Below are 57,671 nucleotides of genomic sequence, written 5' to 3'. Positions count from 1 at the left end.
TGGCCTTAAGCTGAAGTATAACAAAGCACGTTACCAGACTTCTGACGATGTTCACAGCGTTGGTGACGCTCTAGGCTACGCGCTAGAACGTACTGTTGAGAACTCTCCGTCGCTGATGATTGACGCAGGTATGGCATTAGCGACTGGTGGTACCGCTGCTTTGGGCCGCAGGGCTTTAATGGAGGGTGCGGAGGCGGTAGCTAAAGGCGTGGTTAAATCGTCCGTTGCCAAGAATGTGGCCCGCGGCGCGGCTGGGGTATCGTCGTATGTGCAGAATGTTGGCGATATTTACAACGATGCTAAAGAGTCTGGCGTAGAGCATGCTGGTGCTATGTCGTTGATCGCAGGTGTTCCATCGGCTGTGCTTGATGTTGGTGCATTAGAAATGTCGGTATCTCCGCTGCTTAAATCAGTGGGTATCGGCGAGAAAGTTGTTAAAGAAGTCGGTGAAAACCTCGGCAAAGGCGCGAAAGTTATGTACGCTGCTGGCCGTGCTGCTAAGAGCGTCGGTCTCGGTTCGCTGGGTGAGGGTTTGACTGAGGGGGCGCAAGAACTCGTTAAAGATTTTAGTATTCGTACGGTTGGAGGCGATACCTCGAAACTCGGCGACCTGTGGACACGTGTTAAAGAAAACGCTATCGGCGGCTTCGCAGTCGGTGCTGCTATTGGTGGTGCGTCACACACTGCTGGCGGAGCGGTTAATATGCTGCGTGGCGACCGAGCTGAGCGTAAGGCACGGCAGGCTGAGATCGACGAGCACGTTGCTAAACAAGCGGAGGAAGAAACCGTCGAGAAGACTGTGGCTGACGCGGACGGTAACACAACAACGGAGGTTGTACCGAAGACTGTCCCCCATGTAAACTCCGCGGGCGAGCGCGTTGAGGGACAAGCGCCGAGCGAGTACACGCCAGTTCAGGATATCGAGATGCCGAGCACAGAGTCCGCGACACAAACAGAGGTTGAGCGTGAACCGAAACCCGAGCCAGCGGTTAATATCGAGCAGGAACCCGAGCCAGCGGTTAAAACTGAGCCTAAACCTAAGCCTATGCCTATGCCTGAGGCTGAGATCGCGACACAACCAGTAGAAACAGAGGTTAAGGCTGAGCCTGTGCCTGTGCCTGTGCCTGTGCCTGTGCCTGTGCCTGAGCCTGAGGTTGAGCCTAAGGTAGAACCGAAAGTTGAATCTAAGGCCGAACCGAAAACTGAGCCAGAGGTTAAGGTAGAGCCAGAGGTTAAGGTAGAACCTAAGGCTGCGCACTCCTCTGACGCGTCATACACCACCAAAACAACCCGTGAGGGGGGCCGCATTACCGACAAGCCTGTCGAGGACGGCGCAAATAAGCAAGAGGGGAATGGCTACACGTCTGCGAAAGCAGCGCGCGTCGCCCGAGAGGCGGAAGTTCACGCTGCGATGAAAGCTGAGGGTGCTCAACCTCGTAATATCCTCCGTCCGATTGAGTGGGCCGCGACCAACAACGCTGAAATGCCGGGCCGTATCCGATACCGTGTGCGTGAGGCTATCAAGAAATCCGGCATACCGTATGCTGAGAATGTGCTCCGTCGGGCAGAGCGTGGCGATAACGCGACCGTTGGCATGCTGCATCGTAAGTTTGGCCACGACGCACAGATGCAGGCGGCAGTTCGTGAGGCTATCGACGCCAGCCACAGTGAGGTTCAGCGTGAGTATACTGAAGCAGACGCTGAGCTAAAACAGGCGCGCAAGGACAACGATGTCAAGGCTATCGAGGCGGCGAGCGAGAAACGCAAAGCGGCTAAAGAAGAGCTGGGCGAGATTTCTCGCTACAAGCGTGAGTTCGACACCTCAACCGAGCATCTGCCGCGCGATGTGTTCAACAAAGGTCTTGACGAGGTGCGTGAGCGTGCTATGAATACTGTCGAGAAAGAGGTTGACCTCGGCTCGACAGGTATCCCACTCAGCGCAGAGAGCATAGCTGGACCTGCAACAAAAGCCGCGAAAGAAACCACTAAGAAAGCCATCCGTGAGGCTATCGCGCTAAAAGATGTGAAACGTCTCGTTCACCTGCTGCGTGAGAATACCACCGCGGCGTTTCGTCACCGTGAGATTTTAGCCCACCTGTTGACTGGGGCTAAATCGGTTGAGGAGATCGCACAACGCTACAACGCTGAACGAAATCCAGATTACCATATCACTCCCCAGTATGTTCAATCAGCTATTATGGACTCATACCTCGTCGGCTCAGATGTGGCTAGCCACGCACAGGCGACGATGCGTAACCCTGACGTGGATAAAGTGCTAGCTGAGCAAGAGAAGCCAACAAAGAGTGAGAACCACGAAACGCCTGAAATCAAGCTGGTTGGACGCGAGCATGAGGCGACAGATGACGAGGTGCTCAATGACGAGGATTCCCGTAAAGCCGTCCGTGAAGTGGCGGACCGTTTCTTGCTGCATGGTTTCAAAGAGAAAGGCGCGGCTGATGCGCGCAAAACAGCCGATGAGTACGTTAAGACTGACGAGGACACTGTGCAGGGCGAGGAAGAGGAGCGCGTCGAGCGTATCCGTGTTGCACCCGCTGACCAAGCGATTGACATGGAAAAAGTATCCGACCTTGATGGTATCCGACTGGCGGTGAAATCTACTGGCCCAGAGGTCTTAGCTGGCGTGTTCCAACAAAAAGGCCGCGCTCGTCGGTTTATCCATAAACTGTTCGAGGCGTTTGACAGCGAGTACAGCGGTAAGTTGACCGACGGTGTCGAGCGTCTGCGCAAAAACAATAAGGGGTTAACTGAGGTGGAGGCCCGTCGTCAGGTGCTCCTCGAAGCGCTAAACCACACGACCAGTAAACTGGAAACGACACAGGGCGAGCGCGAGATGAACGAGTCGTTCGACGCGCGTTACTCACGTGACCGCTTGAACCGTCTGACCGTGGCTGAGGTGGCTATGAACGGTGTGGATAGTATCCTCGCTAACGCTGCTCGCACTGGTGAGACTATTGAGGGTGTATCTCCGACACTGGTGAGCGATATTGAGACCGCGCTGGGCGTTGAGCAGGCCCGTAAGGAATTAGCTGCCGAGCTTGGTGTAACAGAGGGGCAGACCCACAGCCTGCGGATATCTATCGGTGCTGCACTCCACCATCTCGGTAAACAACGTTGGCGCGCTCTACCACGAGAGGAGCGTGTAGCCGCAGCAACTGAGGCCTTAACTACCGCGCTAGAGAGCAACGGTGTCCACGGTGAGTTTAAAGCCGCTATCCCGACGTTGGTTGACAATGTGCTCATTCCGTTCAGCGACACTCCTAATCGCACAGAGATGGTTGAGGCTCTACGTTCGCTGAGCAATGAGAACTTCTCGAATATGCTCCCCGAGACTGCTATCCGTTTGCTTGAGGACCATCGTTTAATCCCGGGTAATTTGGACGTTAAAGCCAGCGCTGTAACGCCAGCTGGCGCGCGTAAAGCGGTTGCGTTCGCCCGTGGTAAGGCTAAATCAATCGCTGAGCACTTGAAGCACAAGATGGGTGTTCGTACATTCACCTTGAGTGACGGTGCGAAGATTGAGCTGAGCATCCCGTCGCTCATGCGCAGCGTGGTTAATGAGCTGGTAGCTGATGGGGTGGGCAATATCGGTAACTCGAACAGCTTGCTCCTAACCGCTTGGCGAGATGTTCGCTCGATGTTGTTGACTTATGAGGCCGCCGATGGCCGCAAGATCGTCGACTCAAACGACGTGATGACGGCTGTTGACGGTGACTCGCACATTTTTTCGAATGCAGGCATGACCATTGACGCAGCGACACTACGCAATACCGAGCGTTTAGAAGCTGCCTTGACTGCTGCGATATCTGACAACGGCGCAGAGAAAGCCTTCGAGAGCGCCGCCGAGGACGCTCGGGCATGGCTCGGCAAGCTACGTGGCCTCAGCGTGACCGCCATCAAGAAACACCTGAAAAATGGTAAGACTGTTAAGACAGCCGAGGGTAAGGAGATCACTCGTCCGTATGACATGAACGACGTGCTGGCCGAGTCTCGCGCGAAACGCGGCATTGAGGTTGACCCATACGATGTTCGCTCAGATGTCATTGAGGGCGCAATCGAGGCGCTTAGCACCTCGCTGAAACTCCGCCATGAGCAGCTTGCAGAGGGCGACATTCAATCGGAGGCTGCGTGGCGGAGAGCGCATGGTAGGTACGCGCTGGGTATTGACGAGTCCGCACGCGTTGCGCTCGATGAGCTAAAGCTTATCCGCCATCACGCGCGAGAGGTGGTGCGCAACAGCCAGAACGCTAAGGCGGGCACACAGTCCACTTTCATGGATGCGGCGTCAGCTAAGGCGATCGCCGACACCATCAAAGCGGCTGTTGGCGCGTACTACCGCGCTAAGAAACAGCAGAAGATGGTCTGGGCGCATAGTGACACAATTAAAGCGCATGATGAGTTTACTGGCCGCCACCATTCCAGCTTAGCGGCAGACCTCGTCGAGCGTCCAGAGGGGCGTGAGAAAGAGGACTTGCGCGAGACTGGTACGGTGAACAGCGAGGAGAGCCTCGCCATCGAGCACCGTTCCCACTATGGCGAGAAAGTAACTGACTTCGCGCTGGCCGAGCTAGCGACTGATAAAATAACAACTAAGCAGAATCTGTCCGATCGTGCGCTTATTCAGGAGCACATGGTGAACAATGGCGCGCCGGTCGCTGTCGTAGAGACTGTGTCTGTGAGCGAGATTGATCACGCCATGGTCAAAGTGACAGAGGTTCGCCGTAACAAAGACGGCTCGTTTGAGGTGGTGTCCGAGAAGGTGTACAGCAGTAACTCTAAAGATAAAGACGCCCACCCGCTGGATAAGGAAGAAATCCAGCGAGAACTGGCTAACAAGATGTCTATCACATTCGATGATGAGATGGCTCAAGGGCTGGTCGGCCAGTACAACGTTGACCTCCAACACCTTGGGTTGATGTCAGATGAGCGTGCTCGCAAAGCAGTACAGAGCGTTGACGCGTTGAACAGTCTGGCAGCTGAGTTACGTGCGGATAACGGCCACTCGGCCATTCAGAAAGCCCAGATGGCGGTCGCTTTGGCGCAGCGCGCGCCGACATCTAAACTTATCGACCGCCCGAGCAATAACAAGACTGACGAGAGCGCCAAGCTGACACAGCGAGGGGCGAGCATACGATTCTTTGGCCGCGATAAAGAAGGTAAAATCCGCGAGCAGACTGGCGAAGAGGTCGAGAAAATCCAGGCTGAGATTACTAAAGCCGTGCAGTCCGCTGGACTAAACGCACAGGTAAACCTCATCACAGGACGTGATACCACACTGGTTGACGCACGTGTCGAGAGTGTGTTGATGGATGACGGCTCTCTCGGCTACAACATCCACTTGCCACCATTCAAAGCGGAGGGTGAGCACGCGCTTCTCTGGTCAATGGCACTCGGCCATGAGCTGGGTGAGATTGTGCTTGAAGGTTATCGCGTTCAGCACGAGAAAGGCTCGCTGGATATGGCGACCCGTGAGTCGTTTGCCGAGTTGTACGGTGAGGCGTTGGACCGTGAGAAAGGCGCGCTTGATGGTGAGCACTTTGCTGACTCGTTTGCTCAGCATTTTGTTAAGAAACTCCACGATATGGTGGACGGCCGTTCACGGCTAGTGAAAGGTCTGGTTGCTCGGTTACGCAAAATCGGCCAGGCCGTGGCTGATATGTACAACCATATGGCCGAGACGTTGACAAAAGCAGGCCAAAAGTTCGACGGGTCCTTCCGAACCGTGCATGCGAACACTGAGAAACACGAGCAGTTTTTGGAAACCACTGTGGCTAAACAGACCGCGGCGTTCACAGCCGAGATTAAACAGCTGAACGCTAACCTAGTGGGTCGACAACTTAAATACGCTGTTAATAAGCGCAAAGGTATTCTTGGGGCTATCGCTAATATGCCGCGTAGCGTGTTCGCCCAGCTCGAGCGGATCCACCCAGAAGTGGCTAAGATGTTCTTGAACACTGGCCGCGGGCTGAAAAACAGCTATCAGGGTATCCGTTATCAGCTGGACACCGCGTTTATGGGCACTCGTTACACCCGATTGCTCGGGGCTACCGAGCGTGAGCGCACGCGAGTAACAAATAAGGGCTACTCAGACCTCGTTGCCGGTGTGAACAGCGCTGAGGCGCAGAAGTTGCAGAAATATATTGCTGCAATCCGCGCGCACACTCAGCGGTTCTTAGACCCAGAAAAACGCGGTTTGTACGCAGCGGACAACCTGCCAGGCAACATATTCCACTTTAATCGTGAGATGGTAGATAAGAACTTTGCTGAGTTCAAAGAATTGCTCGCAAAACCAGAGAGCGAGGGCGGACTTGGCATGGTGTTCGCCGAGCAGATGGCTGACGCGGTCATCGACCCAGACAGCGTTCCCGACAACACCAGTGTTGAGGGTATATGGGATTTGGTGCTGAGTAACCCTAAACAGCGTGCGAAGATCGCCAAATTCTTAGATACGTCTAACGGTGTGGCAAATATGAACACCTACCGACGTAATCTAGCCCATAAAGCGGCTATGCGAAAAGCGTTCGGGTCACACACTCGCAATGAGGACGGCTCGCTGTATATTGTCGAAGGTCGTGCGAAGTTCCAGAATATGGCCAAGTTGAACAAATACTACGAGGCGATGAACGACGCTGAGCGCATTATTGTAGAGGACGCTATTAAAGCTATCAGTGGCAACTACGGCTACAACGTACCGAGCTGGGGGCGCAATGTGATGCACACAATTAATGCGGTTGCTAACATGGCCATACTGACTTTCTCCGGTATCGTGAATATCACGGATAGCGCAATCCCGCTGTTTACCTCCGGCGACACAGGTACAGCACTGAAAGCACTAACACAGTTCTTGCGTACTCAAGACCGTAAAGAAATCGCTGAGTTGGCCCATGCGCTCGGTGTGGCTAGCCACACAGTAATGCACGAGCAGATGATGAACCTTGCGGGCATCCGTGATACGTCGTCGAAAGCTATCGACGCCACGATGAACGCGTTCTTCAAGGTCAACCTGATGGAAGCGACTACTAAGATGTCACGGATGGTGGCAACCTCGGTGGCGGTAACAGGTATTCGCAAAGCGGCGGTTGACTTCAACTCTCGCCAAAGCCGTGAGTTTTTAGCGAAGCTAGGACTGTCACGCGAGGACGTTGAGATTGCGCTGGAGCACGTCCACCAGAACGGTGGGGACATCAACTCTATCGTGCGCGATACCCCGCTTAGCAACGCCCGGACGCAGCTCGCCTTGGATAATATGTCTAACGCGATTGCCCAGTTTGTGCGTACTAGCACACTTGACCCGAACGCGATAACAGACCCGTTCTTTGCGTCTAACCCAGCAATGGCGCTGGTCACGAACCTCAAACGCTTCTTCTACGCCTTCACCCACACTGTGTATAAAGCAGGTTTTAAAGAGGTACAAGCGCGGTGGGCAGAGCGTACTGGTTTGCGGGACCTCCCGCACATCGCTGAGCCACTGTTCCTCGCTGCGGTTCCATCTATGGCGCTGGCTTTGGTGGCATTGTGGGCTAAAGAGTGGGTGCGTGATGGCGACATCGTGGCTGACCCGTTCCGTGGTAAGCATGAGTTCAGCCAGATGGCGGCTAAGCTGATTAATCAAGCTGGGTTCTGGGGTGTTGGTGACATTCTACTCAACGCTAATCAGTCTCATGAATACGGGACACCGTGGGCGTTGACGCTTACACCAGCACTTAACCAGTGGTATCAGGCTGGCATGGCGTTGGGCGACGGTAAGTATCGCTCAGCGGCACGTGCGATTGTTCCACTCTGGGACAAAGCGTACCCATTTTCACCTGATAAGTGGTAATCATAACCAAAAGATTAAAAATTTGGTTATAATTGGAGTTGGTTTAGGTTATAATATAGGCCAGCCCCTAGCCCCACAAACTAGAGGTTAAACAGCATGAATGTTACTGAGAATGAGAAGGAGTCGATGGGGATGATTGTAAAACCGGCTGCGGTTATATTGTCGATTTTACAGGTAGTTTTCATCTACTACTTCCAAACAACCGTCGCAAAACTGGACCGTGTTTACGACCTAGTTCTGCAATCCACTGTGCGCATCGAAACCCTTAACTCTAAAACCGTTGAGTTAGACCGCCGTATCGAGAGCGTTAAATCAAAAGTTGACCGCATTTCTGAGCGTATAGCAACCCTTGAGGGTAAAAAGGCGAGCTCTAATGAAACTAACGTTCAATAACTGGGGTGGTATTGCCCCACGGCTTGACCCGCTGCGATTGCCTGTTGGCGTCGCAGCAACATCTGTCAATGTAAGGCCCGATCCGTACTCGTTAAAAGCGTGGTATTGCCCGAAAGACGCTGGGTCTAGCGTCCGTCCGTCAACTAAAACCGTTTTCCGATACACTGACAGTCATTGGTTCGAGTTCGATTATTTAGCGTCGGTGGTTAAAGCCCCAATCATTAATGACCCAAACCACGAGGTTGTGTTTACGGCTAACGACGGCCTGCATTACACCCGAAACAGTGTGGCAACTAGCCGCGCACCGTACCCATCAACAAGCTACAAGCTCGGTATCCCACAGCCGGCTAAGCCGTCTATCAGCGGCGGAGACTCTCGAGCGGTGTCTGACACAGACGTTGATGTCGAGGACGTTGCGTACGCAGTAACGTGGGTGGACGCGTTTGGCCGTGAAGGGCCTGCATCGCCAGCGTCTAGCGTGGCGCGGGTTAAACAAACTAAGAGCACCCGCACTGCGATAACGATTAATCGCCCCGCGCAGCCCAGCGGCAACTATAACTTCGGGCGTGGTGCAGTCTGGCGTATTTACCGCACTAATACCGCGTCCGACGGGTCGGGTGTGTGGCAGTATGTGGCAGATGTTCCATACACTACGGACCGGTACACAGATACGCGTCGTAGCGAGGATGTGCTTGAAGAGATGAGCACAACCGACTGGTTTGGGCCGCCCGATGACAACCGTTCGTTATGGCCATCTGGGCCAGCCAAAGGTGTAGTGTCTGTGGCGAACAGTTATCTGGCTTGTTTTACAGGCCGGACTCTGTGTTTCTCTGTTCCTAACGTACCGCACGCATGGCCGCCGTCGTTTCAGATTGTTGTCGAGTACGACATCGTTGGCTTGGCTAGCGTTGGTACTGACCTCGTCGTGTTGACCAAAGGCCACCCGTATGTCGTTACAGGCGGCGGACCGGGTAACTTGCAGGCAATTAAGTTACCGGACCCGCAAGCATGCGTTTCGGCGCAGAGTATTGTGGCGTTAGAGGACGGCGTGATGTACGCCTCGCCAGATGGTCTGTGCATTATCCGTGGTTATCGTTCTGAGTTAGTGAGTTCTGATGTGTTCGACGAGCGCACGTGGGCCTCTTTGAAACCCGCGTCTGTCAACGCGGCGTACTACGAGGGCATGTACCTGTTTACCTGTAAGGACGCAACTAAGTGCTACATCTACGTCCCTAACGCTAAGCAGCAGTCGTTGCGCGAAGTGAATTTTCTCCCGAAAGTGATGTACACCGACCTCGCTACCGATACGCTCTATTATCACGAGGGCGATGGACGTCTTAAAGCGTTCAATAAGGGCGACGGTAAATTCAGCTACAAGTGGGAAAGCGGACGCTACGACATGATGAGACCTGTCAACATGTCGTGGGGGCGTGTCTACGCATCTGATTACCCTGTCACGTTTAAACTCAAGTCACGCAATGGATGCGCCAATGAGCGCGTAGAAACGTACACTGCTCATTGCTCTAAGCCGTTTCGCTTGAAAGGCGGATTCCTATCCACAGAGTACAGCTTATTGATTGAAAGTGACAAAACTGTACATGACATTCAGATCGCAAACAACCTCAGTGAGTTCGGAGCAGTTTAATGGCGATTAAGCGTTCTCAACCAGCTATCGGCAATGTGCCGGCCACGATTAAAGACCCCCAAATGCGGTCGTTTTTAGAGTCATTACGCACTGCATTACAGACGTTCCAAGGCGGTCGTACAGGTAATGCTGAGCTTGACCGGGCAGTGACTGTCGGCGAGCTGCTCGGTAAAGGCTTTAAGTTTAACGGCGACCGCGCGGCGATCGCACGTGCTCTGGCGAATGTAGGTAAGACGGGGGGAGGGCGCGGCGACGAAGAGGAAATCGAACGCCCTACAATCCCAGCCGGATTTGAAGTAACTGTCGGCTGGACGTCAGCATTACTGCACTGGGAAGACCCCACATACAAGGGGCACTCATACACTGAGATTTTTCGCCAGCGTACCAACCTAAACGCACGCAAAGAGCCTGTTGACCGCCCACAATTTAACGAACGCAACTTGTTCGCTGTTAGTGTCGGTAATGTGTACTCAGACAAGCTGGAATACAACAGCGGGTACTATTACTGGATTCGCCACGTCAATAAGTTAGGACAAGTCGGCCCAATTCAGTCTACTGAGGGTTCGTTCGTTAAGACCCGCCGCACTATGAAAGAGGAAGTCGAGTCTGCTGGTATGCACTGGGTTGCTGCGGTCGATGGAGTTCCTACGTCAAAAGGCGAGTCGAGTACGATTTACGACGAGCGAACTGGCCGATTGTTGTTCTGGAACGAAGCGAAGGGCAAATACCTCACTATTGCTGAAAGCACACCGTCAATGACGGAGATTGCTGACCAGATTAACGCGGTGCGGATTAAAAGCAGCGTCCCGAAAAATAACGAGGGCGAGTCTATCGTTGTAGACGGGGTGTTATACCGATGGGATGGCAAAAAATATAACAGCTCCATCGACGCCGCGCTAATCGCTGGGAAGTTGGCAGCGACGAATATACCTGCCCTGAATGAGCTTGCGGGTAAAATCGGTGTCGATAAGCTCCCGACTAACATACCGTCGGGTAATCTTGGTGATATTCCAGCGGCAAAAATCAAAGGTATTCTGAGTTCATCGAACATACCTTCAATACCTACCACTAAATTGACTGGTACGTTGTCTAAATCGTCAATCCCAGCGTTACATTTTTCTGATATTGGTGGGGCGTTGGCTGAGACTCAAATACCTGTCATACCTAAAACCAAACTACCGTCGATCTCATTTAGCGACATTAAAAATACAATCGGTATCGGGCAAATGCCTCCGGTTCCGACATCAAAGCTGACGGGGCAGGTTAACGCTAGCCAAATTGCGGCTAACGCTATCGGCGCGAACCAGATTGCAGCCAACGCGGTTACTGCGGGTAAGATTGCAGCTAACGCAGTTGGGGCTAATCAGATCTCAGCTAATGCGGTTACTTCCGATAAAATCGCAGCTAATAGTGTTTCGGCTGGGCATATATCAGCTAACGCTGTTGGCGCTAACCATATCGGCGCTAACGTGATTCAAGCTAAACACATAAAAGCTGGTGAAGTTGGAGCTGAACAGATTGCAGCCAACGCGGTTACTGCGGGTAAGATTGCAGCTAACGCAGTTGGGGCTAACCATATCGCGGCCGAAAGCATATCAGTTCGCCACTTGCACGTGATGAACCCAACAAACGTTGTTATGGACTCAACGTTCTCCGACCCAGACGCCTGGTCGCTCGGTGGTAGCTGGGTTATCGGCTCTGAAGATAAGGAGCGGCATATCGTAACCACCGAGAGCAAAACTGCTGTTAGCAATTCGGACTATATATCTGAGTTTCGATCGCACGCATTTGTAGTAAGCCCCGGTGAACGGTACTTTCTGTCTTATGAAGTTGCTATGGACGGAACAGAACAGCTGGCAGACCCGCCAGCGCTCGTATGCAGCGTGGACATAAAACGCTGGATAACAGTGTGGCCACGGGGGATTACGTCACCTTCGCGGGTGCGTGGTGAGGTTAAGCAGGGCGATTGGAATTGGATTACAACCACGCGGGTCGTTGAAATCCCCGAAGGCATAAAATACGCGCGTTTTCGCGTTAGCAGACGCGCGCCAAGCGTAGGGGGATCAGCGCGTGGTGAAATGCGTGTCCGCAATATCATCGCGCGTTTGATGGCTGGTAGTGACCTTATCGTTGACGGCTCTGTATCCGCTGAGAAGATTGAAGCCAATGCGATTACTGCTGAAAAACTTGCGGCTGGCGCGGTCATTGCGGGTAAGTTGGCGGCGAATGCTGTTGTGGCAAACAACATTGCCTCAAACGCTGTTACAGCCGACAAGCTCGCAGCAAACTCGGTGGTGGCGGCTAAGATCGCCGCGGCCGCGGTGGGGGCAGACCAAATCGCAGCTGGGGCTATTAGCACTAGACATCTCGCTGTCGGTAATGGCGTCAACCTGCTGGTCAACCCAACGTTCGGTTCTACCGATGGTGGTAGGTCGGCGTTCGGGTGGTCGCCGTCCTTAAAACCGCGCACCGCTATAACAGGGTCAGGGCGAGCAGAGTATTTAAATTCGGTCTCGTCAGATTTACCTCAGAATATCAGACTGGGGTTAAATGAGCGTATTCTCGTCCTCAGTAACACCTTCACCAATTACAAGGGCTTAAAAGCAGGCTCTCGCTGTCTGTTGGCGCGTACAACTGAGGATTTCAACCTTGAGCCCGGTAAAAAATATATTGCGTCTGCTTACTACGTCGGTGTTCGCTGCTACGCGCGCTTGCGAATTGAAGAAATTGATATGTCAAGCGGAAGCGCGAAGTATATCAGAGTGCTCGGATACGGCACACCGATATTCGCCCAAGATGGCGACGCTAGCCCGGCGGCATTTAGACGCACCGCCATCGCATTCACTGCCCCTACTGGTGCTGGCAGGGTCGTTCGTTACTGCTTTGAGGGTTACATCAACCACTTGAACTACAACGATGACGACACGGCGGCTATGTATTTCATGCGCCCTATGCTCGAGGCGGCTGGTGACGGCGTTAGAAATGGCACTAACGTATCGCCGTCCGACTGGGTAAATAGCGGCATGACGGTCATCGACGGCGGTCAAATCATCACGAACTCCATTACGTCTGCACAAATGTCCGCTGGGTTTATCTCGGCGTACAAAGCAGAGATTAAGAATTTCGCGGCTGAGCAAATCAGCGCTAGCACAATTAGCGGTGACAAAGTTACTGCGACGGATACTCTGTGGGGTAATCTCATTCGGGGTAAGAGGATTACTGCTGAAACTGCCAAGGTAGCTAACAGCTTGACCGTCGGAGACCGAGTAAAGATTGATGGCAACGGTATTGAAATTTACGGGCGCGGCAGAAGAGAGAACAAGGGGTTGGTCATCACTAATGAGTACATTGCGGTGTATGACCTGCGCGGCAATCTGAGGGCGAAGATGGGGAAACTTAGATAGTGGCTACATTTGTGGGTTTTGATTTTAGGCCGTCGAGACGCAGGCCAGGATATGGTATATGGCCTTCAGGATATGGCTCACATTTGTTTGTTAAGTGGGACTACGAGTTTGGCAGGTATGACATCAATCGAATAGACCTTGCTCGACACCGAGGCGGGAACGGGAGCTTTCTAGCCCCGATAACGGTGTGCTCAAAAGCTTTGGTTACTGCTGGTGGGGTTATTAGACCCCCACGAGAGTTTCGGCCGGGCTGGGACAGCGAGCCAGACATATACTACACCGAGAAAGCTATCCTCATTTCCCCTTGGGCAAACCGTGACGATTCTACTTTTGTCGTCCAGAATGCCAGACAAGCTGGTGGTTTTCAGTCTGTATTTAACTCTTTTTATGCTATGTATTCTCCGACTGTGGGTAACTATATCAATAAGGGGGAGTACGGTATATCTGGTATCGGTTTTGATTACTCTCAGCCAATACACTCAGTTTATAAAAACTCAGTGACCAAAACGTTCACATTCGACGGTAAAAAATTCGAGTTTACGTTCGAACTACCGGTGCCCAGTACAAACCAAAATATCATCAATGCGTGGGTCGACATGTACGGACCTGACCCCAACACAGGTAGAGAAATACGCATGCCTTGCGATGCAGTTGTTCGGTTAGCTGGGCCAAAAAGCATCAAGTTGGACTATTCGCGTGAGCGTGGGATCAACAATCAGGTTAGAAAAGGCAATCGGCGCATAGTAATCGAATACGAGTGCGTTGCGTCAGCTTTCGCTAGTGATGATGAGTACGGTTTTCGGGTGTACGGAGATGATGGGCGCTTGACGTTTGACTCAGGTAACGCAGCCATATTGACGCACTTAGCAGACATAGTCGTGCCACCGCCAAACGGTAAAGGAGTTCCACATATCTTCACTTTCGGAAATTACGAGCCATGTGTGGTCATATCGGGGGAGCCTGACTCCCTAACCCCTAGTCAGACAGGGGGTACTGTATGGCAGATCGGCCCTCTATGCACGAAGCGTGGAAACATGCTCGCAGTCCCCGCATATGAAGTGCGAGGAGTTACAGGTGGCCTCAGAACCACACCAGTTCAGAGGTTCGGGCCTAGCCTACGTGTCTATGGCGTAGAAAGTATTTTAACGAGGTAAAACATGTTTATACAAGTAGACTCAGCCACTCGGCGTCTTATATCGGTGTCGTACATTGATGACGTCGCGGATCATTTGGACGAGCCGCTGGGCGAGGGATGGTACCAAGTACCGGATATGGACTTTGCGCGCCCTCTGTACGACTATGTGTTCGACGGTGAAGGGATAAAGCTCGACTATTCACCGGCGGAATACCTGCCAGTAAAAAAAGCAGACAAGCTTAGCGAAGTTAATTTTAAGGCTGAGGCGTTTGTGTATACCGCCGCGCGTACATATGAAGTCCCCGAGTTCGAGAAAAATACGTGGGTTCTTCAGGCCAAAGAGTCAAAAGCATGGAAGGCTGACCCGAGCACGCCGACTCCGCTGATGGACATGATCGCAAAGCAGCGCGATGTACCACGAGAGTTGTTGCTTGAAAAAGCGTACGCAAAAGCAGTTAAGTTCGAGATGTTAACCGCGTGCGTTGCGGGTCAACGGCAGAAGCATGTCGACCGTATCAATGCCGCGCAGACCCTAGAAGACCTTGATTTTGAAGTGGAGTACAAATGTGAAATGTAAGCAAGTATTAATCGCTATCGACCAATTTTTCAATGCGTTGTTCGGCGGTATGGCTGACGAAACGCTGAGCGCGAGAGCCTGGCGGTTGAGGAACACACATAAACGATGGCGGCTATCAAAAGAAGCTATTGATAGGTTGTTCTTCTTCCAGCCTAACCACTGCTACCACGCTTATATGAATGAAATCGAACGGAAGCAGTTACCGAAAGATTATCGACCTTAACTACAACGGAGACCAAAACTATGACTAAACGACCTTTAGGAATCAGAAATAATAACCCTGGCAACATCGAGTGGGGTTCACCATGGCAAGGACTCAAAGAGAAAACTGCACAGAGTGGGCGGTTCTGCGAGTTCAAATCACCTGTATGGGGTGTGCGTGCTATCTGTGTGTTGCTTATCAATTACTACGATAAACATAAGCGCGACACTGTGCGCAAGGTGATCAATCGCTGGGCGCCGCCTCACGAGAATGACACTGGAGCATACGCTGCCCATGTGGCCAAACAGATGGGCGTTCACCCTGACAAAAAACTCAATCTTCACGAGTATGACACATTGCGCGGCTTAGTGTGCGGTATTATCCGGCATGAAAACGGCAAGGGTCCGCTCGATACCGATAACACTTGGTATAGCGATGCGGTTATCGATGAGGCACTCCGTCGCGCGGGCGTTGTTCCGCATACTCGGACCGTGGGTAAAACGCCAGTCACCCGCGAGACTGTTGGGGCGACTACCGCAGCCGGTATCGGTGCGGCGCAGATTATGGACGCCGTTGGCCAGCTACAAGACGCGGTCAACACCACCCAAGACGCGTTTAGCGCAGGGTCGTATGTTCAGATTGCGCTCGGTGTGTTGGCAATCTGTGTAGCAGCCTACATCGCATGGGCACAGATGCGTAAACATAAAGAAGGAGTGATTGAGTGATTCTTTGGTTAAAAGAAAAGCTCTACATGGCGGGGGCAATCCTCGCCATTTTAATAGGAGCGTATTCTCTCGGGCATCGAGCAGCCCGTAAGTCGGCGCAGGAGAAGACCGTCCGAGATGATTTGAAACGTACTGAAAAAACAGTTACTGTAATAAAGGAGACGCAAAATGAAATCAGTAAAAAGACTAATGATGACATTCATCGTGAGTTGTTTACTAAGTGGGTGCGTAAGTCACGTGACTAGCGGACTGCTTTTTTGTGACCTCGCTTCGCCTATCTATGTTGGTGTGACAGATCAGATGTCGAGTGAGACCGAGAGGGAAATTTTGGCCCATAATATCCTCGGTCAAAAAGTGTGCAAGTGGTAGAAATGGACCACCAGCGGGCCCACCGAGAAATAGACTGGATTATAAGTTATTGATTAAGGAGCAGTTTATTGGGTTTTTATGAATTTGATCCCAATTCATAATTGCTCCTTTTTTATGGTTACACTGTTATTCAGTGAGTTTTAGTATATAACAGATTTTAAATAAAATCAATAGCTTGTAATTTTGAGTGGAAAATAGCGCTAAATTTGCGCACGCAATACGCTACAAATCTTTGTCAAATGGGCGAATTTATGCTTGAATAGCGCATGAACATATCATAAAAAAGGGAGGCAACATGCGTGTTCATCCTGATGCACAAAAGGTGCTTGATTTCTGGTTTGATGAACAACATCAGCCGTATTGGTTTAACAAAAACGACGCCTTTGATGAGGCGATTAAACGCCAATTTGGCGATGTGCTCACACAAGCCGCCGCCTGCGAGCTCTCCGAGTGGCGCACCACAGTAGAAGGGCGGCTGGCTGAAATCATTGTGTTAGACCAATTCTCGCGCAATATTTATCGCAACAGCCCACAGGCCTACGCGCAAGACGACATCGCGCTGGCACTCGCGCAAGAGGCATTGAAAAAAGAAGGCTATGTGGCGCTGTGCCCAGTGCAGAAAAAGTTTATCTTAATGCCGTTTATGCACAGCGAATCGCGCGTGATCCACGAGCGCTGCCTGCCTTATTTTGAAGCACTGCAAGATGAGCTCACGCTGGATTATGAACTGCGCCACAAAGCCATCATCGACCGCTTTGGCCGCTACCCACACCGCAACGCCATCTTAAACCGCACTTCAACCCCCGAAGAGCAAGACTTCCTCAAACAACCTGGCAGCGCATTCTAAGCAAACAAAAACCCCACCATCAGGTGGGGTTTTCTCTTAAAGTGGAGCTACATGCCTAACGCTTTTTTGACGCCGGCACCGTAGGCGGGGTCGCATTTGGTGCAGTTGTCGATGTGGCGTTGTTTGATGAAATCCGGCGCCTCGCCCATGGCGCGGGCGGTGTTGTCGAACAGCGCTTGTTTTTGCTCGTCGCTCATCAATTGGAAGAGGGCGCGCGGTTGGCTGAAGTAGTCGTCATCGTCTTCGCGATAATCCCAAAAATCGGCATCACCTGTGATTTTCAACGGTGGCTCTTTGTATTGCGGTTGCTCTTGCCATTGGTTGAAGCTGTTTGGCTCGTAGTGTGGCAAGCTGCCGTAGTTGGCATCCACTCGGCCTTGGCCGTCGCGGTGGTTGCTGTGCACAGGGCAACGGGCGCGGTTGACTGGAATTTGCTGATAGTTCACACCCAAGCGGTAACGTTGCGCATCAGCGTAGTTGAACAAGCGCGCTTGCAGCATGCGATCAGGGGAGACGCTAATGCCCGGCACCAAGTTGCTTGGCGCAAAAGCGGATTGTTCTACATCTAAGAAGAAGTTTTCAGGGTTGCGGTTGAGTTCAAACTCGCCCACTTCGATTAATGGATAATCACCGTGTGGCCACACTTTGGTTAAATCAAATGGGTGGTATGGCACTTTTTCAGCGTCTTCTTCAGGCATGATTTGCACATACATTGTCCATTTCGGGAAGTCACCGCGTTCAATCGCCTCATAAAGGTCACGTTGGTGACTTTCGCGGTCTTTACCGATTAATGCTTCCGCCTCAGCGTCGGTGAGGTTTTTGATTCCTTGTTGGGTTCTGAAATGGAATTTCACCCAAAAGCGCTCATTTTCAGCGTTGATAAAGCTATAGGTGTGTGAGCTAAAGCCGTGCATGTGGCGGAAGCTGGCAGGGATGCCGCGGTCGCTCATTACGATGGTGACTTGGTGCAGAGCCTCTGGCAGCAGTGTCCAGAAATCCCAGTTATTAGTGGCTGAGCGCATATTGGTGCGCGGGTCGCGTTTCACTGCTTTGTTGAGGTCAGGGAATTTGCGCGGGTCACGCAAGAAGAACACTGGCGTGTTGTTGCCCACCATGTCCCAGTTGCCTTCTTCGGTGTAGAATTTCAAGGCAAAGCCACGAATATCGCGCTCGGCATCTGCGGCGCCACGTTCGCCGGCCACGGTGGTGAAGCGGGCAAACATCTCAGTTTTTTTGCCTACTTCGCTGAAAATTTTCGCGCGGGTGTATTTGGTGATGTCGTGGGTGACGGTGAACGTGCCGAACGCGCCAGAGCCTTTGGCGTGCATGCGGCGCTCTGGGATCACTTCACGCACAAAATTGGCGAGCTTTTCATTGAGCCACAAATCTTGTGCCAACAATGGGCCGCGTGGGCCTGCGGTCATGCTGTTTTGGTTGTCAACAACGGGCGCGCCGAAGTCAGTGGTGAGGTGGCTCACCGGGCATTTGCTTTTATGATCGGTCATAACCTTATCCTTTTTTGATGTGAGTAAAAGTGGCAGCTTTGCTGCTATTCGCTAGAGCTATGATAGCAAAGCTTGCAGCAAAAAATCGCCTATCAATGCAATAAGTTATGACGTGAATCAAATCCGACCGCACTTTCAATGCAAAGTGCGGTTGCACTTAGTGAGAAAACAAAAGCCAGGCGATTTTATTGGCGGTTTCAAGATCGATGGCGAAGGTTTCTTGCTCCAGATGTGCGTGCTGAGCGAGCCATTCGCTTAAGCTGTGTTGGCAGTTGAAAAAATGCATAATATTGCAGCAACTGCACGACCAATTGGCGTATTTATCCAAATCCGTGTGCAGCACATAAATCTCATCGCCGCCTTGTTCAACTTGCACTTTGCCTTTATCGAGGGTCAGCACAATCGGGTCTGCGCAATGTTCGCAGTGGCTTTCAACGCGGATGGGTTGGTTGAAGGCATAATGAAACCCAAGCGCATCAATCGCGCACATCGCCCACGCGCTGCGCCCGTCGGCTAATATCACCCGTTTGTTGGTCGGCTTGAGTGAAATCGGGTAGGCGGCCGTGATGGTGTTGCCATCAAGTGCGAGAGCGTTTTTGCCAGCCAATTCGGCCACAATGGCTTGCTGATGCGGCGTGAAGTCCAGCGCTTTGCCCGCCAGCAGGCGCTGGAGAATCTCATTGCGCAGCGCGGCTTGCTCGGCGGTGAGTTTGCTGACAATAGGTTGCGAGATTAGTTTGGTGATCGGGTAGTGGTTTGACATCGGCGCTCCTTGATTGTTTTGGCTTATAGTAGCAAAGTGCGGTGTAAAGTCTAGCGCGTTGATAATAATTCTCAACAAAAGTGCGGTTTTGCCGCGCGCCGTGGCGGCTTTTGCTTTATGTTTGCCAGCTTTTTGGGTAGAATAAACGATTACGCAAAAGGGCATACCGCACTTTTCATCACGCGAGAACACCATGGCTAAGCACGCACAGTTTTATATTCTCCCCGCCGATGACGAGCAGGATTTAACCCAAGCCGAGCGCTTGGCCTGTGAGCTGTGCGCATCACAGTGGCGTGCGGGCAAGCGTGTGCTGGTGGCCTGCGAGAGTGAAGCGCAAGCGCTTAAGCTTGATGATGCGCTGTGGGCGCGTGATGCCGATGCTTTTGTGCCGCACAATTTGTCAGGTGAAATCACCACCTACGCCACTCCAATTGAGCTGTCGTGGGTGGGCAAGCGCAACAGTCAGCGCCGCGATGTGCTGATTGTGCTGCAAAGTGCGGTGCCAGAGTATGCTGCTCATTTTCAACAGATTTTTGACTTTGTGCCCGCAGCCGATGCGCCCAAAGCGCAGGCACGCGAGCGTTACAAACACTATCGTCAGTTAGGTTTTAACTTAACCACGGACACACCGAACAACGACAACGAATAAGAAAACACTATGGAAACCACCTACAATCCGAAAAACATCGAACAATGTCTTTATCAACACTGGGAGTCGCAGGGCTATTTCAAGCCCTCTTATGACGCGGGCCGCCCAAGTTACAGCATCGCGATCCCGCCACCGAATGTGACCGGCAGCTTGCACATGGGGCACGCCTTTCAACAAACCTTGATGGATACATTGATTCGCTACCACCGCATGCAAGGCGACAACACACTTTGGCAAGTGGGTTCAGACCACGCCGGCATCGCCACCCAAATGGTGGTGGAGCGTAAAATTGCCGCTGAAGAGGGCAAAACCCGTCACGATTTCACCCGTGAGACGTTTATCGACCGCATTTGGGATTGGAAGGCGCAATCTGGCAACACCATTTATCAACAAATGCGCCGTATCGGCAACTCGGTGGATTGGACGCGCGAGCGCTTCACCATGGATGATGGCTTGTCTGATGCCGTGAAAGAGGTGTTTGTGCGTTTGTATGACGAGGGCTTGATCTACCGTGGCAAACGCCTGGTGAACTGGGACCCAAAACTGCACACCGCGATTTCAGACCTCGAGGTGGAAAATAAAGAAGCGAAAGGCAGCTTGTGGCACTTCCGCTATCCGCTGGCTAATGGTGCCAAAACCGCTGAAGGTTTGGATTATTTGGTGGTTGCCACCACCCGCCCTGAAACCATGCTCGGTGACACTGCCGTGGCAGTTCACCCTGATGATGAGCGTTATCAAAACTTGATCGGCAAAACGGTGATGCTGCCGCTGGTGAACCGCGAAATCCCGATCGTGGCCGATGACTATGTTGACCGTGAATTTGGAACTGGCGTGGTGAAAATCACCCCAGCGCATGATTTCAACGACTACGAAGTGGGCAAGCGCCACCAGTTGCCGATGGTCAATGTGTTGACCCTTAACGCCGACATTCGCGAGCAGGCCGAAGTGTTTGACGACAAAGGCCGTGAAATCAGCGATTTTGAAGCGATTATCCCAAGCCAATATCAAGGCCTTGAGCGCTTTGCCGCGCGCAAATTGATTGTACAAGAGTTTGACCAACTCGACTTGTTAGAAAAAATTCAGCCTCACGATCTCAAAGTGCCTTATGGCGACCGTGGTGGCGTGCCAATTGAGCCGATGCTGACCGACCAATGGTATGTCAGCGTGGCGCCGTTGGCGAAAGAGGCGATTCGCGCGGTGGAAGACGGCGAAATCGAATTTGTGCCCAAACAGTACGAAAATCTCTATTTCTCGTGGATGCGTGATATTCAAGACTGGTGTATCTCGCGCCAATTGTGGTGGGGGCATCGCATCCCAGCGTGGTATGACGCCGACGGCAACGTTTATGTTGCCCGCAGTGAAGACGAAGTGCGGTCGAAATACAACCTCGCCGCCGATGTGGCGCTGCACCAAGATGACGATGTGCTGGACACTTGGTTCTCCTCTGGCTTGTGGACCTTCTCAACCCTGGGCTGGCCTGAACAAACCCGCGAGCTTGAACTGTTCCACCCAACCAGTGTGCTGATCACCGGCTTTGACATCATCTTCTTCTGGGTGGCGCGCATGATCATGTTCACCATGCACTTTATCAAAGACAAAAACGGTAAGCCGCAAGTGCCGTTCAAAAAAGTGTATGTCACCGGCCTCATCCGTGATGAAAACGGCCAAAAAATGTCGAAATCCAAAGGCAACGTGCTCGACCCATTAGATATGATCGACGGCATTGATTTGGATTCCTTAATGGCCAAGCGCACCTCCAACATGATGCAACCGCAACTGGCCGAAAAAATTGGCAAAGCTACGCTCAAAGCCTTCCCAGACGGCATTGCTGCCCACGGCACCGACGCTTTGCGCTTCACGCTGGCGGCACTGGCGTCCACTGGGCGGGATATCAACTGGGATATGAGCCGCTTGGAAGGCTATCGCAATTTCTGTAACAAACTGTGGAACGCCAGCCGCTTTGTGCTGATGAACGCCGAAGGCAAAGATTGTGGCTTCAACGGTGGCGAATTGCAGCTGTCGGTTTCTGATCGTTGGATCTTGGCCGAATTTAACCGCACGGTGCAAACCTTCCGCCAAGCGTTGGATCAATTCCGCTTTGATTTGGCGGCCAACGTGTTGTATGAATTTACGTGGAACCAATTCTGTGACTGGTATTTGGAGCTGACCAAACCAGTGCTGCAAAACGGCAGCGAGGCTGAGCAGCGCGGCACGCGCCACACCTTGCTCACCGTGCTTGAAGGCTTGCTGCGCCTAGCGCACCCGATTATCCCATTCATCACGGAAGAGATTTGGCAACGGGTGAAAAGTGCGGTCAAAATCACCGCCGACACCATTATGCTCCAGCCATTCCCCGCATTTGACGCTGCCCGAGAAGACGCCGATGCCGTGAGCGAGATTGAATGGCTCAAGCAGGTGATCATCAGCGTGCGTAATATCCGCGCGGAGAAAAATATCCCGCCAAGCAAGCCGCTCGAACTGCTGCTGCGCAACCTCAACGCGCAAGAGCAACGCGCCCTTGAGCACAACCGCACTTTGCTGCAAATCATGGCCAAACTTGAACGCGTTGAGGTGCTCAGCGCTGAGGCCGACGCGCCGCTGTCGGTTGCCAAATTAGTCGGCAATGTGGAAGTGTTGGTGCCAATGGCTGGCTTCATCGACAAAGCGGCGGAACTAGCGCGGCTGAATAAAGAGATCGCGAAATATCAACAAGAGATTGAGCGCATCGAGAAAAAACTCGCCAACGAAGGCTTCGTCGCCAAAGCGCCTGCGCAAGTGATTGAAAAAGAACGCGCCAAAATGGCCGACTACCAAGACGGTCTTACCAAACTCAACGCCCAATGCGAACGCATTAACGCGTTATAAAACGAAAAGTGCGGTTAAGCCATTGACCGCACTTTTAATCTCAAACCGCACTTTGATTTTTAAATTCAAAGTGCGGTTTTTTATCAAATCACCTCAATCTCGGCGTTGGTGACGCCGCGCAGTTGGCCGCCGCGGCGGCCGCGTTCGCCGTGGAATTTGGCCAGATCGTCAGGTTTTAAGATTACTTTACGGCGGCCTGATTTGATCGCCAAGCTGTTGCTTGGTGAGATGATCAAAATTTGGCTCAGCAGCTCTTCGCGCGCTTTGGCTTTGTTGGCAGGGATGCCGATGATTTTGTTGCCCTTACCTTTGGAGAGCATTGGCAGCTCTTGGACTGGGAAGATCAGCATTTTGCCGATGTTGGTGATGGCCACCAATAATTTATCGTCCCCCTCAATGGCTTGTGGCGGCAGCGGCTGGGCATTTTCAGGCAGGTTGATCAGCGCCTTGCCTGCTTTGTTGCGCGCAACGAGGTCACTGAAGGTGCAAATAAAGCCGTAGCCCGCGTCTGAGGCCATAAGATAACGCTGCTCGTCGTTGTCCATCAGCACGTGCTCAACATTGGCGCCTGCTGGCAGCGTGAGCTTGCCGGTGAGCGGCTCGCCTTGTGAGCGTGCCGATGGTAGTGAGAGTGGCTCAAGGGCATAGCTACGCCCCGTGCTGTCGATAAACACGGCGGGTTGGTTGCTCTTGCCGCAGGCGTGTTGCAAATAGCCATCGCCACTTTTGTAGTTCAAATTTTGGGCATCAATGTCATGCCCTTTGGCGCAGCGCACCCAGCCCATTTTGGAGAGCACCACGGTGACAGGTTCAGCCGGCAGCATCTCGTTTTCCGCAATCGCTTTGGCCTCGGCGCGTTCAACCAGTGGCGAGCGGCGCGGGCTGGCGAACGTTTTGGCGTCTTGCTGAATCTCTTTTTTAATCAGGCTGTTGAGTTTGCGCGGTGAGTTGAGCAGTTGCTCAAGGCTGTCGCGCTCGGCGTTGAGGTCATTTTGCTCGCCTTGAATTTTCACCTCTTCCAATTTTGCCAAGTGGCGCAATTTGAGATCTAAAATCGCGTCGGCTTGAATTTGGCTGAGGTTGAAGCGCGCCATCAGCACGGCGCGTGGCTCATCTTCATTGCGGATGATTTCAATCACCTCATCAATGTTCAAAAACGCGATCATCAAGCCGTCTAAAATGTGCAGCCGGGCCAGCACTTTATCCAAGCGGTGCTGCAAGCGGCGGGTGACGGTGGTGCGGCGGAAGGTGAGCCATTCGCTTAAAATCTCAAGCAAGTTTTTCACCGCTGGTTTGCGGTCAAGGCCTATCATATTCATATTGATACGATAGCTCTTTTCCAAATCGGTGGTGGCAAACAAATGCGCCATCAGCGCGTCCACGTCCACGCGGTTGGAGCGCGGCACAATCACAATGCGGGTTGGGTTTTCGTGATCGGACTCATCGCGCAGGTCATCGACCATTGGCAGCTTTTTATTGCGCATTTGGGTGGCGATTTGCTCGATCACTTTCGCGCCAGAAACCTGATGCGGCAAGGCGCTGACAATCACTTCGCCGTCTTCTTTTTGCCACACCGCGCGCATTTTCACCGAGCCGCGCCCGGTGCTGTAAATTTTCGCGATGTCGGTTTTGGGCGTGATGATCTCCGCCTCGGTTGGGAAGTCAGGCCCTTGCACAAAATCCAAAAGTGCGGTCAGCTCGGCTTTCGGGTTGTCGAGCAAATGTACCGCGGCGTCAGCCACTTCATTGATGTTGTGAGGCGGGATGTCCGTTGCCATGCCCACCGCAATGCCGGTGGTGCCGTTGAGCAAAATGTGTGGTAAGCGCGCAGGCAAATATTCTGGCTCTTCGAGCGTGCCGTCAAAATTCGGCTGGTAGTCCACCGTGCCTTGGCCAAGCTCGGAGAGTAAAATTTCCGAAATTTTCGACAAACGCGATTCGGTATAACGCATCGCCGCGAAGGATTTCGGGTCGTCGGCCGCGCCCCAGTTGCCTTGCCCGTCGATCAACGGGTAACGATAGGAAAACGGCTGCGCCATCAGCACCATGGCTTCATAACAGGCGCTGTCGCCATGGGGGTGGAATTTACCGAGCACGTCACCGACAGTGCGCGCCGATTTTTTGTATTTCGCGCTGGCATTGAGCCCAAGCTCCGACATGGCATAAATAATCCGCCGCTGCACCGGCTTCAAGCCGTCGCCGATAAACGGCAGCGCGCGGTCCATGATCACATACATGGAATAGTTGAGGTACGCACGCTCCGTGAACGTGCCCAGTGGCATTTGCTCAACGCCTTCGTAATTGATTGTGTTATCCATAAAATGTCCTTGACCGCACTTTTATACGGTTAAATCCGCGTTGTTGCCATTGGCTTGCAGCCACGATTTGCGATCTTCCGCGCGTTTTTTGGCCAGCAGCATATCCATCAGTTCAAGCGTGTTGGCATTTTGTTGCGCTTGTTCGTCATCTTCAGCCACGTTGAGAGTCAGCTGCACCAGCCGGCGGGTGTTCGGGTCCATCGTAGTTTCACGCAGCTGCAGCGGGTTCATCTCACCCAAGCCTTTAAAGCGCTGCACATTTGGCTTGCCGCGTTTGGATTTTAATCGCTCTAAAATCGCCTCTTTTTCTGCCTCATCGAGGGCGTAGAACACCTCTTTGCCTAAGTCAATGCGATAAAGGGGCGGCATCGCAACATACACGTGGCCTCCCTCCACCAGCGCAGGGAAGTGGCGGACAAACAGCGCGCACAACAGCGTGGCGATGTGCAGTCCATCAGAGTCGGCATCGGCGAGAATACAAATTTTGCCATAGCGCAGTTGGCTTAAATCGCGGCTGTCGGGGTCAATGCCAAGGGCGACGGCGATGTCGTGAATTTCTGCCGAGGCGAGCACTTGGTCGCTGGCCACCTCCCAGGTGTTCAAAATTTTGCCGCGCAGAGGCAAAATCGCTTGATATTCCCGATCCCGCGCTTGCTTGGCTGAGCCACCGGCGGAGTCCCCTTCGACTAAAAAGAGCTCGGTTTTGGCCAAATCTTGGCTACTGCAATCCGCCAGTTTGCCAGGCAGGGCAGGGCCGCTGACCAATTTTTTGCGCACCACTTTTTTGGCCGCACGCAGGCGGCGTTGGGCGGAGCTAATCGCCATCTCGGCCAACTGCTCGGCTTGTTGCACGTTTTGATTGAGCCACAAACTAAAGGCGTCTTTCACGCTGCCAGCGACAAAAACCGCACTTTGGCGTGAAGACAACCGCTCTTTGGTTTGGCCGGCGAATTGTGGGTCTTGCATTTTGAGTGATAAAACATAGGCGCAGCGGTCCCAAATATCATCGGCGCTGAGCTTGATGCCGCGCGGCAACAGGTTGCGGAATTCGCAAAACTCACGCATTGCATCCAATAGCCCTTGGCGCAGGCCGTTCACGTGGGTGCCGCCTTGTGGCGTTGGGATCAAGTTAACATAGCTTTCGCTAAGCAAATCGCCGCCTTCTGGCAGCCAAGTCAATGCCCAGCTCACCGCCTCGCTCTCGGCGTTGATGTCGCCAACAAACGGCACCTCAGGCAGCGTGGTGAAGCCATCGACGCTTTCTTGCAAATAGTCAGACAAGCCATCTTGATAGCACCACACATCTTTGCTTTGATTGATTTTATCAACAAACACCACCTCAAGACGTGGGCAGAGCACCGCCTTGGCGCGCAGCAAATGGCGCAGGCGGGTGACAGAAAACTTAGCGCTGTCGAAATATTTCGGGTTCGGCCAAAAGCGCACTGTGGTGCCCGTGTTGCGCCGCCCGCAGGTGCCCACCACCTCAAGCTCTTCAACTTTATGGCCATTAGCAAACGCGATGCGATAAACCTCGCCATTGCGCTTGACCGTCACCTCCACGCGATCGGACAGGGCGTTGACCACCGAAATCCCAACCCCGTGCAAACCACCCGAGAATTGATAATTTTTATTCGAAAATTTGCCCCCCGCGTGCAGCTTGCTCAAAATCAGCTCCACGCCCGAGATTTTCTCCACTGGGTGGATATCAACTGGCATCCCGCGGCCATTGTCGATCACCTCAAGGGAGTGATCCTCGTGCAAAATCACCTCAATTTTGCTGGCAAAGCCGGCCAAGGCTTCATCCACACTGTTGTCAATCACCTCTTGGCCTAAGTGGTTTGGGCGGGTGGTGTCGGTGTACATCCCCGGGCGCAACTGCACCGGCTCAAGGTCTTTTAAAACCGTAATATCATCGGCTTGATAGGTTGATGTTGTCATAATTCGTCGAATCAGTAAAAAAGTTAGCCAAAGTTTACCCGATGTTAGCAACCCTGACAAATAAAAGGGGAAGTTAAAGTGCGGTTCGCGTGTGCTATTAGAAATTAGCGGATAAGTTTTGATAGATATCACGTTTTATTAGTGCAAAAGGGCGTAAACTCTAATCAAAATACTAACTAAGGAGTGATTATGGCCATTTCAAGACGTAAATTTATTCAAAACGTAGCATTAGGTGGAGCAGGCTTAAGTCTTGCAGAGTATGTTTCTGCTAATCCGGAGCAAGAAGATAAGCCTAAAAAAACTTTAAATGCAAAAAATATTGTGATTATCACTGCTGATCAATTGGCAAAACGCGCGGTGGGTGCCTATGGCAACGTAGATGTAAAAACGCCTAATATTGATAGCTTGATCAATACTGGCGTGAGCTTTGATAATGGCTATTGTAGTTATCCGTTATGTGCACCATCTCGTTCGTGTTTTTGGACGGGCTGTTTGCCACATCAAACAGGCGTTGTTGCTAATGATAATCCAAATATTCCTGAAACGCTCGCCACCATTGGTACACTATTTAATGAGGCGGGTTATGAATGTCGTCATTTTGGTAAACGCCATGATCATGGCGCGTTAAAAGGCTTTGACAGTGCTGATCAAGTAGAACTAGATTTCCCAGCAGAGAAAGCATTTCCTGTCAATTATGATACTCGTGAAGATGTATATTGTTTACAAGAAAGCCTAAAATATATCAATGGGCTTAATCAACGAGCAGAGAAAAAGCCATTTATCCTAGCAGTAGAATTTAATAATCCTCACAATATTAATGGTTGGGTCGGAAAATTTGCAGGAGAGCACGGCGATATAGAAGGTATTGGCGAGCTGCCTGATGTACTCAATAATTTTGATACAGCAGATGATTTGATTAACCGTCCAAAAGCAGTTCAATATGCTTGTTGTACTCATACGCGTGTAAAACAAGCGGGTAAGTGGAATGCTAAAAATTATCAGCAATATTTGAAAGCTTATTATTACTATACTGAGCTTGCTGATAATTATATTGGACAAGTGATAGATGCGTTGAAAGCCAATGGTTTATATGATGATACTTTAATTGTCTTTTTTGCCGACCATGGTGATGCCATGGGAGCACATCGTTTAGTAACAAAAATGAACTGGTTTTATGAAGAGGCAACGAATGTGCCTTTAGTGTTCCGTGGCCCTGATATCAAGAGAAATGAATTAAAAAAAGAATTGGCTTCTTTATGTGATTTATTACCGACCTTGTGTGATTATGTGGGTATTGATATTCCACAAGGGATTTATGGCCGTTCATTATTGCCGTTGTTGACAGGACAACAAATTGATAACTGGCGTGAATATGTGATTGCACACTGGAATACTGATCGCAATCTCGACTTGCAACCTGCCCGCATGTTGCGCACACAGGAGTATAAATATGTGCTATATAAAGAGGACGAGGAAGAGGAATTATACGATATGCAAGGCGATCGCGGCGAAACGAAAAATCTCGCGCATCTACCAGAGTACCAAGATACTAAAAAATCATTGCGTGCCATGTTAGATAAACATATTCAAAATACTTCCGATCCATTTTATTCTCAAGACGTATTGTTGGATTATAAACAATGGCGCAGTCACCCTATAGGTTATGAACATCATGTCGGTGACACCAGTACTGAGATTTACCTTCGTGAAATTCGTCCACTATTAAATCAGAAGGAGTTTGAAAAAGCCCATCAGGTGAAATTAGCATTGCAAAAGAAAATTCGGTTCTCATTTGCGTGTGAAAATTCAAAAAAATAAGCTAACTCAAAAACAAAAGTGCGGTCAGACCGCACTTTGAGTTTAGAGGTTAGAGCACCATCGCGGCGATCCAGCCGAAGAGGACCAGCGGGATGTTGAAGTGCAAGAAGGTTGGCACCACGGTGTCCCAGATGTGGTCGTGCTTGCCGTCGGCGTTAAGACCGGACGTTGGCCCCAAAGTGGAGTCGGAGGCAGGTGAGCCTGCGTCACCGAGGGCGGCAGAAACGCCCACAATCGCCACGGTTGCCAATGGGCTGAAGCCGAGGGTGATGCAAATTGGGATGTAAATGGTGGTGATGATCGGCACGGTGGAAAAAGATGAGCCGATCCCCATGGTGATGAAAAGCCCGATAAGCAACATCAGCAAGGCGGCCCAGCCTTTGTTGTCGCTGCCGATGGTTTCGCTGAAGGTTTGCACCAAGGCGGAAACGCCGTCGGTGGCTTTGATTACGCTGGCAAAGCCTGAGGCGGCAATCATCACAAAACCGATCATCGCCATCAAGCGCAAGCCTTGTTGGAACACGTCGTTGCTTTCTTTGAGTTTGAAAATGCCACCGAGTGCGAAGATGCACAAGCCTGCCAAGCCGCCGACGATGATGGAATCGGTATAAAGCTGCAAGCCAAAGGTGACTAAAATCGCCACCAAGCTGATGACCACATGGTATGACTTGATGTGCGCCACGCGCGCTTCAATCTCGGCGCTGCTTGGCTCTGGGGTGTTGGTGTCGTAGTTACGCGCTTTGCGGTAGCTAACAAAAATAGCGAAGAGCAAGCCCAAAATCATGCCCGTGACGGGGATCAACATCGCGCTGCTCACTTGTGCCGCGGAGGTTTGCAGGCCAAATTCGGCGCCGGCTTCGTTGATTTTGGTCACGATAATGTTGTCGATAAAGATTTTACCAAAGCCGACCGGCAGGATCATGTAGGTGGCAGTCAAGCCAAAGGTCAGGGCGCAGGCCACCGCGCGGCGGTCGAGCTTCAAGCGGTTCATGATATCCAACAATGGTGGCACCACAATTGGGATAAAGGCAATGTGTACCGGCAGTAAGTTTTGCGAAGACACCGCAAAGAGCAGCAGCAGAACGATAATAAAATATTTAAACCAGAAAAGTGCGGTTTGGCTTGGCGTTTGGCCGAGTTTTTTGATCACTTTCACGGCGAGCAAATCGGTCAAGCCGGATTTGGAAATCGCCACGGCAAAAGCGCCGAGAATGGCGTAGTTCATCGCCACGGCCGCACCGCCACCGAGCCCGTCGGTGAAGGTGTTGACAGTGTTGCCGATGTCCATGCCGCCCATCAAGCCTGCCACGAGCGCTGAAATAATCAGTGCAATCACCACGTTGATGCGCATCAGGCTCAACGCCAGCAGCACAATGATGGAGATCACAACATTATTTGCAAATAACATAGTGTGTTCCTGTAAGGTTAAAATAAGAAAAGACAAAAAATGAAAGCTGATTTTACCTAAATAACGCCTTAAGGTGTACTAAAAAGAGGCGATCCGTGATGAATTTTTAGATAATTCACCATGAAGCAAAATAATTCTGCCGTTTTTTGGGTGTCGTACAACGCGCCGTGGGCTTGTTTTTGATCAAATTCGATCTCAGCAGCTTGGCAGGCTTTGACCAACACATTGTTGCCGAACATAAACGCGCCAAGCGTGGCGGTGTCAAAGGTGGCAAACGGGTGGAAGGGGTTGCGTTTGAGCTCGCAGCGCTCGGCGGCCGCCATCACAAAGCTGTGGTCAAACGCGGCATTGTGCGCGACCATGATCGAACGCTTGCAATCGGCGGCTTTTTGGGTGCGGCGCACCAGGCGAAACAGCTCGCCGAGGGCGTGATCTTCCTTCACCGCGCCGCGCAGCGGGTTTTCAATGTCGATACCGTTGAATTTGAGCGAATCAGGGTTGATTGTTGCGCCCTCAAACGGCTCAATGTGAAAGTGGCACTGCTCATCAATGTGCAACAAGCCTTGCGCGTCCATTTTTAACGTGATGGCTGCAAGCTCTAATAAAGCGTCACTTTTGGCATTAAAGCCTGCGGTTTCAACGTCGATAATCACAGGGAAATAGCCGCGAAAGCGATGCTTTAAAAGATTGTAATCAATTGTGACAGGGTTTTTTTGTTCAGTCATAAATACTCAAAAAGCCCACGGGTGTGGGCAGGAATTAATAACCTAGCGCCGCTTTGGCTTGTTTGTTTTCAATAAATTCGATTTTGTAGCCGTCTGGGTCTTCCACAAAAGCGATCACGGTTGAGCCACCTTTCACAGGGCCCGGCTCGCGGGTGACGTTGCCGCCAGCGGCTTTCACGCGCTCACAAGTGGCGTAAATATCATCCACGCCGATGGCAATGTGGCCGTAGGCGGTGCCGAGATCGTAGCTTTCCACGCCCCAGTTGTAGGTGAGCTCAATCACGGAGCTGGAATCTTCATCGTCGTAGCCCACAAAGGCCAGCGTATATTTATATTCAGTGTTTTCGCTGGTGCGCAGCACACGCATGCCGAGCACGTTGGTGTAAAAATCTACTGAACGATCTAAGTTCCCAACCCGTAACATAGTATGTAAAATTCGCATAATCCACTCCTATTAAAAGCGAAATTAACTTTAAGTTTTGCTATAATCAAAAAATTAGCCCTATTCTAACATATTGAGTTTTTGATGTCGCAGCAATCCGAGCATAAAACCGCACTTTGTTTTTTTCACTCGCGCCCATTGCGCTTTTAATCGCTTTCGAGGCGCTGTTTTACGCCCTGCGGGTGAATCATGCCGACAGCCGCTTTTTTGCGCTGTTTTCCGCCGCGGTGTTGTGTGGGCAAGGTATTTTGCATTTGGTTTTCGCAAAAGGTGAAATTTGCCCCGGCCAACGTGGGCGGCTTTCCCGTGTCGAGCTCTTTTTTTCCCTTTATTGGGCGCTGGTGCTGCTCGCCTGCCTGCACAAGCCGTTTGTGCCGCAAATTTGGCAAGCGCTCGCCGGCCTCCTGCTCACGTTTAGCACCTTCCGCCAACCGAAAGAGCCGCAATTGCGCCAAGCCATTTTGCTCTTTGGTGCCATTTCAGGCAGCCTGGGGCTGGTGTGTTATGCGCTGTTGCTTTATCGCATCAATAGCCAGACCTGGGTGGTGCTCAGCCCATTTAATCAGCTGCTGATTGGCCTCATGTTGGCCTATTACGCGCTGCAACTTGCGCGCAGCCGGCTGGCCAATTTTATCGCGCTGCTGCCAGTGGTGATGCTGCTGATGCTAATAGTCAACGTGCTGTTTACTTTAGTAATGTTAGCCAGCGCCTATTTCACCGGCCAAGCGTTGATGCTGCGCATTGGGCCAAGCGCGCTCTATTTTGCACTGCATTTATTGCTCGCAGGATTGATTGCCCGCACGCTGCTTAAGCAAAAGCCCGCGGGCAAAGAGCAAAGTGCGGTTTGGCTGGCGGTGAGTTTGGCGCTGCCGTTAACCTTTGTGTGGGCGAATCTGTAATGGGCAAAAAGTGGCTTGTCGGCATAGGCGCGCTGGTGCTGGCGGTGGTCGGCATTGGTGGCTGGGCGCTTTTTGGTGGTGGCTTGCAAAAAGTCGCGAACCACTTTTTAGCGCCGGATTTTCGCGTGGCGTGGCAGCCGAAACTTGAGATTTCACGCCAGGGGCTTGCACTGGCGCACTTTCAGCTTTATAACGAAAAAGAACAGTGCTTGCTGCTGGAGTTAGACAACACCGAATTTCGCTGGCGCGAGCGCCGCTTGCAAGCTGAGCGTGCGAATGTTAATTACGCCTGCGCGCAAACCCTCGGCGGCGGGCAGGCATCATCAAATGAGCCGCCTTCATTGAGCAAAGTCGCCGCCTTGCTGCCCGTGGGCAGTGCCGCGATTGAGCACCTCACCTTTAGCCATGTTGATGATGTTTCCAATGTCCACTTGCAGGCGATTTTGCACAGTGAAAGTGCGGTCACACTGGCGCAAACTGCCGACGGGCTCGCACTCGATATCACCAGCCTTGCAGGCGATGAGCAACTGATCAACGCCCATGCCACATTGCGCGATCACACACTCCAAGGCGAGGCCACCTATCGCGGCGTGGACGGGATGGATCACGACGTTGCCTTTGCCACCACGCTGGCGGATAACCTCAATGAATTGCCTGAAAACGCGCAGGTGGCGTACCGCTGGCAAAACGCCGATTTGATTATCCCGCAAGGCAAGATTACGCTCGATTGGGCGGGCAAAAAGGGCACGCTGAGCGCCTTTGAGCACGTTGACGGGCAAGATGAAAAGCGCTTAAGCGTGCCTTTTGAGTGGCGTGGCAATGGCCTGCGGATTGAAAAAGCCGCGTTTGGCTGGGATAAAAACTTGCCGCAGCCCGTCAACGGCTTTGTCGACGTGGATATTGCCGCCGACAGCCAAGCGGACTTGCTCGCAGGGCGTGGGGTGGCGCTCAATTTCCGCCTGTCGATCCTCACCAACGGTGAAAAGGGCAAAGGCGTGATCGTGCTGCAAGGCAAAGACGGGCGGCTTGAAAACGGCACTTGGCAGCTGCCGTTGCAGGCCAACGGCAACGTGAAATCGGGCGATGCGGTGTTTTATGCCCAATTGCCGATGCACCTTGAAGGCGCGGTAAACGAACCGCACTTGCGCTTTTTGTCGGGCTCACTGCTGCGCATGCAGGGCAAAACTGATTACATCAACTTGCAAGAACTGCGCTTGCCACTGGCGGGCGTGAGTGTCAGCCCTTATGGCGTTGACGGGCGGCTGCAGGCGATTTTGAAAGGGCAGACGGATCAGTTTGACAAGATTGATTTGCACCTTGATGGCAAGGCCTATGAGTTCATCGCGGGCATTCAGTCGATCTTCAAAGTGCGGTCGGCCAGTGGCGTGACAAGCCCCGCGGTGGCGAATTTGTGGCAGTGGAAGTTTTGGGGTAGCGCGGGCGTGAAGGTGCTTGGCAGTCAGCTCTCGCTGCAAGGCCGTGGCCAGTGGCAGGACAACCGCATTGATATTCACCAATTTGACGGCCAGATGACCGCCTTTACCCTGCCCGGCGTGAAGGTGCAGCCGCTGGCGATGACCATTGCCCAGCCGATTCACTGGGATTACCAAAATGACGATTTGCTAGGTGGCCTTGTGGTGCGCAATAGCAGCATTGATCTTGATTACGGCGGGCGGTTTGAAAAGCCTGAGATGATTGTTTCGATGGCCGGGCCTGATTTTTCCCATCTTGCGCTTAAAGGCGTGCTGCGCGCCAACACCTTGGGGCCGATCACGCTTTATGCCAGCTACCGCGATCAGCGCGTGAAAGGCAATATTTATTGGCCTGAGCAATCAGCGGCGGTGTTTCAGTCACTCTTCCCGCCGAAGATGGATTGGCTGATTAAACAAGGCAAAATCCGCGGGCAAACGGCGTTTTCCATCACGCCAGAGCAAGGGGCGATTGCTGGTGGCCACTTTGCCATTGAAGGCGGGCGAATCAAGCTGCCAGACGGCGAGATCAAAGGCATTGAGTTTTCGCTGCCGTATCGCTATGCCGATCAACACGTGCAACTCGGCGTGAAAGGGCCCGTGGCGGTGCACGTGGCGGAGATTGAAAACAACGGGCTGAAGGTGAATAATCTCTCGGTCAAAGTGCAGGGGGATTACCCTTACAGCGCCAAAAAGCCGCTTAAGCTCTCGCAATTGCGCCTTGAGCTGCTCGGCGGAGAGCTGAGCGTCAACCGCTTTGCGCTGCCGCAACGCCATGTGGCACATTTCAAACTCCACCAGATTGATTTAGCCCAAGTACTGAGCTTGTTGCAATACAACCAAATCAGCGCTACGGGCTTGCTCAACGCCGATTTGCCGTTTTGGATCAACGGCAAACAGTGCATTATTTGTGATGGCGTGATCGAGCAAGGCAATCAATGGCACATTAAACTCAGCCCTGAGCTGGTGGCGCAGGTGAAGGCCAAAGGCGGCATGACGGAGCAAATTTTGCTCGATATTTTGCATGAAATGGACGTGTTTGACTCCAACATCAAAGTGAATTTGCGCCACAATGGCCTCGGGCTAATGGATGCCAAAATTCATGCCACCAACGCCCAAGGCAACCCGGTGACACTCAATTATACCCACAAAGAGAACCTGTTTGATTTGTGGTATTCTATCAACTTTGGCAATACCCTAGAGCAGCAATTGGAGTATTTGCTTGAGCAACAACAGATGAGAGAGAAGTGATGAGATTGATTTTTCCTGCGACCGCACTTTTATTGCTGTGCGCCTGCACCCCCAAAATTCAGCTGGAAACGCCTAAAACGGGTATCACGGTGAATTTGAATGTCGAGGTGGATCATAAAATCCAAATTGAAACCGACAACAACACCAAAGCGATTTTGGATAAAGCGCCTGCGCGTTAATAGTCGGTTTTATCTTTAAACTCGCACAAATCTTCAATGATGCACGCCCCACAACGCGGCTTGCGCGCCACACAGGTGTAGCGGCCGTGCAAAATCAGCCAGTGGTGTACGTCCACTTTAAACTCAGCGGGCACCACTTTGAGCAATTTTTCCTCCACTTTGACCACATCTTTGCCCACAGCAAATTTTGTGCGGTTGCACACGCGGAAAATGTGAGTGTCAACGGCAATCGTCGGCCAGCCAAAGGCGGTGTTGAGCACCACATTGGCCGTTTTGCGCCCCACGCCGGGTAGCGCTTCAAGGGCTTGGCGATCTTCCGGCACTTCGCCGTGGTATTGGCTGGCTAAAATGCCGCAGGTTTTGATGATGTTTTCCGCCTTGCTGTTAAAAAGCCCGATGGTTTTGATATAACCCTTCAAGCCCTCAACGCCGAGGTCATAAATGGCTTGAGCCGTATTGGCGACAGGGAAGAGCTTGGCGGTGGCTTTGTTGACCCCTTTATCGGTGGCCTGCGCGGATAAGATCACCGCAATCAGCAGCTCAAACGGCGAGCTAAAATTGAGCTCCGTGGTCGGGTGCGGGTTGTCATCACGCAGGCGCGTTAAGATCTCAAGGCGTTTTTGCTTATTCATTTGGCCAGCTTGTCATCAAGGAGGTTTTTCAACGCCAAAATCAGCCCCAAACCAATAAAAGCGCCTGGTGGCAAAATGGCGAGCAAAAAGGCGGTGTCAACGTGTAGCACGGTGATTTTCAAATTCGCTGCCCACGGGCCAAAAAGCTGCTCCATGCCGGCAAACAGCGTGCCGGCGCCGAGCACTTCACGCATGGCGCCGAGCAGCACCAAGCTCAGTGTCATGCCAAGGCCCATGGCAAAGCCGTCAAACAGTGATGGCGCCAGCGGATTTTTCGAGGCAAAGGCCTCCGCGCGGCCAATCACAATACAGTTGGTCACAATTAGCGGGATAAAAATCCCAAGGGCGAGGTAAAGATCGTAGACAAACGCGTTCATCAGCAGCTGCACTGCGGTCACCATGGTGGCGATGATCATCACATAAATAGGAATGCGGATTTCATGCGGGATGGCGCGACGGCACAAAGAGACAATACCATTGGTGCAAATCAGCACCAGCATGGTCGCCAGCCCCAAGCCCAGCGCGTTGGTCACCGAGCTAGACACCGCCAGCAGCGGGCACAGCCCAAGCAGTTGCACCAACGCCGAGTTGTTGCTCCACAACCCTTGGCGGAAAATGCCCGCCCAGTCGGTGGTGATTTTTTCTAACACCACGGGGGTGTCGTCAACGGTGATGTCTGAAGTTGCCATAATTTACTCACAAGGTTGCAGCCGAGATAACGCGCTCGGCGGGATATGCTCAAGCACCGCAATGGCGGTGGCTTTCACGGTGTTGACCACCGCTCTTGGTGTGATGGTGGCGCCAGCAAATTGGTCAAACTCGCCGCCGTCTTTTTTCACCGCCCATTTGGCGCTGTCGTTTAAGCGAAAGAGCTTGTTGCTAAAGGCATAAATCCAGTTGGATTTTGCCGTTTCCACTTTATCACCCAGGCCAGGTGTTTCTTTGTGCTCCAGCACGCGCACGCCGAGGATTTCGCCATCCGGCGTGATGCCAATTAAGATCACAATTTTGCCTGAATAGCCCTGCATTGTCACGGCTTTGATGGCGTAGGCCTGCACTTGCTCATCTTTTTTCGCCACAAAAATCTCTTGAATATTGGGCGCAAAGTCAAAGTGCGGTTTCAGGCAGCTTTGCAAAATCGCGTTATTATAACTGCCCGCAGGCAGCACTTGGTTGAGCAGCATCTCTTGCTGGGCTTGGCGCTGGGCGTTGATGCGTGATTGCGTCATCAAATGAATGCCAAGGGAAAGTGCGGTGCAGGCCAACGCCACAAAGCCCAAAATCAGCGCCGAGCGCAGTGTGGTTTTAAACATCGCGGCCTCCTTTGCTGCCGTATATGGCCGGCTGCGTGTAGTGGTCGATTAACGGCACGCAAATATTGCCCAGCAAAATGGCAAACGCCACGCCGTCGGGGTAGTTGGCATAATAGCGGATAATATAAATCAAAAAACCGACCAGCGCGCCAAAGACCCACTTGCCTTTCGGTGTGATGGAGCCTGTCACCGGGTCGGTTGCGATGAAAAAGGCGCAGAACATAGTTGCGCCACTCATCAAGGTGGCCAGCGGATTGACCCCATTGGCTGCGCCAAGGAGGTAGTTGCCACAGGCAGACAGCAACAGCGCAAGGCAAAGTGCGGTCGGGGTTTGCCAGTGAATGATCTTTTTCCACACTAAAAAGAGCCCACCGAGCAAAAATGCCAGGTTGATTTGCCACCAGCCGTGTGCCAAGCCCGCGGCGGTGAAAATCGGTGAACTCAGCAGCTCTTGCAAATTCGCTTTATGGCTGAGGCCTGTTTTGATGCTATCAAGCGGTGTGGCCTGGGTGATGCCATCAATGCTGGCAAGCAGCTGCGCTTGGCTGTAGCCGTCGGTGGTCAGGCCTGTGAAAATCAATGAGGCGGCATCATGCAGCGACGGCGGCTCGTGCAGCAGCGCAATGGGTGGCATCCAGCTGGTCATTTGCAGCGGGAATGAGATCAACAGTACCACATAACCGACCATCGCAGGGTTAAACGGATTTTGCCCCAAGCCGCCATAAACATGCTTGCCCAGCACCACAGCGCAAAACACGCCAATCAAAATCACCCAATAGGGCGCATAAGGCGGGATCGCCACGGCCAAAATGAGGGCGGTGAGCAGCACGCTGAAATCACTGACATAAAAAAACACTGACTTGCGGCGCAATACGGTGATGAGCAGCTCAAGGGCATAGGCAAAAGCCATGGCCAGCGCGCTTTGTACCAGCACGCCGGAGCCGAAAAAATAACACATCACCACAATCGCGGGCACCATCGCCACCATCACCCACAGCATAAAGTGCGCGGTGAGCTGGCGTGAGTGAACATGAGGCGAGCTGATGAGCTTAAACATTAATCACCTTCCTTTGAATTATTCTCTGCCTTGGCGGCCTGCTTGGCTTTGGCGCGCGCAATGGCGGCTTTCACCGCGGCTTTTTTCGGGTCGATTTCTTCTTTTGGCGCAACCGCACTTTGTGTTTTCTCTGCCTGCTTGGCTTTGGCACGGGCAATGGCGGCTTTCACCGCGGTTTTTTTCGGATCGCTTTCTGCTTGTGGCTCGACCGCACTTTGGGTTTTCTCTGCCTGCTTGGCTTTGGCACGGGCAATGGCGGCTTTCACCGCGGCTTTTTTCGGATCGCTTTCTGCTTGTGGCTCGACCGCACTTTCGGTTTTCTCTGCCTGCTTGGCTTTCGCGCGTGCAATCGCAGCGGCCACGGCGGCTTTGCATGGGTCGTTTTCTTGTGGCTCGACCGCACTTTCGGTTTTCTCTGCCTGCTTGGCTTTCGCGCGGGCAATCGCAGCGGCCACGGCGGCTTTGCGTGGATCGATTTCTGCTTGTGGCTCGACCGCACTTTGTGTTTTTTCCGCTTGTTTGGCTTTCGCGCGGGCAAGGGCAGCGGCCACCGCGGCTTTGCGTGGGTCACTTTCTTGCGAGACCGCACTTTGCTCACTGGCTGCTTGGGCTTTTTGCAAGCGGCGGGCTTTGCGCTGTGCCATTAGCTCGCTGTTATCTGGCAGCACCTCGCCGTTTTGCCCTTGCACGGTGGCCTGTGGTGTGGCTTGAGCTTTTTTCGCTTTCAAGCGCTCAAGGGCGGCTTTGACAGGGTCTTCCCCTTGTTGGTTGGCCACCTCTTGCCTGCGTTTTTCGGCGGCGGCTTTGGCGCGGGCCTCGCGGGCTTGTTTTTCTTTCAACAAGCGTGCTTCACGGGCTTCAAACCGCACTTTAGCCTCTTCTGCCAGGCGCTCTTTTTCTTTGATTTCAGCAATTTTCGCCTTTTCTTGGCGGAAGTATTGAATCAGCGGGATGTGGCTTGGGCAAACATAGGCGCACACGCCGCACTCAATACAGGCGCTGAGGTTGTATTGGGTGGATTTGTCGTGCTCTTCGTTGCGCGCAAACCAATAAAGCTGCTGCGGCAGCAATTGCACTGGGCAGGCATCCGAGCAGCTTGAGCAGCGAATGCAGCCCTGTTCAGGGGCTTGCGCTTGATATTCAAAATGGTCCGGCGCGATGATGCAGTTGCTCAGTTTGGTGATCGGTGCGGCCAAGTTGGGCAGAATATAGCCCATCATCGGCCCGCCGACAAAAATCGGCAACCGTGGGTCGGCTTGGTAGCCTGCTTGTGAGAGCACGTGGCGAATCGGCGTGCCAAAACGCAGCCAGTAGTTGCGCGGCTGCGGGATTTTATCGCCCGTGAGGGTCACCACCCGTTCGATCATCGGCTCACCGTCAATCACCGCGCGTTTGATGGCATAGGCGGTGCCGGTGTTGTGCATCAAAATGCCCAGCTGTGATGAGCGCGCCCCGTGCGGCACTTCAAGGCCAGTTAAAATTTGGATCAACTGCTTAGACGCACCCGATGGATAAATGGTGGGGATCACGCGCAGTATAATATCGTTGGCGCCTTTAAGCGCCTTTTTCACCGCCGCAATGGCACGCGGTTTGTTGTCTTCAATTGCAATCACCACCTTCTGCGCGCGGGTGAGGTAGCGCAAAATACGCACGCCTTCAATCATTTCGGCGGTGTAGTCTTGCATTAGGCGGTCATCGCAGGTGATGTAAGGCTCACACTCCGCACCGTTAATAATCAGCGCCTCAATGCCGGATAACACGGCCTCAATTTTGCGCGCGGTCGGGAACACCGCACCGCCGAGGCCGGCGATGCCCGCGTGGTGAATTTTCTCCACCAAGGTTTGTGGCGGCAGGCTTAAGTAATCGCTGCAAGGCTCAAGTGCGGTCCATTTGTCCTCGCCGTCGGCTTCAACGTGGATCATGGTTTCACTCAAGCCTGACGGGTGATTGGCTGGGAACGGCGCAATGGCGCGAATATAGCCCGATGTTGGCGCGTGCACGGGCACATGGCGGAAATCGCTGTGCTCGGTGAGTTTTTGCCCTTTGAGCACATGTTCACCCACCGCGACACACAGCGTGGCGGATTCGCCGATGTGTTGCTTCAGCGGGATATAAAAGTCTTTTGCCAGCGCGATGCGGGCAATGCGCTTGCCGTTGGATTGGGATTTCATCTCCCGCGGGTGAATGCCGCCTGGGAAGCGCCACAGCTTGCCGCTATCTAACCGTTGGAGGAGATCACGCATGGCTATCCTCCTGCGGCTCAATAGTGCGGGTTGGGATAATCAAAGTGCGGTCGAACTGCCAATTCCAATGCTCGAGATCCTTTTTCACTGGCTCCATGGTGATGCAGTCGGTTGGGCAGGGCGCAACACACAGCTCGCAACCCGTGCAAAGGCGCGGGATCACGGTGTGCAGCGCTTTGTTCGCGCCGATGATGGCGTCCACTGGGCAGGCTTGAATGCACTTGGTGCAACCAATACACATGTCTTCATGAATAAAGGCGACTTTCACCTCAGGCGCGCCTTCGTCAAAATCGGTTTTGGGCACCTCGACGCCAAGCAAATCCGCCAGTTGCACCACCAGCGGCTGGCCACCTGGCACACATTTGGTGATCACATCACCGTTGGCGATGGCATCGGCATAAGGCCGGCAGCCAGGGTAGCCACATTGGCCACATTGGCTTTGCGGCAGCAGCGCGTCGATTTTATCCACGATCGGGTCGCTTTCCACTTTGAGCTTGACCGACGAAAAGCCCAAAATCGCACCAAAAATCAGCGCCAGCAGCGAGATGATGATCAGCACCCAGTGCAAGGTGGTCAGTTGCGCGAGCATACTCATCAGCTATGCACCAAGCCGGCAAAGCCTAAAAAGGCCAGTGACATCAACCCTGCGGTAATCAGCGCGATGGATGCACCACGAAACGGCGCAGGCACATCGGCACCCGCCAGGCGCTCACGCAGGGCAGCAAACAGCACCAACACCAGCGAAAAGCCCAGTGAGGCACTAAAGCCGTAGACCACCGATTGCACTAAATTGTGCGCAAGGTTGACGTTCAACAGCGCCACGCCCAACACGGCACAGTTGGTGGTAATCAGTGGCAAAAAGATGCCCAGCAGGCGATAAAGCACCGGGCTGGTTTTGTGGATCACCATTTCGGTGAATTGCACCACGACGGCGATCACCAAAATAAAGACGAGGGTTTGCAAAAAGTTGGCATCGAGCGGGGCGAGGATATAGCGCTGGATCAAATACGAGCACAGTGAGGCCACCGTCAACACAAAAGTGGTGGCCAAGCCCATGCCGATGGCGGTTTCAATTTTTTTTGAAACCCCCATAAACGGGCACAAGCCTAAAAATTTAATCAATACAAAGTTATTGACCAGCGCGGTGCCAATAACCAACAAAAGGTAATCTATCATCGTTTCAATGCCAAAAATTTAAGAGTGCTATTATCGCGATTTATCTCAGTTAGAACAATACTCGATCGCGATTATTTTCGCAAACTTAGGGCTCCACCATCAATGGCGGCGGCAGGGGTTCAGCTTTGCCTAAAAAGTGCGGTTTTTTCTGGGTGAACAAATCCCACAGCATATACACGCGTGCCAACAGCTCACGCACACGCACGCCGTAGTGGCCTTCAGGGTAATCAGCGGCAAAGCAAATGGCGTTGATATCGTAATATTTGGCGATAAATAACGCCCGTTCGCAATGAAACCGCTGGGAGATAATCGTCATCGCGTGAGCGTGAAAAATATCTTTGGCGCGAATCACCGAATCCAGCGTGCGGAAGCCGGCAAAATCGAGGTATAAAAAATCTGCGCCCACGCCGAGCTTGCGTAAATCTTTGAACATATTGCGCGGCTCGTTGTAAGACGCTTGGCGGTTGTCGCCGCTGAGCAGAAGGTAATCCACCTTGTGGCTTTTAATCAGCTTTTGCGCCGCCAGCAGGCGGTTGTAATAAAATAAATTGAGCGAGTTGTCGCTGAAATAGCGCGAGGTGCCGAGCACCAAGCCATAAGGGCGATAGGGCAGCTCGTCGGCGTTTTCATACACATCACCACGCACATACAAACTCACGCCAATATCAATGACCGCCACCAACAATACCGCCGCCAGCGCGCTGATGCCAAGATATCGCAGCAGTTTGGGTAACAAGGCGCGCAACGGTGCGCCGAGCCGCGCTAAGCGCTCGTGGATGGAGGAAAGTGCGGTTTTCTGAGGTGATTTCTTTTTCGCCATAATCTTCTTATGCGCTTAGCCTAGGGCGATTATACCGAGTTTGCCCGCGCGATAAAAGCTACGCAGACCGCACTTTTGCTTTTTGCGCGGCATTTTCGCTGTAGGTGATGTATAAAATCGCGATAATAATCAGCGCCGCGCCCAGCCACAGCCGCCCAGGCGGCACCGTGGAGAAGATCCACCAGCCGGCGAGCACATTGAGTGGCAGTTTTAAAAAATCAAACGGCTGCAAATAGGCCGCATCGGCAAAATTATACGCCTTCGCCACCGCCAACTGCGCAATCGCGGTTAAAAAGCCAAGCAAAATCAAATAGCCCAACTCCATCGCAGTGGGCGCAACAAGGCTGTTGTTAAGCGCCATTAATAGGTTAAACGGCGTGATTAAAATAAACAGATAGACCACAATGGTGGTGGGTGACTCGTGAGCCGAGAGCTTTTTCACCATTAATGAATAAATGGCCCAACACAGTGCGGCAGCCACAGGCAGCAGTGCCACGGGGTTAAAGTCCTCCGCCCACGGTTTTAAAATCAACATCGCGCCACTAAAGCCAAGCAAGGTGGCGAACAGGCGGTTTGCGCCGACCTTTTCTTTCAAAAAAAGTGCCGCGCCGAGGGTGGCGAACAGAGGCGAGGTCATAATCAAGGCGATGCCTTGCCAAATCGGGATGGGGTAGATCAGCGCGCTGATCCAACACTGAATGCCGATAACCGAAATCCCCACCCGCACGATATGCCAGGTGAGATAGCGCGTTTTGAGCACGCTTTTGCCCGCTCGAAAGAGGCTGGGCGCTAAAAACAGCAAGGCGAATAAATATTGATACAACGCCACCGATTGTGAGCTAATGGCGGAGTGCAACCCCAAAATTTGGGTTAGGGCATTGATGGCGGCGAACACCACGCCGGCGAGAATCATCGCCACAGCGCCTTTAATTGGATGATGTAACATAATGTTTACTATGATGAAAAATGGTATAAGCATACCGTGCAAGCGGCAAAATGCAAAGACTATTTTAGCCGTTTTTAAATCTAGACGTTTAGACTGCTAAAATTTCTTGACATCTCCCGCCGCTCGGTAACGTAATGGCATTTCGTCAACCCGCTGTGTAAGGTCTATGACAATCAAACGTGTAACCCTATTTCAACACGCACCGCTTGCCCTGTTCAATGGCGGCGCGCTTGCCAACATTGAGGTGGCCTACCAAACCTACGGCACGCTCAATCCCGCGCGCGACAACGCTGTGCTGATTTGCCATGCGCTCACCGGCGACGCCGAGCCTTATCACGCGAGTGAATCGGGGCAAAAAGGCTGGTGGCAAAATTTTATGGGGCCAGGGCTGGCGTTGGACACGCAGCGCTATTTTTTCATTTGCTCCAACGTGCTTGGCGGTTGCATGGGCACAACGGGCCCGTCTTCTCTAGCGCCTGACGGCAAGGCCTTTGGCAGCCGCTTCCCAGCTATTAGCGTGCAGGATATCGTTGCCGTGCAAAAAGCGCTGTTGGATTATCTCGAGATTCATCATTTGCACGCGGTGATCGGCGGCTCTTTTGGCGGCATGCAGGCTACCCAGTGGGCGATTGCGTATCCCGAGATGATAACCCATGTGATTAACTTGTGCTCCTCACTGGCACTAAGCCCTGAGGCGGTGGGGTTTGACCATGTGATGCGCCAGGCGATCATCGCAGATCCGCACTTTAATAATGGCGATTACTATGAGAGCACGCCACCGCATCAAGGGCTGGCCGTGGCGCGGATGCTCGGCATGCTGACCTATCGCACGGGCCGCCAACTCAACAAGGCCTTTGGCCGCGCCAAAAAGCAAGAGCCGCGCTATTTTGGCGACACCTTTCAGGTGGAGTCTTATTTGAGCTATCAAGGGCAAAAATTTCTTGACCGCTTTGATGCCAACAGCTATTTGCACCTCACCCGCGCGCTCGACAGCTTTGACCCTGCCGACGGCTATGAAAGCCGTCAAACCGCACTTTCACGCATTCAAGCGCACTACACCATGATTGCTGTCGCCAGCGATCAACTCTTCACCTTAAGTGATATGCACGCCAGCCGCGATGAGTTGCGAGCAAGCGGCGTGAATCTTGACTATTACGAGCTCAATTCCGACTTCGGCCACGATGCCTTTTTGGTGGAATACGACTTTTTTGAACCGTTTTTGCGCAAGGGTTTAGGGCAGGAATAATGAAGCCTGCGTGGGCAGGCTTAAGTTAATTATTTTTATTGGCGAGTTTTGATACCAAGTAGTTGAAGAGTATCGCCATAAGTAGAAAAGTAGCGATGCTGAATGTCACTGCGCTCATTTATCCCCCTAATGTTGCCTTTAATACTCTCAGTTTGCGAGCAATATTCATAAAGAGAAATATCGCCATTAGCAGCATGACTGCGTTTAATCCTTTATTGAGTATAGCATTTTCCCCTAAAATGACAACAGGAACAGCTAAGATAGCAACCTTAGCAATGTCATCACTCATTTTAGCCCACGCATCTAAAGTTTCTTTTTCAATTGGGCGTTTAAATAACGTTAACATAGTGCCTCCTGCGGTGGTGTGTGCTTGCAGGTTAAATTACGGCGAGGCGCAGAGCAAGGCCGCGGCGGGCAAAATGCGATGACGATCGTAGACGCTAGCGCACTTTTTGCATGGTGTGATTGGCAAAAGGCTCAGCGAGGGCGTGCAGTGGTGTGCCATCGGGCATGATGAGATCAGGGGCGATCTCAAGCAGTGGGATCAGCACAAATTCGCGCTGGTGCATGTCGTAGTGCGGCACGGTGAGCCGCTCACTTTGGATGAAGGTATTGCCGTAGAGCAAAATGTCGAGGTCAAGCGTGCGCTCGCCCCAGCGGCGTTTGCGCACGCGGCCTTGGGCCTGTTCAATTTGTTGGAGCTGCTCGAGCAGTGCCAAAGGTGAAAGTGCGGTATCAACAGCGGCGACGGCGTTGACGTAATCAGGTTGATCCTGCGGGCCAAGGGGCACGCTTTGATAAAACGCGCTGACCGCACTGAGCTGCGTGTCAGGCAGCTGCTTGAGGGCATTCAAGGCGCGCTCAAGCTGCTCAACAGGGTTGCCCAAATTGCTGCCAAGGGCAATAAAGGCGCGCACGCTAGGCATTATTGGCTCCCGTGGTGGCAGGTTTGCGTTTGCGACGCCGGCGTGGGCGGCGTTTTTTCGCCGGTGGCGATTTTTGATTTTGCTCGTCCACCAACGCTTGACGCTGGCTTTCGTTGCTTAATTGATAGGCATGCCACCATTCGGTCAGCTCGATTAAATCGCCTTTTTCTAATTCTGCGCGCATGGCGAGCAAATCAAAGCCAGCGCGGAATTTGTTGCGAGCAAAAATGCGCTCAGCTTGGTTGCCGTTGCGCCGTGGAAACTGCAATTGCAGTGACCAAATTTCCCGAATCACCATGGTGTGACGCCGTGGCACCGCCAGTGCTTTGCAAAGGCCACTGAGCACATCGGCGGCGGCGACGTTAAAGGCATCGTTGTTTTTCAAATTTGCTTCGTTTTTCAGCTGCTCCATGCTCTCACGCAGTGGGTACCAAAAAATCGCGGCAAACATAAACGCCGGGTTAATCCGCAAGTTATCGGCGATACGCTCATCGGTTGAGCGCAGGGCGTGCTCAATCATGCGCTCGGCGAGGGAGTCTTGATTTGGCGTGAAATAGGCCACCAAGGTCGGGAAGAGGTATTTCACCAAATCATATTCCCGCAACAGGCGGTAGGTTTTCAAGCCATTACCACTTTGCAGCAGTTTGAGTGACTCATCAAATAAGCGCGCAGAAGGGATTTGGCGTAGTAGTGGGGCATAGTGCGCTATCGGCTCAAGGCTTTCGCGTTCTAGGAACATATCCAGCTTGGCCATAAAGCGCACCGCGCGCAAAATGCGCACAGGGTCTTCTTGATACCGCACTTTAGGGTCGCCAATAAGGCGCAGCTTGCCCGCGCGGATGTCGTCCACGCCGTTGAAATAATCCAGCACTTCATTGCGCTGCGGATCATAATAAAGGGAGTTGACGGTGAAATCGCGCCGCTTGGCGTCGTCTTCGAGAGTGCCGTAAACATTATCGCGCAGCAGCATGCCGTCGGTGTTGCATTTGCGCTGTAATTCATCCGAGGTTTCGGATTCGCCGCGGAAGGTCGCCACTTCAATAATTTCGCGCCCACACATAATGTGCGCTAGGCGAAAGCGGCGGCCGACAAGGCGGCATTGGCGGCCAAAGGCGCGCTTGATCTGTTCTGGGCTGGCGTTGGTGGCCACGTCAAAATCTTTCGGCTTTCGCTCAAGCAGCATATCGCGCAGGCAGCCGCCAACCAAATAGGCCTCATAACCGTGGCGCTGCAGTTTGGTGACCACACTCAGTGCGTTGTGAGATACCAGCTTGGTGTGCACGCCGATGCTTGAGGCCTTCACGCGAGTGGGCTGAAGTGTTTCTTGCCCATGCGTTTCGGCTGGGCGTGGGGCAGGGCTCGGCGCAGGGGCAGTTGTAGTCGGCTGCGGGTTGCTGGGTTGTTCGACTTTGCCGAAAAATTGTTTAATCAGTTTTAAAATAGGGCACCTCAATTGGCAAGCTTGAATTTGATTGCAAATTGTAGTCAAAAAAGTGGATTTTGCAAGTGAAAAGCCCCTGCAAGCAGGGGCGTTCGTGCATTATTTTGAGGTTTGTTTTTCGCGTATTTCGGCTAATGTTTTGCAATCAATGCACAAATCCGCCGTTGGGCGCGCCTCAAGGCGACGAATGCCAATTTCGACACCGCAGGTGTCGCAGTAGCCGAAATCACCTGTTTCAATTTTGGCTAATGTGTGGTCAATTTTTTTCAGCAATTTGCGCTCGCGGTCACGGCTACGCAACACCAGTGAAAACTCTTCTTCTTGGGTGGCACGGTCGGCCGGGTCTGGGAAGTTGGCGGCTTCGTCTTGCATTTGTGCAACGGTTTTGCCCGCTTCATCAACAATTTGGTTTCGCCAAGCATGGAGAATTTTTTTGAAATGAGCGAGCTGATTCTCGTTCATATATTCTTCATTTTTCTTTTCGACGTAAGGCTCCACGCCAGCCAAAGACAAAAGGCTCAACGACGTTTTCGGCGCACTTTTACTCATTTTATTCTCCTGTGTGTGAACTGCTAAAGCGAGGTTCATGCATGAGTGAATGACATTAACTCCATCGAGGTAGAGTCTGTCGCGATTTTTTAAAGGCGTATATTTATCAGACCTGTCCGCATTTGGCAAATAAAATATTGTCAAGATTGCACTTTTTTTACACAGGCAGGCGCTTTTATGTCAACTTTTATTGAAATTTGTGATGAGTTTCACTTTTGCGATCGCCATTCCAAAATCACGGGCCTGGCCTTTTCTCCAATGTGGCTTTTTGCTATTTGTCTATTATTTAGCAAACTCTCAGCGCGCGTGTTACGATTTTCACTGTGTTATTTAACCGCACTTTTGCAAGTGTTATTTTTGCCCCTCGCGGCCTTGGGGGCATACCCCTACCTGTGCGCTGCAGGCGTGGTGCTGGCGCTGCTGGGCTGGCGCAAACGTGTGCGCGCGCTTGGCACAACCGCACTTTTCCTGTTTTGTGCAGCATTCACACAATGGCAGATCGCGCATTTTTGGGCGCAGGCCAATGCCGCGTCGCAATTAGGGGCGATTTCCACCACGGCGGAGCTCGTGGAGGTGAAAAGCCAAAGTGCGGTTTACACCAGCGTGGTGGCGCAGGTGGATTTGCGCCCATGGCAGTTGGGCTGGCAAAAGCTATTGCTAAACTGGAAGCTCGACAGCCCCGCCCAAGTCGGCGCGCACTGGCAGCTTTCACTCAAACCCACGGCGCTCAAGGGACGGCTGAATATCGGGGGTTTTAGCCGCCAGCGCTGGCTGATTGCGCAAGGGATTATCGCAACCGCCACGGTCAAGCAGGGGCAACAGCTGGCCGAGCCCTCAGGGCTGCGCGCCGAGCTGTTGGCCAAAACGCAGCGTGCGCTGACAAATCTAGAAAATAAAGGCCTGCTGCTCGCGCTGGGCTTTGGTGAGCGAGAGGCGGTCAGCCAAAGCCAGTGGGCGCTGTTTCGAGCCAGTGGCACAGCGCATTTAATGGCCATTTCAGGGCTGCACATTGGGCTGATTGCGCTCTTCGGCTTTATGTTGGCTCGCGCTATGCAGTGGCTGATGCCAGCGCGCTGGCTGTCACCGCACTTTCCGCTACTCACCAGCTTTGTGTTTGCGCTTTTATATAGCTATTTGGCCAACTTCTCACTGCCGACCCAGCGCGCGCTGTGCATGCTTGGGGTGTGGCTTTTGGCAACAATGTTGCGTATTCACCTGCGCCCTTGGCAAGTGCTGCTTTATGCCGCATTGGTGGTCACGCTAATTTGGCCGTTTGCCTATTTGCAATCGGGCTTTTGGCTCTCTTTTGGTGCCGTGGCTGCCATTGGGCTGTTCAACACCTTTTTGCCGCTTGGGCAATGGCACTGGCGCGGGCAAAACCTCAAAGTGCGGTTGCAACGCACCACGGCTGGCAAACTCGCCTACGCCGCGCTCGGGTTGTTGCACCTGCAAGTTGGGTTACTTTTGCTGCTCACGCCGTTGCAATTGTGGCTCTTTGGCCAGCTGCCGCTCGGGGCGTTGTGGTCGAATCTGCTGCTATTGCCGATTTTCACCGTGGTGGTGATGCCGCTGTTGTTATTCAACATTGCCACCGCCGCGCTGCCTTGGGCGTGGCTTGATAGCTTATTGAGCGGCTGCCTGTGGCTGCTTGAGAGTTTGCCAAATCGCTTATTGAGCCTATCAAACCACCAGATGCTGGCCTTGAGCGCCGCGCTGTTTGGCCTGACCGCACTTTTATTGCTTATCCTTAAATGGCGCCCTGTTACCCATGATGACACCTTCACAAAGCCTTTTTTGCATTATGGCAAAAGTGCGCTGGCCTTTGGTGCGCTGGCGCTGGGGTGCTTAGGCGGAATGGTGGCGCGCGCGCCGCAATGGCAGCTCAATGTGATGGATGTGGGGCAGGGGCTCTCGCTGGTGTTAAATCGCCACCACAACGCACTGATTTATGACACCGGCGTTGGCTGGGGCGTGGCAGCATGGCCCAGCTTGAAATCATGCCCTTTCTTACCCGCGCTGGGCTTGAGCCGCAGTGGCTGGTGGTGAGCCATGACGATAACGATCACAGCGGTGGCGCGCGGGATCTGCTAACGGCGTACCCCAACCTTAATCTCATCAGCCCGTCGCATAAAGATTATGGCCGCGCGCCGATGGCCTGCGTGCAAGGCCAGCGCTGGCAGTGGCAAGGCTTTGAGATAACCGCACTTTGGCCGCCGCGCCAGGTGGCACGAGCACAAAATGGCGACTCTTGCGTGCTGCTGATTGCCCGCGATGGGTTGCGCTTTTTGCTCACAGGCGATCTCGACGCCGCGGGCGAGCGTGCCATTGCCGCCCAAGTTGGGCCAGTTGATTGGCTGCAAGTGGCGCATCATGGCAGCAAAACCTCCAGCTCGTGGCGGTTTTTGTCACAGCTGCAACCGCGCGTGGCACTCATCGGCGTGGGGTTGAATAATCCGTGGCGCTTCCCGCACCCGAGCGTGCTTGCGCGGCTTGAAAAAGTGCAAAGTGCGGTTTTCGACACCGCACGTTGCGGGCAAATTCAACTGAATGTGTATGACCCGCCCGATGTGGAGATCACCTGCGCGCGCACGCGATATGCGCCGTGGTTTCATTCAATTGTTGGCGTGGCGGGCAATAACAGTTAAAATAAGCCCAAATTAGCGAAAAGATGATAAAAATGAACGAAACCGAAACTGAATTACTGGATAAAGATTTCTCCACTGGCAAAACATTCAAGCGCCTGTGGCCGATGATTGTGCCGTTTAAATCTGGCCTGATTGTGGCGGCGATCGCGCTGATCATCAACGCCTTGACCGACTCTGGCTTGATTTATATGCTAAAACCACTGCTTGATGACGGCTTTGGCAAGGCGGACAGCAGCTTTTTGAAAATCATGGCCGTGGTGGTGGTGATTTTGATTTTCTTCCGCGGCTTGAGTAATTTTGTTTCCACCTATTGCTTGGCGTGGGTGTCTGGCAAAGTGATTATGGTGATGCGGCGCAAATTGTTCAAACACATGATGTATATGCCCGTCACCTTTTTTGATAACAACTCCTCGGGCAAATTGCTCTCGCGCATCACCTATGATTCAGAACAAGTGGCCGCATCGTCTTCGGGCGCGCTGGTGACCATTGTGCGCGAAGGGGCGTATTTAATTTCACTGTTGGCGGTGATGATCTACACCAGCTGGCAGCTTTCGGTGGTGCTCTTTATCATCGGGCCGATTATCGCGGTGCTGATCAGCATGATTTCAAAGCACTTTCGCCGATTGAGCAAAAATATGCAAACCTCAATGGGCGAGCTGACCGCCAGTGCCGAGCAAATGCTTAAAGGCCACAAAGTGGTGCTCTCCTTTGGTGGTCAAAAAGTGGAGGAAGATCGCTTTAACCATGTCAGCAACGACATGCGCCGCAAGGGCATGAAGATGATGATGGCCTCGGCCATTTCTGACCCGATTGTGCAGATCATCGCTTCTTTCGCCCTCGCGGTGGTGCTCTATCTCGCCACGATTCCAAGTATAATGGAGCAATCATTGACGGCGGGGGATTTCACCGTGGTGTTCTCGTCAATGCTGGCGATGATGAAGCCACTGAAATCCTTAACCAACGTGAACGCCCAGTTCCAACGCGGCATGGCAGCCTGCCAAACGCTGTTTAGCATCATGGATTTGCCGAAGAAAAGACAACGGCACGCTGGCGGTGGAGCAGGTGCGTGGCGAGGTGAGCTTTCGTGATGTCACCTTCCGTTATGCCAGCAAAAACAACGATGTGCTGCGCCATATCAATCTCACCATCCCGGCGGGCAAAACCGTGGCGCTGGTGGGGCGCTCTGGCTCGGGCAAATCGACTATCGCCAATTTGATCACGCGCTTTTACGACGTGCACCACGGCGAGGTGTGCCTTGATGGGCGCAACGTGCAGGATTACACGCTTGAAAACCTGCGCAATCACTGCGCGGTGGTATCACAACAGGTGCATCTGTTCAACGATACCGTGGCGAATAACATTGCCTACGCCGCCACCGACCAATACACCCGTGAGCAAATTGTCGCGGCGGCCAAAGCGGCCTACGCGCTGGAATTTATTGAAGATTTGCCGCAAGGCATGGACACCGTGGTGGGCGAAAACGGCGTGATGCTCTCTGGCGGCCAGCGCCAGCGTTTGGCCATTGCCCGCGCGCTGTTGCGCAATGCTAGCGTATTGGTGCTTGATGAGGCAACCTCCGCGCTGGATACCGAATCAGAGCGCGCCATTCAAGCGGCACTGGATGACATGCGCAGTGAGCGCACGATTATTGTGATCGCCCATCGGCTTTCCACCATTGAAAATGCCGATGAAATTGTGGTGGTTGACCACGGTGAAATTGTTGAGCAAGGCACCCACAGCGATCTGCTGGCAAAAGGGCAGGCCTATGCTCAGCTGCATAAAATGCAATTTAACCACGCATCATGATGACATTTTGGTATAAACGGACGTTTTTAAGTTATCTCTTGTTGCCGCTCTCCGCACTTTTTGCTCTGGTGGCCAGCCTGCGGCGGTGGTGCTATCAGCGCGTATTCACGCCCTACACAGCGCCCGTGCCCGTGGTGATTGTGGGCAACATCAGCGTTGGGGGCAATGGCAAAACGCCCGTGGTGATTTGGCTGGCGCAGGCATTGCAAGCAAGAGGCTTGCGTGTGGGGGTGATCTCCCGCGGTTATGGTGGGGAAAAAACAGACAAAGTGCGGTTGGTTAATGCGGCCAGCGACGCGCAACAAGTCGGTGATGAGCCGGTGCTCATCGCCAAGCGCACGGGTGCTGCTGTGGCAGTGTGCCCGAATCGACAGCAGGCGATTGAAGCGCTGCTGGCACAAAGTGCGGTTGATGTTATTCTCGCCGATGATGGCATGCAGCACTACAAGCTTGTGCGCGATGTGGAGCTGGCGGTGATTGACGGCGAGCGCCGCTTGGGCAATGGCTTTTTACTGCCCGCCGGCCCCCTGCGTGAGTGCCCAGCCCGGCTTAAAACAGTGGATGGCATCATTTGCAACGGTGGCCAGGCGAGCGCAGGCGAGGTACAAATGCGCCTTGTGGCTGACAGTGCGGTGAATATGCGCACGCAAGAGGTGCGGCCACTGCGCGAGTTTGCTACCCAAACGGTAGTGGCGATGGCCGGCATTGGCCACCCGCCGCGCTTTTTTAGTACGTTAGCGCATTTTGGTATTCAACCGATCGCCCAGCACAGTTTGGCCGATCATCATCACGCGAGTGCCGAGCAGCTGCAGGCGATGGTGACAGAGCAGCAGCATTTGCTGATGACAGAAAAAGACGCCGTGAAATACCACGCGCAGGCGCAAAGCAATTGGTGGTATGTGCCTGTGCAAGCACAGATGAGTGCTGAAATTGAGCCGATTATCGAGAACATAGTGAGGTTAGTGAAATGAATAAACAGGTGTTAGGCATGTTGGCTTGCCCGCGTTGTCAAGCCAAATTGCGCTATGACGAGGCGCATGCACGGCTGATTTGTGAGCATGAAAAGTTGGCTTATCCCATCGATCAAGACATTGTCGTGCTGCTGCCTGAAAGTGCGGTTGCGCTCAACGAGGAGGTGCAACATGGCTAATTTCACCGTGATTATTCCAGCGCGTTATGCCTCCTCCCGCCTGCCAGGCAAGCCGCTGGCGGATATCGCCGGCCGGCCGATGATTCAACACGTGTGGGCACAAGCGAAAAACGCCGGCGCCGAACGCGTGGTGGTGGCCACCGATGACGAACGCGTGAAAAGTGCGGTCGAGCAATTTGGTGGCGAGGTGTGCATGACCTCCGCTCATCACAACTCTGGCACCGAGCGTTTGGCGGAGGTGATTGACGTGCTGGGCTTGGCGGATGATGAGATTGTGGTCAACGTGCAAGGCGACGAGCCGTTAATTCCGCCTGTGATTATCGAACAAGTGGCCACGTTGCTTGCGGGCAGTGAGGCGAAAATGGCCACACTGGCGGTGAAAATTGACGATGCACACGAGCTGGCCAACCCAAATGTGGTTAAAGCGCTGTGCGATAAAGACGGCTATGTGCTCTATTTTTCCCGTGCGCCAATTCCGTGGCACCGTGATGAATTTGCCAAACAAGGGGCGAGTGAGGCACAAAGTGCGGTTGAAAAGTTTGACTATTTGCGCCATATTGGGCTTTATGCCTATCGCGCGGGGTTTATCCGCCAGTATGTGGCGTGGGCGCCAAGCCCGATTGAGCAAATCGAATCATTAGAGCAGTTGCGGGTGTTGTGGTATGGTGAAAAAATCCACATCGCGATTGCCAAAGAAACGCCCGCTGTTGGGGTGGACACCGCGGAGGACTTGGAAAAAGTCCGCCAAATTTTAGCATAACCAAGAGGGCTAAACGATGTTTGAAAAAGTGGTTGGCTCCGTCTTGTCTGGGCTGTTCGGCCAAGGCAAAAGCGGGCAAAGTGTACAGGCAATGCAGTTGATTAACGCATTATTAAACTCCCAAGGCGGCCTGCAAGGGCTGCTGGCCAAATTTCAACAAGGTGGCTTGGGTGATTTGGTGCAATCGTGGCTCGGCCAAGGTGAAAACAAACCCGTTTCACCACAAGAGATTGACCAGGCGATTGGCTCACAGGATCTTGAGCACGCCGCCAAAGAGGCTGGCCTTGAGAATAAACACCAAGCGTCAGATTTGTTATCGCAATTTTTGCCGCAAATTGTTGACAAACTCAGCCCTAATGGCCATTTGAACGACGCGGGCAACGGTGATTTGCTCAGCAAAGGCATCCAGTCGGTGCTTGGTGGTTTGTTCAAAAAATAGTGCGCCTTGTTGATGTTTGACGCCAAAACATTCCTTGCCAATGTAACCAGCGAGCCTGGCGTTTATCGTATGTATAACGCCGAGGGCGAGGTGATTTATGTTGGCAAGGCCAAAGATCTCAAAAAGCGTTTAAGCAGCTATTTCCGCAAACATCTCGGCAGCAAAAAAACCGAAGCGCTGGTGGCGCTGATCGCCCATATTGATGTGACCGTCACCCACTCTGAAACTGAAGCGCTGCTGCTTGAGCACAACTATATCCAAAAATACCAGCCGAAATACAACGTATTACTGCGCGATGATAAATCGTACCCTTACATCTTGCTCACCAAAGAGCGCCACCCGCGGGTGACGTTTCACCGTGGCAGCCAAAAGATCAAAGGCGATTATTTCGGCCCCTACCCAAACCGTTACGCGGTGAGCGAAGCCTTGGGCTTGATTCAAAAAATGTTCCCGATTCGCCAGTGTGAAAACTCGGTTTATCGCAACCGCTCGCGCCCGTGCCTGCAGTATCAAATTGGCCGCTGCCTGGCGCCGTGCGTGAGTGGCTACGTCAGTGATGAAGACTACCAGCAGCAGGTCAATTATGTGCGCTTGTTTTTGCAAGGGCGCGACAGCCAGATCATCGAGCAACTGGTCAGCCAAATGGAGCAGGCAAGCAGCCAGCTTGATTTTGAAAAAGCCGCGTTATTTCGTGACCAAATTCAGTCAGTGCGGGCGGTGACAGAGCAGCAATTTGTGGCCAATGCGCGAGGTGAGGATATGGATCTCATCGCCATTGCCCACCGCCACGGGCTGGCGTGCGTGTATATGATTTTTATCCGCCAAGGCAAAGTGCTCGGCAGCCGAGGCTACTTCCCGAAAATGCCAAGCTACACCGCACTCGATGAAATCACCCATGGCTTTTTGGGCCAATTTTACCTGCAGGGCGCACAGGGACGCAGCATTCCAAAGCGGATTGTGGTTAATCGCAAACTCAAAGACAAAACGGTGCTTGAAACCGCGCTGAGCGAGCAAGCCGGCGTGCAAGTCCACATTCAAGACAACGCCAAGGGCAAGCAGTCTAAATTTTTACATTTGGCTGAAATCAACGCTGACAACGCGCTAACCGAGCAGCTCAAGCAAAGTGGCCGCATCGGCGAGCGCTACCAAGCTTTAACCGCACTTTTAGGCCTTGATCACATCAAGCGCATGGAGTGCTTTGACATCAGCCACACCATGGGGGAGCAAACGGTGGCCTCGTGCGTGGTGTTCAATCACGAGGGGCCTTTCAAGGCCGATTATCGTCGCTTTAACATTGAAGGCATCACCCCAGGTGATGATTATGCCGCGATGGAAAAGGCCTTGCTTAAACGCTACAACAAGCCACTTGAGCCAAGCAAAGTGCCTGACATTATTTTTATCGACGGCGGCAAGGGGCAGCTTAATCGCGCCCAAGCGGTGTTCGACAGCCTTGATGTGGAGTGGGATAAAAACAAGCCGTTGTTGATTGGCGTGGCCAAAGGGGTGGACCGCAAAGCGGGGCTGGAGACGCTCATCATCAGCCGGCAAGATAAAGAGTTCCACCTGCCAGCCGACAGCAGTGCGCTGCATTTGATTCAACATATTCGTGATGAATCCCACCGCCACGCCATTGGCGCGCACCGCAAAAAACGGCAAAAAGCCTTCACCCAAAGTGGGCTTGAAGCGATTGAAGGCATTGGCGCCAAGCGCCGCCAAGCACTGCTGAAATACCTTGGCGGCATGCAAGGGGTAAAGGCCGCCACCGTGGACGACATTGCCCGCGTGCCTGGCATTTCCAAAACCATGGCGGAGACAATTTTTGATTATCTCAAGCATTCGTGAGTTTTCAAGCCCACGAATTTGGAGTACAATGAGCCAAATTGTGCGCTGAATTGACTGCTATGAAATTAAACATCCCAACATTCCTCACCCTGTTTCGCGTGGTATTGATTCCGCTGTTCATAGCTTGTTTCTACCTGCCTTACAAATGGGCGCCATTTTTGACCGCACTTGTGTTTTTGATTGCCGCCATCACCGACTGGTTTGATGGCTTTTTAGCACGCAAATGGAACCAAACCACCCGCTTTGGCGCCTTTTTAGACCCCGTAGCCGACAAAGTGATGGTGGCGGCCGCCTTGGTGTTGGTGGTGGAATATTACCACTCAATTTGGATCACGCTGCCGGCGATTGTGATGATCTCGCGTGAAATCATCATCTCCGCCTTGCGGGAATGGATGGCCGAAATCGGGGATAGAAGCAAAGTGGCCGTGTCTATTTGGGGCAAAGTGAAAACCACCGCACAGATGATCTCCCTCATCGGCTTGCTCTGGCGCGCCGCGCCGTGGATGGAAACTTTAGCCACCATCGCGCTTTATATTGCCGCGATTTTAACCGTGTGGTCGATGCTGCAATACCTCAAAGCCGCACGCGGCAGCTTGCTTGATGATTTAACGCCTTAAAAAGCTGTTTTTTGAGCAGTCAAACCACGCGGTGCAAAATCGCGGTTGACTTAAAAGCGAAAATCAGTAAAATGCACAGCACTTGAGAGCAATGCGGGAATAGCTCAGTTGGTAGAGCACAACCTTGCCATGGTTGGGGTCGCGAGTTCGAGTCTCGTTTCCCGCTCCACCCTCAAGCCCGAGTGGTGGAATCGGTAGACACAAGGGATTTAAAATCCCTCGGCTTTCGAGCTGTGCCAGTTCAAGTCTGGCCTCGGGCACCATTGAAAATAATCAATCATTTCAAAAAGATAGTCGCTAACAAAGCGGCTTTTTTTATGACTAAACGCCACCGCACTTTTGCAAAAATGCCCCACTGGTGGCTGTTCGGTGGCTGTGATTTAAAAGTGACATTGGCAAAACATCACAACAGCCACCAGCAGATAGCTAATACTGGCTTTATTTCTTCTCTCTAAATATAATCGTTGATGGAATGACGCTGCCTTGGGCGACGTGAAGGGATCACCGCTGACGCTGAGAACGTTAACGTTAAAAACCCGCAAGATATAGGCGTTATGTTGGCAAACAGATGAATGTGGGTGGTCAAGTCACAGGGGGTTATGGCTTCTCTGATTCAGAAAATTTCAAGCATTCCAATTCGGAGGGAGAGAAGTGATGAAAAAAATATTTTTTCTAATGTCTTTTTTGTTATCAGGTTGTT

General features: G+C 52.6%; 42 protein-coding genes, 2 tRNA genes and 2 pseudogenes (1 of these 46 running past the window's edge). 26 read left to right on the top strand and 20 right to left on the bottom strand.

Annotation, left to right across the window (positions count from 1 at the left end; genetic code table 11):
• From HPC37_RS02800 to HPC37_RS02765, 8 genes are all read left to right on the top strand, one after another.
• On the top strand, nucleotides 1-7,837 hold the 3' portion of the coding sequence (locus HPC37_RS02800) for a hypothetical protein (RefSeq protein ID WP_208121710.1). It extends 635 nt beyond the left edge of the window; 7,837 of the gene's 8,472 nt are visible here — the last part of the coding sequence; the start codon falls outside the window, past its left edge; its stop codon occupies nucleotides 7,835-7,837.
• A gap of 126 nt (nucleotides 7,838-7,963) precedes the next feature.
• The gene (locus tag HPC37_RS02795; protein ID WP_208121709.1) at nucleotides 7,964-8,230 is read left to right on the top strand and encodes a hypothetical protein; all 267 of its coding nucleotides are present in this window, start codon (nucleotides 7,964-7,966) and stop codon (nucleotides 8,228-8,230) included.
• Nucleotides 8,211-9,875, top strand: coding sequence for a hypothetical protein (locus HPC37_RS02790; RefSeq protein ID WP_208121708.1), 1,665 nt, complete (start codon nucleotides 8,211-8,213; stop codon nucleotides 9,873-9,875). The genes HPC37_RS02795 and HPC37_RS02790 overlap by 20 nt, the downstream gene beginning before the upstream one ends.
• Nucleotides 9,875-13,279, top strand: a complete 3,405-nt coding sequence (locus HPC37_RS02785; protein ID WP_208121707.1) for a hypothetical protein — start codon at nucleotides 9,875-9,877, stop codon at nucleotides 13,277-13,279. The genes HPC37_RS02790 and HPC37_RS02785 overlap by 1 nt, the downstream gene beginning before the upstream one ends.
• 1,199 nt (nucleotides 13,280-14,478) lie before the next feature.
• Nucleotides 14,479-14,991: a hypothetical protein gene (locus HPC37_RS02780; protein ID WP_208121706.1), complete on the top strand. Its 513-nt coding sequence runs from the start codon at nucleotides 14,479-14,481 to the stop codon at nucleotides 14,989-14,991.
• Nucleotides 14,992-15,234: 243 nt separating this feature from the next.
• Nucleotides 15,235-15,918, top strand: a complete 684-nt coding sequence (locus HPC37_RS02775; RefSeq protein ID WP_208121705.1) for a hypothetical protein — start codon at nucleotides 15,235-15,237, stop codon at nucleotides 15,916-15,918.
• Entirely contained in the window at nucleotides 15,915-16,163 is a 249-nt protein-coding gene (locus HPC37_RS02770; protein WP_208121704.1) for a hypothetical protein, read from the top strand. Before HPC37_RS02775 ends, HPC37_RS02770 begins: the two co-directional genes overlap by 4 nt.
• 419 nt (nucleotides 16,164-16,582) lie before the next feature.
• On the top strand, nucleotides 16,583-17,134 hold the full coding sequence (locus HPC37_RS02765) for a DUF924 family protein (RefSeq protein ID WP_208121703.1): 552 nt from the start codon (nucleotides 16,583-16,585) through the stop codon (nucleotides 17,132-17,134).
• Between the two features lie 47 nt (nucleotides 17,135-17,181).
• Here HPC37_RS02765 and HPC37_RS02760 read toward each other — a convergent pair whose 3' ends face one another.
• Both HPC37_RS02760 and merB read right to left on the bottom strand, forming a co-directional pair.
• Nucleotides 17,182-18,639 (bottom strand): catalase, encoded by a 1,458-nt coding sequence (locus HPC37_RS02760; protein ID WP_208121702.1) that lies wholly within the window; start codon nucleotides 18,637-18,639, stop codon nucleotides 17,182-17,184.
• 157 nt (nucleotides 18,640-18,796) lie between these two features.
• Nucleotides 18,797-19,402 carry an organomercurial lyase gene (gene merB / locus HPC37_RS02755; RefSeq protein ID WP_208121701.1) on the bottom strand — a complete coding sequence of 202 codons (606 nt, stop codon included), beginning with the start codon at nucleotides 19,400-19,402 and terminating at the stop codon, nucleotides 18,797-18,799.
• 193 nt (nucleotides 19,403-19,595) lie between these two features.
• Here merB and HPC37_RS02750 point away from each other — a divergent pair, with 193 nt between their 5' ends.
• Nucleotides 19,596-20,051 carry a DNA polymerase III subunit chi gene (locus HPC37_RS02750; RefSeq protein WP_208121700.1) on the top strand — a complete coding sequence of 152 codons (456 nt, stop codon included), beginning with the start codon at nucleotides 19,596-19,598 and terminating at the stop codon, nucleotides 20,049-20,051.
• Nucleotides 20,052-20,060: 9 nt separating this feature from the next.
• Nucleotides 20,061-22,916, top strand: a complete 2,856-nt coding sequence (locus HPC37_RS02745) for a valine--tRNA ligase (RefSeq protein WP_208121699.1) — start codon at nucleotides 20,061-20,063, stop codon at nucleotides 22,914-22,916.
• Between the two features lie 83 nt (nucleotides 22,917-22,999).
• Here the strand turns inward: HPC37_RS02745 and parC are convergent, their stop codons facing one another.
• The gene (gene parC, locus HPC37_RS02740; RefSeq protein ID WP_208121698.1) at nucleotides 23,000-25,234 is read right to left on the bottom strand and encodes a DNA topoisomerase IV subunit A; all 2,235 of its coding nucleotides are present in this window, start codon (nucleotides 25,232-25,234) and stop codon (nucleotides 23,000-23,002) included.
• Between the two features lie 21 nt (nucleotides 25,235-25,255).
• Nucleotides 25,256-27,172, bottom strand: a complete 1,917-nt coding sequence (gene parE, locus HPC37_RS02735; protein WP_208121697.1) for a DNA topoisomerase IV subunit B — start codon at nucleotides 27,170-27,172, stop codon at nucleotides 25,256-25,258.
• Between the two features lie 189 nt (nucleotides 27,173-27,361).
• On the opposite strand from parE, the gene HPC37_RS02730 reads away from it, so the two are divergent.
• Entirely contained in the window at nucleotides 27,362-28,990 is a 1,629-nt protein-coding gene (locus HPC37_RS02730; protein ID WP_208121696.1) for a sulfatase family protein, read from the top strand.
• A gap of 49 nt (nucleotides 28,991-29,039) precedes the next feature.
• Here HPC37_RS02730 and HPC37_RS02725 read toward each other — a convergent pair whose 3' ends face one another.
• The 3 genes from HPC37_RS02725 to gloA all read right to left on the bottom strand — a co-directional run bounded on the left by HPC37_RS02725 (nucleotide 29,040) and on the right by gloA (nucleotide 31,565).
• Entirely contained in the window at nucleotides 29,040-30,398 is a 1,359-nt protein-coding gene (locus HPC37_RS02725) for a Na+/H+ antiporter family protein (RefSeq protein ID WP_208121695.1), read from the bottom strand.
• Nucleotides 30,399-30,466: 68 nt separating this feature from the next.
• Entirely contained in the window at nucleotides 30,467-31,123 is a 657-nt protein-coding gene (gene rnt, locus HPC37_RS02720) for a ribonuclease T (RefSeq protein ID WP_208121694.1), read from the bottom strand.
• 34 nt (nucleotides 31,124-31,157) lie between these two features.
• Nucleotides 31,158-31,565 carry a lactoylglutathione lyase gene (gene gloA, locus HPC37_RS02715; protein ID WP_208121693.1) on the bottom strand — a complete coding sequence of 136 codons (408 nt, stop codon included), beginning with the start codon at nucleotides 31,563-31,565 and terminating at the stop codon, nucleotides 31,158-31,160.
• A gap of 116 nt (nucleotides 31,566-31,681) precedes the next feature.
• Between gloA and HPC37_RS02710 the strand changes: the two genes are divergently transcribed.
• The 3 genes from HPC37_RS02710 to HPC37_RS02700 are packed head-to-tail and all read left to right on the top strand — an operon-like array spanning nucleotide 31,682 to nucleotide 35,363.
• Nucleotides 31,682-32,464 (top strand): hypothetical protein, encoded by a 783-nt coding sequence (locus HPC37_RS02710; RefSeq protein ID WP_208121692.1) that lies wholly within the window; start codon nucleotides 31,682-31,684, stop codon nucleotides 32,462-32,464.
• Complete coding sequence (locus HPC37_RS02705; RefSeq protein WP_208121691.1) at nucleotides 32,464-35,184, top strand: intermembrane phospholipid transport protein YdbH family protein; 2,721 nt, start codon at nucleotides 32,464-32,466, stop codon at nucleotides 35,182-35,184. The genes HPC37_RS02710 and HPC37_RS02705 overlap by 1 nt, the downstream gene beginning before the upstream one ends.
• A complete protein-coding gene (locus HPC37_RS02700; RefSeq protein ID WP_208121690.1) occupies nucleotides 35,184-35,363 on the top strand; it encodes a YnbE family lipoprotein in 180 nt (59 codons plus the stop codon). Before HPC37_RS02705 ends, HPC37_RS02700 begins: the two co-directional genes overlap by 1 nt.
• Here the strand turns inward: HPC37_RS02700 and nth are convergent.
• From nth to HPC37_RS02655, 9 genes are all read right to left on the bottom strand, one after another.
• Nucleotides 35,360-35,995 carry an endonuclease III gene (nth, locus tag HPC37_RS02695; protein WP_208121689.1) on the bottom strand — a complete coding sequence of 212 codons (636 nt, stop codon included), beginning with the start codon at nucleotides 35,993-35,995 and terminating at the stop codon, nucleotides 35,360-35,362. The genes HPC37_RS02700 and nth overlap by 4 nt on opposite strands.
• Nucleotides 35,992-36,684, bottom strand: a complete 693-nt coding sequence (locus HPC37_RS02690; RefSeq protein WP_208121688.1) for an electron transport complex subunit E — start codon at nucleotides 36,682-36,684, stop codon at nucleotides 35,992-35,994. The genes nth and HPC37_RS02690 overlap by 4 nt, the downstream gene beginning before the upstream one ends.
• 3 nt (nucleotides 36,685-36,687) lie before the next feature.
• The gene (gene rsxG / locus HPC37_RS02685) at nucleotides 36,688-37,308 is read right to left on the bottom strand and encodes an electron transport complex subunit RsxG (RefSeq protein ID WP_208121687.1); all 621 of its coding nucleotides are present in this window, start codon (nucleotides 37,306-37,308) and stop codon (nucleotides 36,688-36,690) included.
• Complete coding sequence (gene rsxD, locus HPC37_RS02680; RefSeq protein WP_208121686.1) at nucleotides 37,301-38,365, bottom strand: electron transport complex subunit RsxD; 1,065 nt, start codon at nucleotides 38,363-38,365, stop codon at nucleotides 37,301-37,303. Before rsxD ends, rsxG begins: the two co-directional genes overlap by 8 nt.
• The gene (gene rsxC, locus HPC37_RS02675; RefSeq protein WP_208121685.1) at nucleotides 38,365-40,608 is read right to left on the bottom strand and encodes an electron transport complex subunit RsxC; all 2,244 of its coding nucleotides are present in this window, start codon (nucleotides 40,606-40,608) and stop codon (nucleotides 38,365-38,367) included. Before rsxC ends, rsxD begins: the two co-directional genes overlap by 1 nt.
• Nucleotides 40,601-41,203: an electron transport complex subunit RsxB gene (gene rsxB / locus HPC37_RS02670; RefSeq protein ID WP_427915944.1), complete on the bottom strand. Its 603-nt coding sequence runs from the start codon at nucleotides 41,201-41,203 to the stop codon at nucleotides 40,601-40,603. The genes rsxC and rsxB overlap by 8 nt, the downstream gene beginning before the upstream one ends.
• Nucleotides 41,203-41,784 (bottom strand): electron transport complex subunit RsxA, encoded by a 582-nt coding sequence (gene rsxA, locus HPC37_RS02665; protein WP_208121684.1) that lies wholly within the window; start codon nucleotides 41,782-41,784, stop codon nucleotides 41,203-41,205. The genes rsxB and rsxA overlap by 1 nt, the downstream gene beginning before the upstream one ends.
• 85 nt (nucleotides 41,785-41,869) lie before the next feature.
• Nucleotides 41,870-42,604, bottom strand: coding sequence for a SanA/YdcF family protein (locus tag HPC37_RS02660; protein WP_208121683.1), 735 nt, complete (start codon nucleotides 42,602-42,604; stop codon nucleotides 41,870-41,872).
• Between the two features lie 58 nt (nucleotides 42,605-42,662).
• Nucleotides 42,663-43,550 carry a DMT family transporter gene (locus HPC37_RS02655; RefSeq protein WP_235961319.1) on the bottom strand — a complete coding sequence of 296 codons (888 nt, stop codon included), beginning with the start codon at nucleotides 43,548-43,550 and terminating at the stop codon, nucleotides 42,663-42,665.
• Nucleotides 43,551-43,716: 166 nt separating this feature from the next.
• Here HPC37_RS02655 and metX point away from each other — a divergent pair, with 166 nt between their 5' ends.
• The gene (metX, locus tag HPC37_RS02650) at nucleotides 43,717-44,796 is read left to right on the top strand and encodes a homoserine O-acetyltransferase MetX (protein ID WP_208121682.1); all 1,080 of its coding nucleotides are present in this window, start codon (nucleotides 43,717-43,719) and stop codon (nucleotides 44,794-44,796) included.
• Nucleotides 44,797-44,914: 118 nt separating this feature from the next.
• Here the strand turns inward: metX and HPC37_RS02645 are convergent, their stop codons facing one another.
• From HPC37_RS02645 to dksA, 4 genes are all read right to left on the bottom strand, one after another.
• Nucleotides 44,915-45,142: a hypothetical protein gene (locus HPC37_RS02645; protein ID WP_208121681.1), complete on the bottom strand. Its 228-nt coding sequence runs from the start codon at nucleotides 45,140-45,142 to the stop codon at nucleotides 44,915-44,917.
• A 94-nt stretch (nucleotides 45,143-45,236) separates the two neighbouring features.
• Complete coding sequence (gene folK, locus HPC37_RS02640) at nucleotides 45,237-45,722, bottom strand: 2-amino-4-hydroxy-6-hydroxymethyldihydropteridine diphosphokinase (protein WP_208121680.1); 486 nt, start codon at nucleotides 45,720-45,722, stop codon at nucleotides 45,237-45,239.
• Nucleotides 45,715-47,175 carry a polynucleotide adenylyltransferase PcnB gene (gene pcnB / locus HPC37_RS02635; protein WP_208121679.1) on the bottom strand — a complete coding sequence of 487 codons (1,461 nt, stop codon included), beginning with the start codon at nucleotides 47,173-47,175 and terminating at the stop codon, nucleotides 45,715-45,717. The genes folK and pcnB overlap by 8 nt, the downstream gene beginning before the upstream one ends.
• A gap of 87 nt (nucleotides 47,176-47,262) precedes the next feature.
• Nucleotides 47,263-47,712 carry an RNA polymerase-binding protein DksA gene (gene dksA, locus HPC37_RS02630; RefSeq protein ID WP_208121678.1) on the bottom strand — a complete coding sequence of 150 codons (450 nt, stop codon included), beginning with the start codon at nucleotides 47,710-47,712 and terminating at the stop codon, nucleotides 47,263-47,265.
• A 177-nt stretch (nucleotides 47,713-47,889) separates the two neighbouring features.
• Between dksA and HPC37_RS02625 the strand changes: the two are divergent.
• The 11 genes and pseudogenes from HPC37_RS02625 to HPC37_RS02570 all read left to right on the top strand — a co-directional run bounded on the left by HPC37_RS02625 (nucleotide 47,890) and on the right by HPC37_RS02570 (nucleotide 57,426).
• Nucleotides 47,890-50,357 (top strand): annotated as a pseudogene (locus HPC37_RS02625) (DNA internalization-related competence protein ComEC/Rec2).
• A 32-nt stretch (nucleotides 50,358-50,389) separates the two neighbouring features.
• Nucleotides 50,390-52,163: pseudogene (msbA, locus tag HPC37_RS02615) on the top strand (lipid A ABC transporter ATP-binding protein/permease MsbA).
• Nucleotides 52,163-53,134 carry a tetraacyldisaccharide 4'-kinase gene (lpxK, locus tag HPC37_RS02610; RefSeq protein ID WP_208121765.1) on the top strand — a complete coding sequence of 324 codons (972 nt, stop codon included), beginning with the start codon at nucleotides 52,163-52,165 and terminating at the stop codon, nucleotides 53,132-53,134. Before msbA ends, lpxK begins: the two are co-directional and overlap by 1 nt.
• Nucleotides 53,131-53,313 (top strand): Trm112 family protein, encoded by a 183-nt coding sequence (locus HPC37_RS02605; protein ID WP_208121675.1) that lies wholly within the window; start codon nucleotides 53,131-53,133, stop codon nucleotides 53,311-53,313. Before lpxK ends, HPC37_RS02605 begins: the two co-directional genes overlap by 4 nt.
• Entirely contained in the window at nucleotides 53,306-54,073 is a 768-nt protein-coding gene (gene kdsB, locus HPC37_RS02600) for a 3-deoxy-manno-octulosonate cytidylyltransferase (protein ID WP_208121674.1), read from the top strand. The genes HPC37_RS02605 and kdsB overlap by 8 nt, the downstream gene beginning before the upstream one ends.
• Before the next feature lie 16 nt (nucleotides 54,074-54,089).
• The gene (locus HPC37_RS02595; protein WP_208121673.1) at nucleotides 54,090-54,512 is read left to right on the top strand and encodes a YidB family protein; all 423 of its coding nucleotides are present in this window, start codon (nucleotides 54,090-54,092) and stop codon (nucleotides 54,510-54,512) included.
• A 12-nt stretch (nucleotides 54,513-54,524) separates the two neighbouring features.
• Nucleotides 54,525-56,354, top strand: a complete 1,830-nt coding sequence (gene uvrC, locus HPC37_RS02590; RefSeq protein ID WP_208121672.1) for an excinuclease ABC subunit UvrC — start codon at nucleotides 54,525-54,527, stop codon at nucleotides 56,352-56,354.
• 59 nt (nucleotides 56,355-56,413) lie between these two features.
• The gene (gene pgsA / locus HPC37_RS02585) at nucleotides 56,414-56,971 is read left to right on the top strand and encodes a CDP-diacylglycerol--glycerol-3-phosphate 3-phosphatidyltransferase (RefSeq protein WP_208121671.1); all 558 of its coding nucleotides are present in this window, start codon (nucleotides 56,414-56,416) and stop codon (nucleotides 56,969-56,971) included.
• Between the two features lie 93 nt (nucleotides 56,972-57,064).
• Nucleotides 57,065-57,140: transfer RNA gene (locus HPC37_RS02580), tRNA-Gly, on the top strand.
• A gap of 7 nt (nucleotides 57,141-57,147) precedes the next feature.
• Nucleotides 57,148-57,234: transfer RNA gene (locus tag HPC37_RS02575), tRNA-Leu, on the top strand.
• A 54-nt stretch (nucleotides 57,235-57,288) separates the two neighbouring features.
• Entirely contained in the window at nucleotides 57,289-57,426 is a 138-nt protein-coding gene (locus HPC37_RS02570; RefSeq protein ID WP_208121670.1) for a hypothetical protein, read from the top strand.
• The last annotated feature ends 245 nt before the right edge of the window (nucleotides 57,427-57,671 follow it).

Origin of the sequence: Spirabiliibacterium mucosae (assembly GCF_014884965.1) — a bacterium.
Taxonomy (GTDB): Bacteria; Pseudomonadota; Gammaproteobacteria; order Enterobacterales; family Pasteurellaceae; genus Spirabiliibacterium; species Spirabiliibacterium mucosae.
The sequence above is the reverse complement of the archived record's forward strand: the minus strand, read 5'-3'. Positions and strand labels throughout refer to the sequence as shown.

What these genes read in the sequence shown, in the direction of transcription:
- HPC37_RS02795 (WP_208121709.1), top strand. Translation starts at nt 7,964, where the DNA reads ATGGGGATGATTGTAAAACCGGCTGCGGTTATATTGTCGATTTTACAG.
- HPC37_RS02790 (WP_208121708.1), top strand. Translation starts at nt 8,211, where the DNA reads ATGAAACTAACGTTCAATAACTGGGGTGGTATTGCCCCACGGCTTGAC.
- HPC37_RS02785 (WP_208121707.1), top strand. Translation starts at nt 9,875, where the DNA reads ATGGCGATTAAGCGTTCTCAACCAGCTATCGGCAATGTGCCGGCCACG.
- HPC37_RS02775 (WP_208121705.1), top strand. Translation starts at nt 15,235, where the DNA reads ATGACTAAACGACCTTTAGGAATCAGAAATAATAACCCTGGCAACATC.
- HPC37_RS02765 (WP_208121703.1), top strand. Translation starts at nt 16,583, where the DNA reads ATGCGTGTTCATCCTGATGCACAAAAGGTGCTTGATTTCTGGTTTGAT.
- HPC37_RS02760 (WP_208121702.1), bottom strand. Translation starts at nt 18,639, where the DNA reads ATGACCGATCATAAAAGCAAATGCCCGGTGAGCCACCTCACCACTGAC.
- merB (WP_208121701.1), bottom strand. Translation starts at nt 19,402, where the DNA reads ATGTCAAACCACTACCCGATCACCAAACTAATCTCGCAACCTATTGTC.
- HPC37_RS02750 (WP_208121700.1), top strand. Translation starts at nt 19,596, where the DNA reads ATGGCTAAGCACGCACAGTTTTATATTCTCCCCGCCGATGACGAGCAG.
- HPC37_RS02745 (WP_208121699.1), top strand. Translation starts at nt 20,061, where the DNA reads ATGGAAACCACCTACAATCCGAAAAACATCGAACAATGTCTTTATCAA.
- parC (WP_208121698.1), bottom strand. Translation starts at nt 25,234, where the DNA reads ATGGATAACACAATCAATTACGAAGGCGTTGAGCAAATGCCACTGGGC.
- parE (WP_208121697.1), bottom strand. Translation starts at nt 27,172, where the DNA reads ATGACAACATCAACCTATCAAGCCGATGATATTACGGTTTTAAAAGAC.
- HPC37_RS02730 (WP_208121696.1), top strand. Translation starts at nt 27,362, where the DNA reads ATGGCCATTTCAAGACGTAAATTTATTCAAAACGTAGCATTAGGTGGA.
- HPC37_RS02725 (WP_208121695.1), bottom strand. Translation starts at nt 30,398, where the DNA reads ATGTTATTTGCAAATAATGTTGTGATCTCCATCATTGTGCTGCTGGCG.
- rnt (WP_208121694.1), bottom strand. Translation starts at nt 31,123, where the DNA reads ATGACTGAACAAAAAAACCCTGTCACAATTGATTACAATCTTTTAAAG.
- gloA (WP_208121693.1), bottom strand. Translation starts at nt 31,565, where the DNA reads ATGCGAATTTTACATACTATGTTACGGGTTGGGAACTTAGATCGTTCA.
- HPC37_RS02705 (WP_208121691.1), top strand. Translation starts at nt 32,464, where the DNA reads ATGGGCAAAAAGTGGCTTGTCGGCATAGGCGCGCTGGTGCTGGCGGTG.
- HPC37_RS02700 (WP_208121690.1), top strand. Translation starts at nt 35,184, where the DNA reads ATGAGATTGATTTTTCCTGCGACCGCACTTTTATTGCTGTGCGCCTGC.
- nth (WP_208121689.1), bottom strand. Translation starts at nt 35,995, where the DNA reads ATGAATAAGCAAAAACGCCTTGAGATCTTAACGCGCCTGCGTGATGAC.
- HPC37_RS02690 (WP_208121688.1), bottom strand. Translation starts at nt 36,684, where the DNA reads ATGGCAACTTCAGACATCACCGTTGACGACACCCCCGTGGTGTTAGAA.
- rsxG (WP_208121687.1), bottom strand. Translation starts at nt 37,308, where the DNA reads ATGTTTAAAACCACACTGCGCTCGGCGCTGATTTTGGGCTTTGTGGCG.
- rsxD (WP_208121686.1), bottom strand. Translation starts at nt 38,365, where the DNA reads ATGTTTAAGCTCATCAGCTCGCCTCATGTTCACTCACGCCAGCTCACC.
- rsxC (WP_208121685.1), bottom strand. Translation starts at nt 40,608, where the DNA reads ATGCGTGATCTCCTCCAACGGTTAGATAGCGGCAAGCTGTGGCGCTTC.
- rsxB (WP_427915944.1), bottom strand. Translation starts at nt 41,203, where the DNA reads ATGAGTATGCTCGCGCAACTGACCACCTTGCACTGGGTGCTGATCATC.
- rsxA (WP_208121684.1), bottom strand. Translation starts at nt 41,784, where the DNA reads ATGATAGATTACCTTTTGTTGGTTATTGGCACCGCGCTGGTCAATAAC.
- HPC37_RS02660 (WP_208121683.1), bottom strand. Translation starts at nt 42,604, where the DNA reads ATGGCGAAAAAGAAATCACCTCAGAAAACCGCACTTTCCTCCATCCAC.
- HPC37_RS02655 (WP_235961319.1), bottom strand. Translation starts at nt 43,550, where the DNA reads ATGTTACATCATCCAATTAAAGGCGCTGTGGCGATGATTCTCGCCGGC.
- metX (WP_208121682.1), top strand. Translation starts at nt 43,717, where the DNA reads ATGACAATCAAACGTGTAACCCTATTTCAACACGCACCGCTTGCCCTG.
- HPC37_RS02645 (WP_208121681.1), bottom strand. Translation starts at nt 45,142, where the DNA reads ATGTTAACGTTATTTAAACGCCCAATTGAAAAAGAAACTTTAGATGCG.
- folK (WP_208121680.1), bottom strand. Translation starts at nt 45,722, where the DNA reads ATGCCTAGCGTGCGCGCCTTTATTGCCCTTGGCAGCAATTTGGGCAAC.
- dksA (WP_208121678.1), bottom strand. Translation starts at nt 47,712, where the DNA reads ATGAGTAAAAGTGCGCCGAAAACGTCGTTGAGCCTTTTGTCTTTGGCT.
- lpxK (WP_208121765.1), top strand. Translation starts at nt 52,163, where the DNA reads ATGACATTTTGGTATAAACGGACGTTTTTAAGTTATCTCTTGTTGCCG.
- HPC37_RS02605 (WP_208121675.1), top strand. Translation starts at nt 53,131, where the DNA reads ATGAATAAACAGGTGTTAGGCATGTTGGCTTGCCCGCGTTGTCAAGCC.
- kdsB (WP_208121674.1), top strand. Translation starts at nt 53,306, where the DNA reads ATGGCTAATTTCACCGTGATTATTCCAGCGCGTTATGCCTCCTCCCGC.
- HPC37_RS02595 (WP_208121673.1), top strand. Translation starts at nt 54,090, where the DNA reads ATGTTTGAAAAAGTGGTTGGCTCCGTCTTGTCTGGGCTGTTCGGCCAA.
- uvrC (WP_208121672.1), top strand. Translation starts at nt 54,525, where the DNA reads ATGTTTGACGCCAAAACATTCCTTGCCAATGTAACCAGCGAGCCTGGC.
- pgsA (WP_208121671.1), top strand. Translation starts at nt 56,414, where the DNA reads ATGAAATTAAACATCCCAACATTCCTCACCCTGTTTCGCGTGGTATTG.
- HPC37_RS02570 (WP_208121670.1), top strand. Translation starts at nt 57,289, where the DNA reads ATGACTAAACGCCACCGCACTTTTGCAAAAATGCCCCACTGGTGGCTG.